General features: G+C 49.8%; 47 protein-coding genes and 2 riboswitches. Of the genes, 19 read left to right on the forward strand and 28 right to left on the reverse strand.

Annotation, left to right across the window (positions count from 1 at the left end):
• Window positions 1-131 (forward strand): ExbD/TolR family protein (locus tag ACO0K4_RS08975; RefSeq protein WP_422956290.1); only part of this gene is annotated, 131 nt, incomplete at its 5' end.
• A 157-nt stretch (window positions 132-288) separates the two neighbouring features.
• A complete protein-coding gene (locus ACO0K4_RS08980) occupies window positions 289-1,542 on the forward strand; it encodes a hypothetical protein (protein ID WP_422956291.1) in 1,254 nt (417 codons plus the stop codon).
• A gap of 163 nt (window positions 1,543-1,705) precedes the next feature.
• Here the strand turns inward: ACO0K4_RS08980 and ACO0K4_RS08985 are convergent, their stop codons facing one another.
• Window positions 1,706-3,280 carry a transglycosylase SLT domain-containing protein gene (locus tag ACO0K4_RS08985; RefSeq protein ID WP_422956292.1) on the reverse strand — a complete coding sequence of 525 codons (1,575 nt, stop codon included), beginning with the start codon at window positions 3,278-3,280 and terminating at the stop codon, window positions 1,706-1,708.
• Window positions 3,281-3,592: 312 nt separating this feature from the next.
• Between ACO0K4_RS08985 and ACO0K4_RS08990 the strand changes: the two genes are divergently transcribed.
• Window positions 3,593-4,795 (forward strand): NAD(P)H-dependent flavin oxidoreductase, encoded by a 1,203-nt coding sequence (locus tag ACO0K4_RS08990; protein WP_422956628.1) that lies wholly within the window; start codon window positions 3,593-3,595, stop codon window positions 4,793-4,795.
• A 322-nt stretch (window positions 4,796-5,117) separates the two neighbouring features.
• Here ACO0K4_RS08990 and ACO0K4_RS08995 read toward each other — a convergent pair whose 3' ends face one another.
• From ACO0K4_RS08995 to ACO0K4_RS09020, 6 genes are all read right to left on the reverse strand, one after another.
• A complete protein-coding gene (locus ACO0K4_RS08995) occupies window positions 5,118-6,101 on the reverse strand; it encodes an alpha/beta fold hydrolase (RefSeq protein WP_422956293.1) in 984 nt (327 codons plus the stop codon).
• Between the two features lie 122 nt (window positions 6,102-6,223).
• A complete protein-coding gene (locus tag ACO0K4_RS09000) occupies window positions 6,224-6,928 on the reverse strand; it encodes an SDR family oxidoreductase (protein WP_422956294.1) in 705 nt (234 codons plus the stop codon).
• Window positions 6,929-7,029: 101 nt separating this feature from the next.
• Complete coding sequence (locus ACO0K4_RS09005; RefSeq protein WP_422956629.1) at window positions 7,030-8,031, reverse strand: NADP-dependent oxidoreductase; 1,002 nt, start codon at window positions 8,029-8,031, stop codon at window positions 7,030-7,032.
• Window positions 8,032-8,145: 114 nt separating this feature from the next.
• A complete protein-coding gene (locus tag ACO0K4_RS09010; RefSeq protein ID WP_422956630.1) occupies window positions 8,146-8,751 on the reverse strand; it encodes a TetR/AcrR family transcriptional regulator in 606 nt (201 codons plus the stop codon).
• A gap of 239 nt (window positions 8,752-8,990) precedes the next feature.
• Complete coding sequence (locus ACO0K4_RS09015) at window positions 8,991-10,226, reverse strand: MFS transporter (protein WP_422956295.1); 1,236 nt, start codon at window positions 10,224-10,226, stop codon at window positions 8,991-8,993.
• A 98-nt stretch (window positions 10,227-10,324) separates the two neighbouring features.
• Window positions 10,325-11,158 carry an SDR family NAD(P)-dependent oxidoreductase gene (locus tag ACO0K4_RS09020; protein ID WP_422956296.1) on the reverse strand — a complete coding sequence of 278 codons (834 nt, stop codon included), beginning with the start codon at window positions 11,156-11,158 and terminating at the stop codon, window positions 10,325-10,327.
• A gap of 221 nt (window positions 11,159-11,379) precedes the next feature.
• Here ACO0K4_RS09020 and ACO0K4_RS09025 point away from each other — a divergent pair, with 221 nt between their 5' ends.
• Entirely contained in the window at window positions 11,380-11,964 is a 585-nt protein-coding gene (locus tag ACO0K4_RS09025; protein ID WP_422956297.1) for a TetR/AcrR family transcriptional regulator, read from the forward strand.
• A 173-nt stretch (window positions 11,965-12,137) separates the two neighbouring features.
• Here ACO0K4_RS09025 and ACO0K4_RS09030 read toward each other — a convergent pair whose 3' ends face one another.
• The 3 genes from ACO0K4_RS09030 to ACO0K4_RS09040 form a co-directional block, all read right to left on the reverse strand.
• Window positions 12,138-12,512 carry a VOC family protein gene (locus tag ACO0K4_RS09030; RefSeq protein WP_422956298.1) on the reverse strand — a complete coding sequence of 125 codons (375 nt, stop codon included), beginning with the start codon at window positions 12,510-12,512 and terminating at the stop codon, window positions 12,138-12,140.
• A gap of 134 nt (window positions 12,513-12,646) precedes the next feature.
• A complete protein-coding gene (locus tag ACO0K4_RS09035) occupies window positions 12,647-14,452 on the reverse strand; it encodes an ABC transporter transmembrane domain-containing protein (protein ID WP_422956299.1) in 1,806 nt (601 codons plus the stop codon).
• Window positions 14,453-14,900: 448 nt separating this feature from the next.
• Window positions 14,901-16,721 carry a DUF885 domain-containing protein gene (locus ACO0K4_RS09040; protein ID WP_422956300.1) on the reverse strand — a complete coding sequence of 607 codons (1,821 nt, stop codon included), beginning with the start codon at window positions 16,719-16,721 and terminating at the stop codon, window positions 14,901-14,903.
• 436 nt (window positions 16,722-17,157) lie between these two features.
• Here ACO0K4_RS09040 and ACO0K4_RS09045 point away from each other — a divergent pair, with 436 nt between their 5' ends.
• From ACO0K4_RS09045 to gcvP, 4 genes are all read left to right on the forward strand, one after another.
• Entirely contained in the window at window positions 17,158-18,546 is a 1,389-nt protein-coding gene (locus ACO0K4_RS09045; protein ID WP_422956301.1) for a DUF2799 domain-containing protein, read from the forward strand.
• A 423-nt stretch (window positions 18,547-18,969) separates the two neighbouring features.
• Window positions 18,970-19,068: riboswitch (glycine riboswitch) on the forward strand.
• A 10-nt stretch (window positions 19,069-19,078) separates the two neighbouring features.
• Window positions 19,079-19,202, forward strand: a riboswitch (glycine riboswitch).
• A gap of 75 nt (window positions 19,203-19,277) precedes the next feature.
• Window positions 19,278-20,408, forward strand: a complete 1,131-nt coding sequence (gene gcvT, locus ACO0K4_RS09050) for a glycine cleavage system aminomethyltransferase GcvT (RefSeq protein ID WP_422956302.1) — start codon at window positions 19,278-19,280, stop codon at window positions 20,406-20,408.
• Between the two features lie 216 nt (window positions 20,409-20,624).
• Entirely contained in the window at window positions 20,625-21,002 is a 378-nt protein-coding gene (gene gcvH / locus ACO0K4_RS09055) for a glycine cleavage system protein GcvH (RefSeq protein WP_422956303.1), read from the forward strand.
• Between the two features lie 208 nt (window positions 21,003-21,210).
• Entirely contained in the window at window positions 21,211-24,090 is a 2,880-nt protein-coding gene (gene gcvP, locus ACO0K4_RS09060) for an aminomethyl-transferring glycine dehydrogenase (RefSeq protein WP_422956304.1), read from the forward strand.
• 127 nt (window positions 24,091-24,217) lie between these two features.
• On the opposite strand, the gene ACO0K4_RS09065 is transcribed toward gcvP, so the two are convergent.
• The 4 genes from ACO0K4_RS09065 to ACO0K4_RS09080 all read right to left on the reverse strand — a co-directional run bounded on the left by ACO0K4_RS09065 (window position 24,218) and on the right by ACO0K4_RS09080 (window position 30,533).
• Window positions 24,218-27,568 carry a S41 family peptidase gene (locus ACO0K4_RS09065; protein ID WP_422956305.1) on the reverse strand — a complete coding sequence of 1,117 codons (3,351 nt, stop codon included), beginning with the start codon at window positions 27,566-27,568 and terminating at the stop codon, window positions 24,218-24,220.
• 444 nt (window positions 27,569-28,012) lie between these two features.
• Entirely contained in the window at window positions 28,013-28,921 is a 909-nt protein-coding gene (gene rsgA, locus ACO0K4_RS09070; RefSeq protein WP_422956306.1) for a ribosome small subunit-dependent GTPase A, read from the reverse strand.
• Window positions 28,921-29,274 (reverse strand): 4a-hydroxytetrahydrobiopterin dehydratase, encoded by a 354-nt coding sequence (locus ACO0K4_RS09075; protein WP_422956631.1) that lies wholly within the window; start codon window positions 29,272-29,274, stop codon window positions 28,921-28,923. The genes rsgA and ACO0K4_RS09075 overlap by 1 nt, the downstream gene beginning before the upstream one ends.
• The gene (locus ACO0K4_RS09080; RefSeq protein WP_422956307.1) at window positions 29,268-30,533 is read right to left on the reverse strand and encodes a M48 family metallopeptidase; all 1,266 of its coding nucleotides are present in this window, start codon (window positions 30,531-30,533) and stop codon (window positions 29,268-29,270) included. The genes ACO0K4_RS09075 and ACO0K4_RS09080 overlap by 7 nt, the downstream gene beginning before the upstream one ends.
• A gap of 36 nt (window positions 30,534-30,569) precedes the next feature.
• Between ACO0K4_RS09080 and orn the strand changes: the two genes are divergently transcribed.
• Together orn and ACO0K4_RS09090 are read left to right on the forward strand one after the other, a co-directional pair.
• Window positions 30,570-31,193, forward strand: a complete 624-nt coding sequence (orn, locus tag ACO0K4_RS09085; RefSeq protein ID WP_422956308.1) for an oligoribonuclease — start codon at window positions 30,570-30,572, stop codon at window positions 31,191-31,193.
• A gap of 79 nt (window positions 31,194-31,272) precedes the next feature.
• On the forward strand, window positions 31,273-31,932 hold the full coding sequence (locus tag ACO0K4_RS09090; protein ID WP_422956309.1) for an Hpt domain-containing protein: 660 nt from the start codon (window positions 31,273-31,275) through the stop codon (window positions 31,930-31,932).
• Between the two features lie 133 nt (window positions 31,933-32,065).
• Here ACO0K4_RS09090 and ACO0K4_RS09095 read toward each other — a convergent pair whose 3' ends face one another.
• Both ACO0K4_RS09095 and ACO0K4_RS09100 read right to left on the reverse strand, forming a co-directional pair.
• On the reverse strand, window positions 32,066-33,313 hold the full coding sequence (locus tag ACO0K4_RS09095; protein WP_422956310.1) for a sensor histidine kinase: 1,248 nt from the start codon (window positions 33,311-33,313) through the stop codon (window positions 32,066-32,068).
• A gap of 441 nt (window positions 33,314-33,754) precedes the next feature.
• Window positions 33,755-34,111, reverse strand: coding sequence for an FKBP-type peptidyl-prolyl cis-trans isomerase (locus ACO0K4_RS09100; protein WP_422956311.1), 357 nt, complete (start codon window positions 34,109-34,111; stop codon window positions 33,755-33,757).
• A gap of 372 nt (window positions 34,112-34,483) precedes the next feature.
• Between ACO0K4_RS09100 and ACO0K4_RS09105 the strand changes: the two genes are divergently transcribed.
• From ACO0K4_RS09105 to ACO0K4_RS09130, 6 genes are all read left to right on the forward strand, one after another.
• On the forward strand, window positions 34,484-35,449 hold the full coding sequence (locus ACO0K4_RS09105; protein WP_422956312.1) for a cytochrome D1 domain-containing protein: 966 nt from the start codon (window positions 34,484-34,486) through the stop codon (window positions 35,447-35,449).
• A complete protein-coding gene (locus tag ACO0K4_RS09110) occupies window positions 35,433-36,299 on the forward strand; it encodes a polysaccharide deacetylase family protein (RefSeq protein ID WP_422956313.1) in 867 nt (288 codons plus the stop codon). Before ACO0K4_RS09105 ends, ACO0K4_RS09110 begins: the two co-directional genes overlap by 17 nt.
• Before the next feature lie 551 nt (window positions 36,300-36,850).
• Window positions 36,851-37,864, forward strand: a complete 1,014-nt coding sequence (locus ACO0K4_RS09115; RefSeq protein ID WP_422956314.1) for a sterol desaturase family protein — start codon at window positions 36,851-36,853, stop codon at window positions 37,862-37,864.
• The gene (locus tag ACO0K4_RS09120; protein WP_422956315.1) at window positions 37,864-38,673 is read left to right on the forward strand and encodes an EI24 domain-containing protein; all 810 of its coding nucleotides are present in this window, start codon (window positions 37,864-37,866) and stop codon (window positions 38,671-38,673) included. The genes ACO0K4_RS09115 and ACO0K4_RS09120 overlap by 1 nt, the downstream gene beginning before the upstream one ends.
• 11 nt (window positions 38,674-38,684) lie before the next feature.
• Entirely contained in the window at window positions 38,685-39,470 is a 786-nt protein-coding gene (locus ACO0K4_RS09125) for a competence/damage-inducible protein A (protein WP_422956316.1), read from the forward strand.
• A gap of 82 nt (window positions 39,471-39,552) precedes the next feature.
• On the forward strand, window positions 39,553-40,896 hold the full coding sequence (locus ACO0K4_RS09130; RefSeq protein WP_422956317.1) for a TAXI family TRAP transporter solute-binding subunit: 1,344 nt from the start codon (window positions 39,553-39,555) through the stop codon (window positions 40,894-40,896).
• Window positions 40,897-40,942: 46 nt separating this feature from the next.
• On the opposite strand, the gene ACO0K4_RS09135 is transcribed toward ACO0K4_RS09130, so the two are convergent.
• The 5 genes from ACO0K4_RS09135 to ACO0K4_RS09155 form a co-directional block, all read right to left on the reverse strand.
• Window positions 40,943-44,365: a two-component regulator propeller domain-containing protein gene (locus ACO0K4_RS09135; protein WP_422956318.1), complete on the reverse strand. Its 3,423-nt coding sequence runs from the start codon at window positions 44,363-44,365 to the stop codon at window positions 40,943-40,945.
• 317 nt (window positions 44,366-44,682) lie between these two features.
• Window positions 44,683-45,030, reverse strand: a complete 348-nt coding sequence (locus tag ACO0K4_RS09140; RefSeq protein WP_422956319.1) for a hypothetical protein — start codon at window positions 45,028-45,030, stop codon at window positions 44,683-44,685.
• Between the two features lie 36 nt (window positions 45,031-45,066).
• Window positions 45,067-45,273 (reverse strand): hypothetical protein, encoded by a 207-nt coding sequence (locus ACO0K4_RS09145; RefSeq protein WP_422956320.1) that lies wholly within the window; start codon window positions 45,271-45,273, stop codon window positions 45,067-45,069.
• Between the two features lie 21 nt (window positions 45,274-45,294).
• Window positions 45,295-46,059 (reverse strand): exodeoxyribonuclease III, encoded by a 765-nt coding sequence (gene xth, locus ACO0K4_RS09150; RefSeq protein WP_422956321.1) that lies wholly within the window; start codon window positions 46,057-46,059, stop codon window positions 45,295-45,297.
• 190 nt (window positions 46,060-46,249) lie between these two features.
• Window positions 46,250-47,749, reverse strand: a complete 1,500-nt coding sequence (locus tag ACO0K4_RS09155; RefSeq protein ID WP_422956322.1) for a leucyl aminopeptidase — start codon at window positions 47,747-47,749, stop codon at window positions 46,250-46,252.
• A gap of 48 nt (window positions 47,750-47,797) precedes the next feature.
• On the opposite strand from ACO0K4_RS09155, the gene lptF reads away from it, so the two are divergent.
• Genes lptF through ACO0K4_RS09170 form a run of 3 tightly spaced genes read left to right on the forward strand, consistent with a single transcriptional unit; the run spans window position 47,798 to window position 50,445 of the window.
• A complete protein-coding gene (gene lptF, locus ACO0K4_RS09160; protein WP_422956323.1) occupies window positions 47,798-48,940 on the forward strand; it encodes an LPS export ABC transporter permease LptF in 1,143 nt (380 codons plus the stop codon).
• Window positions 48,937-50,067 carry an LPS export ABC transporter permease LptG gene (lptG, locus tag ACO0K4_RS09165; RefSeq protein ID WP_422956324.1) on the forward strand — a complete coding sequence of 377 codons (1,131 nt, stop codon included), beginning with the start codon at window positions 48,937-48,939 and terminating at the stop codon, window positions 50,065-50,067. The genes lptF and lptG overlap by 4 nt, the downstream gene beginning before the upstream one ends.
• 9 nt (window positions 50,068-50,076) lie before the next feature.
• Window positions 50,077-50,445, forward strand: a complete 369-nt coding sequence (locus ACO0K4_RS09170; protein ID WP_422956325.1) for a sirohydrochlorin chelatase — start codon at window positions 50,077-50,079, stop codon at window positions 50,443-50,445.
• 30 nt (window positions 50,446-50,475) lie between these two features.
• Here ACO0K4_RS09170 and cobA read toward each other — a convergent pair whose 3' ends face one another.
• From cobA to ACO0K4_RS09205, 7 genes are all read right to left on the reverse strand, one after another.
• Window positions 50,476-51,195: a uroporphyrinogen-III C-methyltransferase gene (cobA, locus tag ACO0K4_RS09175; protein ID WP_422956326.1), complete on the reverse strand. Its 720-nt coding sequence runs from the start codon at window positions 51,193-51,195 to the stop codon at window positions 50,476-50,478.
• A gap of 13 nt (window positions 51,196-51,208) precedes the next feature.
• A complete protein-coding gene (locus ACO0K4_RS09180) occupies window positions 51,209-52,534 on the reverse strand; it encodes a sulfate adenylyltransferase subunit 1 (RefSeq protein WP_422956327.1) in 1,326 nt (441 codons plus the stop codon).
• Window positions 52,534-53,469, reverse strand: a complete 936-nt coding sequence (gene cysD / locus ACO0K4_RS09185; protein ID WP_422956632.1) for a sulfate adenylyltransferase subunit CysD — start codon at window positions 53,467-53,469, stop codon at window positions 52,534-52,536. The genes ACO0K4_RS09180 and cysD overlap by 1 nt, the downstream gene beginning before the upstream one ends.
• A 13-nt stretch (window positions 53,470-53,482) precedes the next feature.
• Window positions 53,483-54,196: a phosphoadenylyl-sulfate reductase gene (locus ACO0K4_RS09190; protein ID WP_422956328.1), complete on the reverse strand. Its 714-nt coding sequence runs from the start codon at window positions 54,194-54,196 to the stop codon at window positions 53,483-53,485.
• A complete protein-coding gene (locus tag ACO0K4_RS09195) occupies window positions 54,193-54,714 on the reverse strand; it encodes a DUF934 domain-containing protein (RefSeq protein WP_422956329.1) in 522 nt (173 codons plus the stop codon). Before ACO0K4_RS09195 ends, ACO0K4_RS09190 begins: the two co-directional genes overlap by 4 nt.
• A gap of 35 nt (window positions 54,715-54,749) precedes the next feature.
• Complete coding sequence (locus ACO0K4_RS09200) at window positions 54,750-56,456, reverse strand: nitrite/sulfite reductase (protein ID WP_422956330.1); 1,707 nt, start codon at window positions 56,454-56,456, stop codon at window positions 54,750-54,752.
• 77 nt (window positions 56,457-56,533) lie between these two features.
• Entirely contained in the window at window positions 56,534-57,307 is a 774-nt protein-coding gene (locus tag ACO0K4_RS09205; protein WP_422956331.1) for a sulfite exporter TauE/SafE family protein, read from the reverse strand.
• Between the last annotated feature and the right edge of the window lie 364 nt (window positions 57,308-57,671).

A 57,671-nucleotide genomic window follows, 5' to 3' on the forward strand; every position in this document is an offset into this window, starting at 1 on the left:
ATCAGCCGGAAGTGCATCTGCGGCCCAACAAGCTGGTGGCGTACAAGTCGGTAGCCCATGTGATGGCAACGGCACAGCGCCTTGGTGTCACTAAGATCGGGATGGTTGGTAATGAGCAGTTCTTGAAATAAGTAGTTTGCAATTACTTAGCTTCTGGCTGTTTCAAGCGCAAAAACTAAGGTATTATTCAAAATTGGCAGGGTTACTCCTGCCTTTTTTCATATTCAAAATGCTGTAACGTCCACATTCATTATATTTATTGATTTTTATTGATTGAGAGATCAAAACATGAAGCAATTACGATTGTCACGTCTCGCCGTATTACTTGCTGCGATTGGATTCTGTGCTGTACCTGAGTTGACAACGATCGCTGGAAATACAGCCTATGCTCAGGAAGCAATGCGCCCGGAAATCGGCAAGGTAGTGCAAGCTGCTGGTGAATTATTTAAGGCCAAAAAATACAAAGATGCGCTGGCAAAAATTCACGAGACGGATAGCGTAAGCGGTAAAACCGTGAATGAAAATTTCACTATTGAACGTATGCGCGCCGCCATTGCGAGCGCCGCTGGTGATAACGACACGGTGATCCGTTCTTATGAAGCCATTATCTCTGCGAATAAATTGCCTGCTGGCGAACAACTGAAATATGTACAAGGCTTGGCATCTGCTTATTACAAAGCGGGTAATTACGCTAAAACGACACAATGGGTAAAGCGTTACTATACAGATGGCGGCAGCGATCCTGCGATGCGCCCTTTCCTGATTCAATCGATGTACATGAGCGGTGACTACTCTGGCACGATGAAAGAAGTTCGTTCGGATCTGGCTGCCGAGGAGAAATCTGGCCGTGCTCCAAGTGAAACAAGTTTGCAGTTATACGCCAATGCTGCTTTGAAGCAAAATGATAAGGCAACCTATGTTGCTGCGATCGAAAAACTGCTGACTTACTACCCGAAGAAAGATTACTGGATTGATTTACTGGGTCGTATTCAAAGCAAGCCTGGGTACTCCGAGCGTTTGTCACTGAATCTGTATCGTCTGAAATTCGCATTGGGTCAGATTACCCGTACGAACGATTTCATGGAAATGTCTCAATTGTCTTTGCAAGCTGGTTATCCGGCAGAGGCAATCAAGATTATTGAACAAGGTTACAAAGCAGGTGCCTTAGGTACCGGCACTGAAGCTGAGCGTCATAAGCGTTTGCGTGATCTGGCGAACAAAAATCTGGCAGAAAGCAAAGCCAGCGCAACTGCGAATGAAACAGAAGCTAGTCAGAGCAAAGACGGTACAGGCTTGGTGAATCTTGGTTACGGCTACGTGACTGCTGGCCAAGCTGATAAAGGCTTGAAAATGATTGAGCAAGGTATTGCGAAAGGTGAGTTGAAACGTCCTGATGACGTCAAGCTGTTGCAAGGTATTGCTTTGATTGAAGCGGGTAAAAAATCCAATGCTATTAAAGTATTGAAAACGGTTCAGGGTACTGACGGTACTGCTGATCTGGCACGTTACTGGATCATCTACGCGAATCAATCCGGTAAGTAAGCGCCTGAGCGAAGCACTGGTTAGCTAGCCGGTGCTTACAAATATTGCACAGGCAGCGCACGAGCAAGATGAAAGCAAAGCGCAAATAAAAAAGGCACATTTTGTGCCTTTTTTATTTATATCACCAGAGATGCTTTACCGCACTTGCAGCAGAGCGAAAGCTCTAGCTATGTTTTTTGCCGGGTTTTGTTTTTGCCAGAGCAATCTTGGTTGTAGCAGTATGGGTTTTAGTGACGTGGCTCACTACTTTACCGTTGCGGCTAGTACGGTTATTTTGTGCAACGACGACGTGGAAATTTTTTGTTCTTGCTTGTTGAACAGGTACATGAATTTGCAATGCTTGCCCTGCTACAACACTATCGCGCTTCAAATTGTTCCAGCTTTTCACATCCGCTACGCTGACATGATAATGTCGGGCAATGGAATTCAGATTGTCGCGTTTGCCGACTTTGATACTGACTTGTCGGGTTGACGGTGTCTTCTCAATAATCAACTGCGCTTTTTCTGCAATTTCGAGAGAAATATCCTGGTCGGGCGTTTTGCTTGACTTGGGGATGAGCAAGGTTGATCCTGCTTTGACCAGCATCTTGGCCGGGATCAAATTCACCTCGCGCAGCACTTCGGGTTTTAAACCCAGGCGGCTCGCCAGAGATTCGACGCGTTCTGTCTTTCCTACGGTATGGGTTGCCCAAGAGGAGAGAGGGCCATTCCATTTGCTCAAATTGTCCCTGAAAACCATCGCATTGTCCGTCGGGAGCAAAATTTTGGTATTGCTGCCTCCTGTAATCACAGGGCGATTGAATTGCGGATTCAGTGCGGTAAAATCACCGACGGACATTTCTGCCAATTGCGCTGCTACGCGGACATCAATGTCACGCGTCTTCTCTACTGAGACGAAGTAGGGCTGATTATCCAGTTTCGGTAATTCAATGCCAAATTGCTCGGGATGACCAATGATATTTTTGACTGCCTGCAGCTTGGGAAGGTAGTTTTTTGTTTCATTTGGCATGAGGGCAGACAGGCTCTCAAAATCGATTGGCAGACCCATCGCTTGCTGCTTCTTGATGGCACGCTGCACAGAGCCTTCACCCCAGTTGTAAGCAGCCAGCGCTAATTGCCAGTCGCCAAACATGCCGTGCAGACGTTCCAGGTATGTCAGTGCAGCATCGGTTGAATCCAGTACGCCACGCCGGTCATCCTTGAACATATTTTGTTTCAGGTTGAAGTCGCGCCCGGTTGCCGCCATGAATTGCCACATGCCTGAGGCTTTGGCAGTCGAAATAGCTTGTGGGTTAAAAGCGGACTCAATAAATGGCAGCAAAGCCAGTTCCGTTGGCATGCCGCGTTTTTCTAATTCCTCGACCACATGATATAAATAACGCGAACCGCGTTGTACCGTGCGCTGGATGTAGTCAATGCGTGTGCTATACCAGGTCAGCTGGTTGCTGACGAGCTGGTTATCCAGGTCCGGTATCGCGTAGCCGCTGCGGATGCGATTCCATAAGTCCGTTTCTTGTGCGATCGTGATTGTATCTAGCGGCAGTTCAACCGCCACCGTACTGGCTGCCGGAGCAGTCTGGATCAGATTGACATTCGATTCTGGGGTGCTGGTTGATGTGGCGACGTCGCGTTCTTCTGCATAGGCGGCTGACGATAAGCAGAATACGAGTGCGGATGTTAAGACAGAAGAAATTGCCGGAGAAAAAACGGAGGAAAGAGCTTGTCGGTTACGTTTCATAGGCGGTGTATTGTCTAATCGATCATGATCGACGGTTTTTAGGGGATCGTGAGAGTGTACGCAAGTGCCAATTACAGCGTCAAGAAAAATGTCATTCTTGTTACAAGATAATTGCCGCGCGAGAGGGCTTAACTGAAGCACTCAGACAGAATCAGAATAATCTTTAATCCACATCAAATCTGATGATGTTTAAAGGACTTACTCTGCGAAGTCACTGTTTGTCCGGCCTTCGCATGTAATGCAAATTGTGCTGGAAGTTACTACGCGAGATGCCGACGATACTGTCTTACAAGTCCTATTTAATAAGGAAAAATTGTGCTCACTAGTTCACTCCCTTTATTTCAATTGAAAGAAAAGTTTTTACTTCCCATCGTACAGGGAGGAATGGGGATTGGCATCTCTGCACACCAATTGGCGGGAACCGTCGCCAGTCTTGGCGGACTGGGCACAATCTCCAGTGTGGATCTGCGTCGTCACCACGCAGATCTGATGGGGCAAACCGGCAGTAGCAAGGACAAGGACCTGATCAACAAGGTGAACCTGATCGCACTCGACCGTGAAATCCAGGCGGCAAAAGCACTTGCCGGTGAGGCGGGTGCAATTGCTGTCAATGTAATGCGCGCCGTATCTGAGTATGCACATTATGTCAGGCAATCTTGCGCCAGCGGTGCGCATGCTATCGTAGTCGGTGCGGGCTTGCCGATGGACTTGCCGGAAATCACCATTGATTTCCCCAAAGTCGCCTTGATTCCGATTTTGTCGGATGTCCGCGGGATTGCCTTGCTCATGAAAAAATGGATGCGCAAAGGTCGCTTACCCGACGCGATTGTGGTCGAGCACCCGCGCTATGCTGGTGGTCATCTCGGTGCGCCACGGGCGGAGGATGTCGGCGATGCACGCTTTGAAATGGCTGGTGTCTTGTCGGGTACTCGTGAACTTTTCAGAGAGCTGGGACTGGAGAAAGAAAATATTCCATTGATCGCCGCCGGAGGCGTCAATAGCCATGACAAGGTGCGCGAGCTGCTATCACAAGGGGCAAGCGCCGTGCAGTTCGGAACGGCCTTTGCCGTCACCGAGGAAGGCGATGCACATGTGAACTTTAAGAAAACGCTGGCTGAAGCCAGGCCGCAAGATATCGTCACCTTCATGAGCGTCGCTGGTCTGCCGGCACGAGCTGTCAAAACGCCATGGCTCGCTACGTATCTGGAAAAAGAGCAGAAACTCCAGGATAAGGCAAAGCAGAAAAAATGCCTGGTGGCTTTTGATTGTCTCCATCAATGCGGCTTGCGAGATGGCTTAAGCAAGGCAGGGCAATTTTGCATCGACACGCAATTGTCGTTCGCACTCAAGGGCGATGTGAAGCGCGGATTATTTTTTCGCGGCTCAGAGCCTTTGCCATTCGGTACTGCGATACGCTCAGTGTCTGAATTGATGCAATATTTTCTGACTGGTCAACGTCCTCCTGAAATGACGTCATCCCGAACTGGGTATAGGCTTGACCGAGTGCACGTGTAACCGCTGCCGCGTCGTTTGCCATATGTCCAATTTAGAGGCGCGGTATGTCCGACGAGGATGCAATACCTCGACTAATGAAAAGGATCTTGTGCCCAGCCGCCGGACTGCCCGTCATGAGCGGATTTGAATCATCCATTCCACCCCCGAAAGTGCTATAAAAAAAATAGGGGCGGCTGACCCGTCGTAGCGTTGCCCCAGCGGCGATAAGAAAATTTGTCGCCGTTGAAATCTATAAAACGGGTCGGGGCGGTGATATCGGTATCGGTCAGGCTAAATCCTTACTTGAGTAAGTGAGAGGATGCTCGAAAATTACCTGTACTTGCTATTGCTTGAGAAATGCGAGTGCCCTGGGTAAGAAGTCGGCGTAAAACTGAAACACGCCGCCATGTCCGGCATCGGGATAAATGATAAGTTCGCTGTTCGGAAGTCGTCGCGCCAAGTCGTGCGAGTTTGGCGTTGGCACCATCCGGTCATCGTCACCATTGACGACGAGTACCGGCTGCTTAACCACGGAGAGATCTACAGACTGTTTAGAGCCCCATGCACGCAGCGCCTTTAATTGCGCCAGAAACGCGCTCACGGTAATTTCTTTGTCACGATTTTCCGAACGCTCCTTCAATCGTTCCAGAAACGCCTTGCCTGCTTCGATGCCGCCAGGCGTGCGCGTAAAGAACAGGAATTGCTTTGCATCCTGGCCCGTAAAGAAACCCCGTAGCATATCGTAGAAGGTCACTCCCGCCACTGAACTGATCCCTGCGCCACCAGCGGGACCTGTGCCCGCAAGTACCATTTTGCGGACTAGTTGTGGCTGCTTCAGTACGATTTCCTGGGCGATCATTCCACCTAGCGAAAAACCAAACAGATCAACCTGCGTGAATCCCTTCGCCCTGATGAAACTGATGGCATCATCTGCCATTTGTTCTATCGAATTCGACGGTATGCCGCCAGATGCGCCGATACCACGGTTATCGAATATGACTACGTGATGCTTCGCCGCAAAGCCTTCTACGATCCGCGGGTCCCAATTGTCCATTACTGCAGCCAGGTGAACCAGAAATACTACCGGCGTACCGCCGTTGCTTTTCCCAAGCTCACGGTACGCGTAGTTTACGCCGTCTGCCGCGATGGTTTGCGTTGGCACATTTTTCCAGGAATCCTGTGATGCTTGGTCTATTGCCTGCGGGCTTTGCGAGGTAGTTATGGGTGCAGCATCCGAGACCTTCGCTACTTCAGCTGATGTTGAGTGGAGTGGTGCAGCCAGAGTGAGCCCGAGGATGCTGATCGTTAATAGATTTAAATGATTCATTTCAGTGGTTCCATCATCATGTACCCAACTTGCTGGGTTGCAAGGAGTGTGTCAAAAGAGTTGTGAGTCATATGCAGATTTTTTTGCAGATTTCTCTGCATATTTATTTAGATGTTCTCGACTCAGTTAGTCTGTGGAAGATAGGCCGGGCGCGGTGCCGTCAACCCTTGCCTGACCTGTTGAGTCAACGTATCGGCCAGCACTTCATCGACGCCTGCCTCAAGCCCATCAAGCGCGCGCTGGACGATTTCTTCAGCACTACTCTTCTGGACATCGAAGCCTCGCGTGAGATCGGTGTCAACATAGGCCATATGCAAGCCGAGTACCTGTGTATTCTGCTCCGCCAGCTCATGACGCAGTGCGTTGGTCAGCGACCATGCGGCTGACTTGCTGGCTGAATAGGCGGCCAGCTCGCCGCCATTGACCCATGATGCGACCGACAGCACATTCAGTAGCGCACCTCCGCCATTGACTTTGAGCGCCGGCGCAAAGGCCTTGCTCACATTCAGTATGCCAAAGAAATTGGTCTCAAAAATACGCCGCGCAACTGCTTCGCTGTCAGGCATGAGAAATCCGCCGGGCTGGGCAATGCCGGCGTTATTGATTACCAGTGTCACGTCCGCCGCCAAATTGACAGCAGCAGCGATTTGCTCGGGATTGGTCACGTCAAGCTGCAAGGCCTGCACACCTGGCAAAGTAACCGTGGATGGGTTGCGTGCAGCGGCGTAGACCTTGCGGGCGCCGCGAGCAAGCAATGCGCGGGCAAACGCCAAACCGATTCCGCGGTTGGCACCAGTGATAAGGACGACAGCATTTTCAATGTTCATTTAAGACTCCTGAGGTTAAATAACGATCAAAATATGATGATCGTCATATGAATAGACGTGCAATTGCCGGTTTTGTTGACCGGATGATTAAGGCTGATAACTCATAGAACTTTGATGACTACCTTGCCTTTAGCGCGCCCGCTTGCGACGTAAGCCAATGCGTCGTTAGTCGATGCGAATGGAAAGACTTTATCCACTACTGGGCGTATGGCACCGGACTCGATCAGAGGCGTGATCTGGCGTAACTGGCTACCGCTCGCTTTCATGAAGAGGAAGGAAAAACTGAGGTTACGGCGTTTGGCTTTTCTTCTGGTACCAAAACTCAGAACGCGCATGACCTGTTTCACAAACCAGGGGGCCTTGATTTCCTCCGCAAACTCAAGATCAGGTGGTCCTGAGATAGAGATAAGTTTTCCACCTGGTTTTAATACATTCAAGGACTTCTCTAGCATCTTCGCATCCTGGCTATGCAACACCACGTCATAGCCGCTCAGGATTTGTTCGGCATCCTCTGTCTTGTAGTCGATGACGATATCTGCGCCTAGGCTCTTCACTAAAGCAATATTCGTTGTGCTGGTGGTTGTCGCCACGGTGGCGCCCAGATGCTTGGCCAACTGAATGGCAAATGTACCTACCCCACCGGAACCCGCTTGAATGAACACCTTCTGCCCTTTTTTCAGTCCAGCCTTTTCAACCAGCGCCTGCCAAACCGTTAATCCAACGAGAGGAATAGAAGCGGCTTCTTCCATGCTGATGTTGTTGGGCTTGAGCGCGAGCGAACCTTCTTTGACCGCCACGAACTCGGCGAACGTGCCAATACGGAAATCATCTGCCCTGGCGTAGACCTCATCGCCAACTTTGAATTGCCGCACCCGTGATCCAAGCTTGGTCACCACTCCGGCAACGTCATGACCTAGGGCTAAGGGCAGGCGATAGGGCAGGATCAGTTTGAACTCGCCGTCACGGATCTTGGAATCGAGAAGATTGACACCGCTAGCGTGAACCTGAATCAATACCTCGTCCTCGCGCAACTCTGGTTCTGGCACTGTGCCTGCCCGTAACTGCGCTTTTTTCCCATAACGATCAAGGATGTATGCTTTCATGATATTTGCTCTTTTCAAAAAGTGCGGGGTTAAAATTTAAGGTTTAGTTGATTAAATAATTTGACATGATGGTCATCATATTTTTAAGCAAGCGAGAAAATATAAACAGGTGGTTCACACTTCGGCATGGTGCAGGCTTTTCAACGTTGCACTGCATAGTGCGTCAGACAATGCAGTATCATCGACCGCGCGGGCCAGCATCAATGTGCCAACCATCGTTGCCACAGTCACCAGTGCACGCTCGTGCGCGTTGGGTTGTCCCCAGTCTGGCATCTGACGCGCGACAAGATCAATCATCTCTTTGATGCGGCGCGTTGCTGCACGGCGCACCTCTGGCGATTGGCGTGGCATTTCCGAACCGAGAGCTGACACCGGGCAACCAGTTTCAATACCCTCAAGGTGTTCTTTTGAGAGGTAAACCTGCATCAAGGCTTGCAAAGCCTGTTCCGGCGGAACGGCCGCAACGACACTTACCGCCGCAGCATTGGCTTGCGCCCCGGCGCGCTCTACCGCCTCGACCAGCATGGCTTCGCGGGAGGTGAAATGGGCGTAGAAGGCACCGTGCGTCAGGCCAGCTTCTTTCATGATGTCGGCGACACCCGTGCCGTCGTAGCCGCTACGCCGGATAGCGCGTGCAGCAACATCGACGATGCGCTCGTGTGAGGCCTCTTTGGCAGAGCTTCGGATATTGGTGGATGATTTTCGCATGATGTCCATCATATCATGGAAAAATTTAACGCACAACATCGTGTTTGATCTCTAAAGGGAGGGGCTATCTGCTGCCCCGAGGAAATAGGCTGCCCACCCTAGATCAGGATGTGCGGAGTATCTAAAGACATGGTTGCCGTGAGCCTCGGAACAGGGAAGCAAAATCCGATGCTACCTATCTGTGGAAATAAAAAAATCCGGCAACTACAACGCCGGATTTTTTTGAATCTATTAAATTGATTGAATCGAAATCATGCCATTACAGGTGTCAGCATTTTTTCTTTAATCGGTAAATGCAATAAAGCCGCACCGACCGCCAGCATAATATCGATGTACCACATCAGATTGTAGTTGCCGGTGGCGTCAAATACTTTGCCGCCTAGCCATACACCAAGGAAGCCGCCGATCTGGTGTGTCAGCATCACGATGCCAAACAGGGTTGCCATGTTTGCCGGGCCAAAAAACTTGGCGACCAGGCCTGCCGTTGGTGGCACGGTAGATAAAAAGGTCAGTCCCATGATCGCGGCGAAGACCAACATCACGGTTCCTGTTTTTGGCATGATCAAAAACAGGATCACAGCGAGAGCACGTGTTGCATATAAGGCTGACAAGAGCGATTTCATACGCCAGCGTCCGACCGCCCAGCCCATGCTCACGCTGCCGACGATATTGAATAAACCCAGCATTGCCAGTGACCATGCCCCGAACTGTGCTGGCAAGCCGCAAGAAGCAATCACGCCAGGCAAATGCGTCGCCAGAAAAGCGACATGAAACCCGCACACAAAAAAACCCGCACTTAGCATCAGATAGCTCGGATTACGCAGCGCACCGCGTATCGCATCCGAGGTTGATACCGGCGTTACACCCGATGCGGCATTCATCTGCACCGAATTGCCACGCAATAAAAAAGCAGCCGGCAGTGCAAGCAATACGATTACCGCCAGTACCTGCATTGCATTCCCCCAGCCATAACTTAGCATCAGCGCGCCCGCTACCGGTGCCATCAAAAACTGTCCGAAAGAGCCTCCTGCATTGATGATGCCCGTCGCCATGCCGCGCTGATGCGCGGGGATCAGACGATTTGCCGTTGCCATCAGTACGGCCGGTCCCGCCATGCCAGCGCCGCCGGCAGACAAGATGCCGATACTAAAAATCAATCCTGCCGTTGTCGTCATCATCGGCGTGATAAATGTACCGGTCGCGACCAACAAAATACCTGTCAACAGAACACGGCCAGCACCAATTTTATCGGCCATCGCACCGGCAAAAGGCTGCGTCAGACCCCAGCACAACTGACCGAACGCAAATGCCAGACTGATGCTGCCTATTCCTAATCCCGTTGCGGTATTTAAAGGACTGAGAAACAAGCCCATGGTTTGCCGGGTTCCCATTGTGAGTGAAAAAGTCCCGGCGGCAGCGAGTAATACCAGCCAGACTGCCATGGCTTTATTATTGGTATTTGCTGCATTCTCAGTTGCAGTTGTCATGATCGTGTCCTGTGTTATCGGCTGTGGGATGTGGTGTCTGGGCGTGGTATGCGAGGCAGTTCTTGGTCATGGGTTTTATGTTTCCGTACTTGGAATCATCAGTATGCTGCTACACGCTGGTAGCGCGGTGCCGCATGCTGACGCGACAAATTCGGTCCCAGCTTCGCGCGGGCGGCAATGAAGTTCGTCCAGTCTGCGGTATCGGGCAGGGAGGGAATCGTAATCAGTTCACCGTCGTCCAGTCCTGCCAAGGCAGCATCGACCAGTTCATCGACTTCCATGATCATTGCAGCGGGCAGATTCGCTGCATCAATACCGCTACGTTCCCATATCTCGGTACGGGTAATGCCTGGCAATACCGCTTGTACTTGTACGCCGTATTTGCTGATTTCGTGATGCAAGGTTTGCGTCAGACTGAGTACATAGGCTTTCGTCGCGCTGTAACTGGCATTAAACATTTCAGGTGCCAATGCCACGACGGAGGCGATATTGATCAGCTTGCCTTGCTGGCGGGCGACAAATTCAGTCGAGGCGATGCTGGCCAGTCGTGTGAGGGCCAGCACATTTAATTTGATCATGCCTTCGATCTGATTCAGGTTGGCGCCCGCCAGCGGACCGTTGGCGGCGATACCTGCGTTATTGACCAGCATTGTGATACTGGTGTCGCTGGTGAGTTGATGCTCGACAAGCGCCAGATCAGCCTTATTCGTCAGGTCGGCGCGCAAGACGCTGATTTTGGCATCAGTCTCTGTACGGAGTTTGTCGGCCAGTTCATCCAGGCGCACCTGGTCGCGTGCCACCAGTATCAGATCGTAACCGCGACGAGCCAGGCGGTCTGCATAGGTGGCGCCGATACCAGATGAGGCACCGGTAATCAAGGCGGTGCCGAGGGTGGCGCGGGGTGTATCGTTATTGAATTGTGCTTGTGTCATTCTTTACTCCATATGTTTTTACGGGCTTAGCAGGCTTTGGTGGCGTTGTTGAGCACTATTGGGCGTCAGTAATTGCATTTCTCTTTCATAGAATTTGTTTCAATCCAAGCGCAGTTGATATGCAATTGCTTTAATTTATAAATGATGATCATCATGATTGAATATATTACGACCATAATCTATAATGTCAAGTATTAGGTACAAAATAATTAAGGCTTACGATGAGAGTCAGCAGGGAACAGGCAGCAGAAAACCGCGAGCGCATCCTTGATGTTGCTGCGCAGTTATTCCGCGAAAAAGGTTTTGATGGTATTGGCGTCGCCGATTTAATGAAGAGTGCGGGGCTGACCCATGGTGGTTTTTACGGACACTTCGCTTCCAAAGATGATCTGGTTGCGCAGAGCTGCGCAAGAACTCTGGAGCGCTCTGTCGAGCATTGGCAAACCATGATTGATAAGGATTCCGATCATCCGCTGGAAACTATCACATCATTCTATTTGACAGCTAAGCACAGAGATCATCCTGGCCGTGGCTGTGCAATTGCCGCTCTTGGTGCTGATATCGCCAGACAAAATTCCTCTGTCCGCACCAGTGTCACTGAAGGTGTGCGCGGACTGGTCGGCATATTGAGTAAAGTATTGCCCGGCAAGTCGAAGGCGGCAAGGCAGGATAAAGCACTGGCAACTTTTGCCAGTATGGTTGGTGCCTTGGTACTGTCTAGAGCAGTCGATGATCCTCAATTGTCTGAGGATATTTTGCAGGCGGTAGCCTCATCGATCAACAGACGGACTGCGGCGGAGCCATGAGTGAATGAGTGCCGCCAGTCGTACGAGAGCTGATCGATAGCTGGGCGATAATTTTTTTGGGAGCAAGGAAATTAAGCCCAAAAAAATCGCTGCCTTCACTCAATGAAGGCAGCGATTGTAATTGAGCGAGATGAGGCGATCACGTAAATCAAACTGGAATCAATCTAGATTCCTCAGCCACCCATGCAAAATACATTGAGCTTATTTCCATCCAGGTCGCGGAAATAACCTGCATAGAATCCGCCGCCACCACGCGGACCAGCGGGACCCTCATCTTTGCCACCGAGTTCAATGGCTTTGTTGTACAGCGCATCTACCTTGGCTGGACTATCCACGATGAGAGCCACCATGACACCGTTGCCGACCGTCGCTGGGTTGCCGTCATAGGGTTTGATTATCCCTAGCGAGGGTTGCGTCGGGCTGACTGCCCAGGCGATAAATTGATCCGATTCCATATAGCGCTTTGCACCGATGACGCCGAGCAAGCTGTCATAGAATTGTGCTGCACTTTCAAAATGATTAGTGCCCAGCGTGACGTAACCGATCATGATTGTCTCCTTGTGGTTGATAATTAACAGGTGTCAAAACAGATGCTAACTTGGATCCTAATTCAGTCTTGAATGTAAATTCTCATCCTGCCCCTAAATTAAGCGAGTTATTTTGCCACAAGGAGTGTGCCGGATTACTCCAGCATCGTATTAAATTGCAGTGAGGCGAGCTTGGCATAAATACCGCCCTGTGCCACCAGCGAGGTATGCGTGCCGGTTTCGACGATGTGACCGTGTTCCATCACGATAATGCGGTCGGCGCGCAGTACGGTTGCCAGACGGTGAGCAATAATCAGGGTCGTGCGGCCTTTCATCGCGACCTCGAGTGCACCTTGTACCAGTCGCTCTGATTCTGCGTCCAGTGCGCTGGTTGCTTCATCGAGTAATAGCAATGGAGGATTTTTGAGCAAGGCTCGTGCAATCGCAATTCGCTGACGCTGACCGCCGGACAGGCGCACGCCGCGTTCTCCCAAAAAGGATTGATAGCCTTCTGGCAGGCGCTCGATGAACTCATGCGCAGCAGCCATTTTGGCAGCGGCAATCACCTCTGCATCAGTAGCATCGGCTTTGCCGTAACGGATGTTCTCCATCGCGTTCGCAGAAAAAATGACCGTATCCTGCGGCACGATACCGATCGCATTGCGCAGCGCATGCAGATCTAGCTGGCGCAGTTCAACGCCATCGAGTTTAATGCTCCCTTGCTGCGGATCATAAAAGCGCAACAGCAACTGGAATAAGGTGGTTTTACCAGCGCCGGACGAACCGACCACGGCGACTGTTTCACCCGGAGCGATGTCGAGTGACATATGACCGATAGACGCCATATTCGGTCGGGAAGGGTAGTGGAATACGACATCCGACAATGATAATGCCGCGCCATTCGTCGTCAGAACCGGAAGTGACATCGCTGTTGCCGGCGATTGTATCGGCGATTCGAGCGACATCAGTTCCAGCAGACGTTCTGTTGCACCGGCTGCGCGCTGGGCCTCTCCCAATACCTCAGACAATGCTCCCACTGCTCCTGCCACAATCGAGGCATACAAAATGAACTGGCCCAGTTCGCCGCCACTCATGCTACCGTCCATCACGGCATGTGCGCCTAGCCACAACACAAATACAATCGCACCAAACACCAGCAAAATCGCCAGCATTGTCAGTAGAGAACGCGCACGGATACGACGCATTGCGGTAGCGAAGGCACTTTCTACTGAACCTGAAAAACGCTGCGCTTCGATATGTTCATGGGTGAAGGCTTGCACCGTCGGCATGGCGTTCAAGATTTCACCTGCAACGGCAGATGCATCCGCAATCCGGTCCTGCGAGTCACGCGACAGCTTGCGTACTTTGCGACCGAACAAGACGATGGGCAGGATGGTCGCCGCCAACGTGACGATGATGATGGAGGCCAGCTTCGGACTGGTCACAAATAACATCGCCAGACCACCGATGAACAAGAGAATATTACGCAAGGCCATCGAAATACTGGTGCCCACCACGGACTGAATCAGCGTCGTATCTGTTGTCAGGCGCGATAGCACCTCTCCTGTCTGCGTCGTTTCAAAAAACTCCGGGCTTTGCGTCACCACGTGTGAATACACTGCATTGCGAATATCTGCTGTTACCCTTTCACCTAACCATGACACCATATAGAAGCGCGCCGCCGTTGCCACGCCGAGTACACATGCCACACCAAATAAGGCCAGAAAAGTCAGATCTACATGTTTGATACTTTGCGCGCCGGTCGTGCTAAACCCCAGATCGATCATTTGCCGGAACGCATACGGAATCGCCAGCGTCGCACATGCTGCAATGATCAGCGCAATCCCTGCTAAAAAAAACTGACGACGATAAGGAAGCAAAAACGGAATTAAACCTTTGAGTGTCGCCAGGCTACTTTTGGACGCAGCGTCAGTATTGTCAGTATTGGAAGGGGCGGTCATAGTCGCTTCAGGTGAGAGGTGATGGAAATGGCGGAAATAGCTGAACTAGTTGAGAGTAGCAGTATTGTGTCAGCTTTCACCTGCGTTGGAGCAAAACGGACACATTACGAAATGATACGAAGCACGTATATGGGGATGGAGTTAGTCGAAACAAGATTGCCTTGCTGAGTGCTGCCGACAACGGTGTTTTCGCTTTGAGTGTGACTCTTTTATATTTTTTAATATATTTTTTATGGGGAGTATATGGATAAATACGGCTTTATCCTCTTATTTTTAAACGTCTTTAAAATATACATCCCCTCAGTATATTAATAATGAGAGCATGCTTATGGCGTATTGATTTGCTAATGCCATGCCTCGTAAACATCTCATAAAAAATGAGGCGCACTTCTCAGCGCGCCTCATTTTTGTTCTGTCATAAGATATCAGCGAGAGTTGACGTCACTGCTTACGCTTTTTTACGCTTCGCAATCCAGTCATCGATTACGCGTTCCAGCACGACCAACGGCAGAGCGCCGTGGGTCAGTACCTCGTTGTGAAATTGTTTGAGATCGAATTTGTCACCGAGGGCGAGTTTGGCTTTTTCACGCAGGGCGAGGATTTTTAGCATACCGACTTTGTATGCCAGTGCCTGACCCGGATCGACCATGTAGCGCTCGATTTCGGCGGTGACATCGGTGAGTGCCATGCCTGTATTGTCCGTCATGTATTGGATTGCCTGTTCACGCGTCCAGTGTTTGTAATGAATGCCGCTATCGACCACGAGACGTACAGCCCGCATCATTTCATCACGCAGACGCCCCAAATTGTCCATAGGATCTTTTTCAAACCCAAGCTCCCAGGCGAGACGTTCTGCATACAGAGCCCAACCTTCCGCATAAGCGGTGAATGGCAATACTTGCCTGAAGAACGGAACGTTTTGCAATTCCTGTGCGATAGAAATCTGGAAGTGATGCCCCGGAATCCCTTCGTGATAAGCGAGGGTGCACATGGTGAACTTGGGGTTTTCTTTGGTGTCACGCATGTTTGCGTAAAAGATGCCCGGGCGTGAGCCATCGAATGCACCGGGGTTGTAATACGCGCCCGGTGCAGTTGCCTGGGAAAATTCTGGCACCGCTTTGACTTCGACGCCGAGTTTTGGACGTACATCAAAGCTGCTATCGAGTCCTTTGTTGACTTCATCCAAAATCACCTGAAAGCCTTTGAGCATAGCTTGTTTGCCTTCAGGCGTGTTTGGATAGAGCTGTGCCGGATCTTCGGATAACTGTAATACCCTCGCCCCGACGGTGCCTTCGCTCAGACCTTTGCTTTTTAAAATAGCATCCATCTCGCTGCTGATACGGGCAACTTCAGCGAGTCCCAGATCATGTACTTGTTGCGGTGTCATATCAGTTGTGGTATGCATCTTGACTGCCCATGCGTAATACGCGTCGCCACCAGCATAATGCCAGACACCAAAATTGCCCTGTGCTTTAGCTTGCAGTGCTGTGAAATACTGAATCAATTTTTGATAAGCGGGATAGACTTGTTTCGTCACGCTGGTTTCAGCCTCGGTCATTAAGGCTTGGCGCGTTGTCGTATCGATGGTGTTTGCCGGTACCTTGTCGAGCTTTTCTTTGAAACTGATGAACAGCGGATTTTGTCTGGCAGGTTTGGCGATGAAATCCCGCATTTGCACCAACACTTTTTCTACGAGAAATTGCGGCGGAATGATATTTTTGTCTTCGCGAATTTTTAAGCCTTCAAGCACCTGATCGAATTTAAGCGGAAATTTGTTCAATCGTGCGATGTAATTTTTTGCGTCTTTTGCAGAATTGATCTGATGAATGTCGATCATGAAATTCGGCAAATTCGATTGCACGCCAAACATCTGATTGACTGGGAAATTCAGATCTCGAAATTGATCTCCTTCGTCCTGTATGCGCAGGTAATACTCCATCGTATCGTAGGATAATTGCTGGTCGCGGCTGTAGGTGTCGCGTTGATATCGATGCAGTGTGGCGAGATTGTCACGCACCATATCTGCCATTTTTTGATCTGCTGCAGGGGATGCGTCGCTGAATTTGTCGCTATAAAAATCCATCCAGTCGGGAAGAATACGCATACTAGACAGCATTTCGGGCTGGTCTAAGGCAAACCGTGCCATGACGCGCGCATAGAACCAGTCTGCTTTAAGTGGTTTGAAATACCAGACATGAATAAAACCGACTGCGAGGATGAGCAGTAGTACGAGTAGTGTACGCCCAGTCCATTTGAAGAATCGCGCCATATTGTTTTTCCTTGATCGAAGTGAAAAAATTATTATAGTCAGAATTGTTTCTAGAAAAGCAAATATTTACGGGGCTAGGGTCTGTTAATAATCAAATTGGGAGTGCGAATGAGTCTGAAGAAGCACCGGGCTAGGCGCAAGGAGCGTCGTAGTGCGAGCACTATCAGCGACTTGCAACAACGCCATGTGCATCTTCAGGCCATTCCCGGAAGGTTCATGCCATGACACAAGATGGACTGTGTTGCTCCTCTTGTTGAGGCGCCAGCCTCAGCGACGACGCGCGCCTTGGAACCCTGCGTCCTGACATGAACGCATCTCCCGATTTGATTGTTAACAGACCCTAGTACGCTTTACGTCAAAACAAATAACGTGTCAGGTCAACAAAACCGGCAACGCAAACGTTGAGATATCACCTACACCACAGTAAAGTCCCTCTATGTTCACAATAAGTCGCAAGGCTCTTCTCGCAGCCGTCATGCTGCTGCCTCTGGCTGGATGTCAGACGACCATGAATCAGCGTCAGGATTGCAAGGTGGGTGACTGGAATTTCATCGGCAATAAAGACGGCGCGCAGGGTTTTGATCCGCGCTTTGACGAGCGTCGCCAATTTTGTGCAGCGGTTGACGGTGACAAAATTAAACTGGAATCAGCGAGCCAGTACCAGGCTGGCTGGCAACAGGGCAATCAGCATTTTTGGGAAGAGGTTGGTGCGCGGGACGGTGTCAGTGCCCTTGCGGTGTCCAACTATGAGCGGCAATTAAAAACCGAGATTATCGTTAAAAACCATACGCCATCGAATCCCGATGCGTATCAGCGGGGCTGGGTGCGAGGCAATGCAGACTATTGGTACGGTATTGGCGATACGGATGGCAAGGCAGGTCATTCGGCAAAAGATGAACAACTCAGGGCTGTCAGCGGACAAGCGATCGGTTTTAATCAAGTCAGTTATCAGCAAGGCTGGCGTGCCGGTAACTATGCTTACTGGACGCAAATCGGTTTTCAGGACGCGCATGACGGGGTATCAGACAGTGAGCTGAAACAACGTGCGCAGGCGGCACAGGCAAATGGTGTACTGGTGCGTGAAGACGCCTACAAAGAAGCCTGGAATAAAGAGATTATTGAATACTGGCGTCGTCTGGGCTGGAGTGATGCGACCGAGGGACGGGATGTGATTACCCGTCGTGCAGATGCTAAGGCCAGAGGCTTGAAATTCAGTGAGACCGAATACCAGCAGCAGTGGGAGCAGCGATTAATCCAGTACTGGCGTGAGGCCGGCAATACCGATGGTTTTGGTCAGCCCAATCAGCTCGAAGACCGCATGAACAATGCCCGTCGCAATAATGTGTTCGTCATTCCGCAAACGCGTGATACCTACAATCAGGCGTGGTTTGCGCAAAATGCTGTGTATTGCAGTCCTGATAATGCTTTCGCTTTTGGCCGTAGCAATCACCGGATGGCAATCGAAGTCTGTCAGGCGAATCAACAAAACAGAGCACGACGTGCCTGGAGTGCAGGGCAGGATTATGAGGACATCGCCAGAAAGCTCAGTACCATCAACATGGATCTGGCGTCATTAAACGATCGTCGTGGCGATGCCGCCCGCCGGCTGGACCGGATCGAGCGGGAGATCCGGCGTGATCAGGACGACAAAAATCGTGTGACCAATAACGATACCGCGAACAATGACCGCAAACGTGAGCGGGAGCGTCAGGAGTTGCGTGAGTTTTTGCAGGGAACTGCGCACCGGATGGACGATTTACGTAGCTGGGAATTCCGTTATAGCCAGCAAATGCAGCAGATTAAGCGTGATATCTATCGGGATTAAACACGCGGCTCATAGCGATGAAATATTTGATTATGTCGGTGGAGTATTGTTGATTGATTAATCAATTGGTCAATCAACATTCAACATTCAACATTCAACATTCAATCAATAGTCCTGTAAAAAACTACTAAAAGCCCTCTGACTGAAATCTGGCACGGCATCAGGTTTCATCGTCAACAGTGTCGTAGCAATCTTTCCTAAGGGCTATTTTATATTTTTGCAATAAGGCCATGCACGCCATGCGATGTGCCTGAGCAAGAGTTTTCAGGCATTTCTAAAAACAACTCCGCATATTCCATGCGCCTTTTGAGCCATTTATGCCAGCAAAGCCGCATGGAGTATGCGGATTCATTTTCAAACCAGATTGACACAAATATTTAGCCAGCTAAAGTTCACATTAAGAGGCGAAGCCCTTATAATCGCGCTACTTGATCAGGAGAGCGTGACCAGCCAACGAGCCATGGTTACCGCCGAAGGGGCTAACACCCAAAAACTCTCAGGCAAAAGGACTGATCAACGGGGCTGTAGAAACACCCCAAACTCTGGAGAGCGATAGCGGCATGTTGGTATCACGCCGAACTATCCACCGAAGGTGCGCACGGATGGGCCGTAAGGTCAGTCCGTAATCTCTCAGGTATCAGGACAGAGGGGTCTGCGATGTGATCGCATGCGATGAGCCGTGGCTTATCCATGTGATGCATTGTCCCTTCTATTTTGGTAATGAGGTTCTCATGACGCAAGCAGCCGCAACTCTTCAAGTAACCCCACTTAATTCTGCCCACCGTGCCGCCGGCGCAAAAATGGTCGATTTCGGCGGCTGGGACATGCCCGTCAATTACGGATCACAAATCGAAGAACATCATGCCGTCCGTACCGATTGCGGAATGTTCGACGTCTCCCATATGTGTGTAGTGGATCTGAAAGGCGTGAATGTCCGCAGCTTCCTGCGTGGCCTGGTTGCCAATAACGTTGATAAATTACAAGTCCCGGGCAAAGCGCTGTATTCCTGCATGCTGAAACCTGAAGGCACGGTTGTCGACGATCTGATTATTTATTACTTCAGCGAAGACTGGTTCCGCCTCGTCGTCAATGCAGGCACTGCCACAAAAGACCTTGCCTGGATGGCCGCGCACAATGCTGCGACCGATGCTGGCATCACCATTACACAGCGCCGCGATGGTGCAAACGCATTTGCTCTGGTTGCCGTACAAGGACCAAATGCCCGTGCTAAGGCATGGGAAGTTTTGCCAGAAACCAAAGCGGCCAGTGCTGAGATCAAACCATTTAACGCCGTGATCGTTGCCGACACTTCTTTCGGCGAAGTCATGGTGGCACGCACGGGTTATACCGGCGAAGACGGTTTTGAAATCGCTGTTGCCGCAGAGCGCGTGACTGAATTGTGGGATGCACTGGTTGCTGCCGGTGTCAAGCCAGCAGGTCTTGGCGCGCGTGACACCTTGCGTCTGGAAGCTGGTATGAATCTATACGGGCAGGACATGGATGAAACCGTGAATCCATTAAATGCCGGTCTGGCATGGACGATCGATCTGCTTGCGGAGCGCGACTTTGTCGGTAAAAAAGCTTTGCAAGAACAGGGGCAGACAGCACAGTTTCTGGGCCTGATTTTGCGTGAAAAAGGCGGCATCCTGCGCGCACATCAAAAAGTCATCACCGCACAAGGTGACGGCGAAATCACTAGCGGTACATTTAGCCCAAGCATGCAAGAAGCAATCGCTCTGGCGCGCTTACCTATGGGCGTTGCGATTGGCGACACAGTACATGTTCAGATCCGTGACAAGCAATTAGCAGCGACAGTAGTGAAATTGCCATTTGTGCGTAATGGTAAGGTTTTAGTAGCTTAGGGAGTCACCACAAATCCAATTCCAGAGTGCATCCGGCTTTGTAAATCCTTACAGTACCGATGTATTGCTCCGGACATTGTTCCGGATATTGCTAAGTTTTAAGCCTAGGACTCCATCTCTATAATTGAATTTGTGCCGGACCCTTAATATTCAGAAGTACAAAAAAAATTGTTTTAAATTATTTCGAATTATTTTTAAATTTTTTTGGAGAGCAACATGACAGTTCCAGCAGATCGTAAATATACAGCGTCCCATGAATGGGTGCGCGTTGAAGCCGACGGCACAGTGTCCGTGGGTATTACCGACTTCGCGCAAGATGCGTTGGGCGATATCGTTTTCGTTGAAGTACCAAAAGTTGGTGCGATGTTGGCGGCCGGTAAAGATTGCTGCGTAATCGAATCTGTCAAAGCAGCTGGTGACGTGTATGCACCTGTGGCTGGTGAAGTTGTTGCAGTCAATGATGCGGTAGTTGACGCGCCAGACGCGATCAATGCCGGCGCATTTGATGCATGGTTGTTCAAATTGAAGCCGGCCAATGCGGCTGATGTTGATGCCTTGATGTCTGCTGAAGCTTACCAAAAAAATATCGGCTAATTTTTTGATGTCCCGATAAATGTCAGTGTCGGGTGCATTACGGCGTTGCAAATGCGCGCAATATCGATATATTGCTGTGCCCCTTGTTCCTTGCCTTGTAATGCACCTCGACAATTGAAATACTCGGGGCATTCAATTCATCTGGATAGGTCGAATCCTCCTTGATTCGCCACACTTTGTTTTAACCAGTTTTTATCCCACAAATACCATGACCCGCACCAGCCTAACTCAACTCGAAGCGCATGACGCTTTCATCGCCAGACATATCGGACCTTCCGAGGCAGAACAAGCCGCCATGCTCAAGACCTTGGGTTATGCGACACGCACCGCCCTGATCGATGCAATTGTCCCTGCCAATATCCGCCGCCATGACGTATTGCCTCTGGCGCAATTCACCGAAGCCAAATCAGAAACGGAAGCGCTGGCAACATTAAAAGCGTTGGCAGGCAAGAACAAAGTACTGAAATCCCTGATCGGTCAGGGTTATTACAACACGCATACGCCAGGCGTGATTTTGCGGAATATTTTTGAAAATCCGGCCTGGTACACCGCGTACACACCGTACCAGCCAGAAATTTCTCAAGGTCGCCTGGAAGCAATTCTGAACTTCCAGCAAGTCATCATGGACATGACGGGTATGGACATTGCCAATGCATCGATGCTGGACGAAGGTACCGCTGCAGCCGAGGCGATGACTCTGATTCAGCGCGTTGGCAAATCGAATTCCAACGTGTTCTATGTCGCGCATGATGTGCTGCCACAAACCCGCGAAATCATCGAAACACGTGCCAAGCCTTTGGGTATTGAAGTGCGTACCTTGACAGCGAATGAAGCTCTAGAAAACGAATGCTTTGGTGTTCTCTTGCAATACCCGGGCGTTGATGGCGAGATCCGTGATTACCGCGAATTCGCCGCCGCCGCGCATGCGAAAGGCGCGATGGTCATCGCCGCCGCTGATTTGTTAGCATTGACGCTGATTGAAGCGCCAGGTACCTGGGGTGCTGACGTGGTCGTCGGTAACAGCCAGCGCTTTGGTGTCCCGCTCGGTTTTGGCGGCCCACACGCAGGTTACATGGGTACTAAAGACGCGTTCAAACGCTCCATGCCAGGCCGTCTGGTCGGCGTGACGGTTGATGCGCAAGGTAAGCAAGCTTATCGTCTGGCGCTGCAAACACGTGAGCAACATATCCGTCGCGAAAAAGCGACATCGAACATTTGTACAGCACAGGTCTTGCTGGCAGTGATCGCGTCGATGTATGCGGTGTATCACGGCCCGGTAGGTTTGAAACAAATCGCGCAACGTACCCACCGTTTGACCGGTACTTTGGCGGCTGGCTTAAAATCGATGGGCGTAGCAATTGCTAACGCCACTTTTTTTGACACCTTAACGATCAACGTCGCTGATGCCGCAGCTATCCATACAGCCGCACAAGCGCAAGGCTACAATCTGCGCCAGATCAGTGCGACCCAAGTAGGCATCTCACTGGATGAAACAGCGACGCGCGCGGATGTCGATGCATTGTGGGCCATTTTGGGATCAGGGAAAGCAGTGCCGGATTTCGCTGCAATTGAAGCGAGCGTAGCAGATGCCTTCCCGGCAGCCCTGGCACGCACCACGACCTATCTGACGCATCCAACCTTCAGTCGCTACCACGCAGAACACGACATGCTGCGTTATTTGCGTAGCCTGGCTGACAAAGATCTGGCTCTGGATCGCACCATGATCCCGCTCGGTTCTTGCACGATGAAGTTGAATGCAACTTCCGAAATGATCCCAGTGACCTGGCCAGAATTTTCTAATATTCATCCTTTCGCACCGGACGACCAGACCACCGGTTACCGCGAAATGATCGATCAGTTAGAAGCCATGTTGTGCGCGGCGACCGGTTACGATGCTGTGTCACTGCAACCCAATGCTGGTTCGCAAGGTGAGTACACTGGTTTGCTGGTGATTCAGGCTTACCACGCGTCTCGCGGCGAAGCACATCGCAATATCTGCCTGATCCCATCATCGGCACATGGCACTAACCCTGCATCCGCCAGTATGGTCGGCATGGATGTCGTTGTCGTTGCCTGCGATGACAACGGTAACGTTGATCTGGTGGACTTGAAAGCCAAAGCCGAAAAGCACAGCGCCAATCTGGCAGCGGCGATGGTCACGTATCCGTCCACGCATGGTGTGTTTGAAGAAGGTATTCAGACTTTGTGCGAGATTGTTCACACCCATGGTGGTCAGGTTTATGTGGATGGTGCGAATATGAATGCGCTGGTCGGTGTTGCTGCGCCGGGTAAATTCGGCGGTGACGTCAGTCATCTGAACCTGCATAAAACCTTCTGTATCCCTCACGGTGGTGGCGGCCCTGGCGTTGGTCCAGTCGCCGTAGGCGCACATCTGGCAAAGTTCTTGCCGAATCAAAAATCGACGGGTTATGTCCGTGGTGAAGACGGTATATCGGCTGTCAGTGCTGCGCCATTTGGCTCTGCCAGTATTTTGCCGATCTCCTGGATGTACATCGCGATGATGGGCTCTGAAGGCTTGAAAGCAGCGACAGAGACAGCAATCCTGGCAGCGAACTATATCGCTAAACGTCTGGCACCTCACTATCCAGTGCTGTACTCTGGTCATGATGGTCTGGTCGCGCATGAATGCATCCTGGATCTGCGTCCATTGACCGATGCAACCGGCATCAGTAACGAAGACGTCGCAAAGCGCCTGATCGACTTTGGCTTCCACGCACCTACGATGAGTTTCCCGGTACCGGGTACTTTGATGATTGAACCAACAGAAAGCGAATCACAAGCTGAGCTGGATCGATTCATTGATGCGATGATTGTGATCCGCGAAGAAATCGCTAAAGTCGCTAGCGGTGAATTCGATGCGAAAGACAATCCGCTCAAAAACGCGCCGCATACAGCAGAGGTGCTGGTCGCAAACGAATGGACACATGCGTATGGCCGTGAAGTCGCCGCTTTCCCTGTGCCATCTTTGCGCAAGCAAAAATACTGGGCACCGGTAGGCCGTGCGGATAACGTGTATGGTGATCGTAATTTGTTCTGTTCTTGCGTTCCTGTAAGTGACTACGAATAACATTCGTAGTCTGTAATATAAAAAAGCGGATATCTATAATCAGATATCCGCTTTTTTTGTACTTTATTTTGTGTTTTATTTTGGGTTTTACTTTCTCAAATTACTGACCAAAAGCGACCGGCATCATTTATTTACCTAACTTCGGCATCGCAGGTGCTTGTTGCCGTTGCACTGCCTGGTAAGTCTGAAGTTTTTGCATGACATGTTGAATCGCTGCATCCAGCTGCGTGTCTCTGCCAGCATTGACCTCAGCCGGATCGAGTTCGACATCCATATCTGGCGCAACCCCCTCATTTTCTACACGCCATTCACCATCCGGTGTAAAGAAACGGAAGAAGGGTACCAGTAAAAATCCGCCATCGATCAATTCAGGGTTCGTCGAAATGCCGATCAGACCACCCCAGGTACGCTTGCCGATCAAGGTGCCTAAGCCCAGGCGTTTAAATGAATACGGCAGGAAATCACCACCCGATCCGGCGTCCTGATCGATCAGCATCGCCTTGGGTCCGTATATCGCTGCGCCAGGTGTATCAAACAAGAGGCCGTCCCGGTCTTTCCAGCTTGCCAGATATTTACGGCTCAGTATGTCAGTGATGTAGTTCGCCGCTTGTCCACCGCTGTTGCGACGTTCATCAACGATCAGCGCAGCTTTATCTGCCTGCGCATAAAACATGCGGTTGAAATACTGATAACCATCAGAGCCGGTATCGGGTAAGTACACATAGGCGACTTTGCCATCTGTTTTTTTCTGGACGTATTCGCGATTTTTTTCTATCCAGTGCCACTGACGCAAGGCACCCTCGTTGGCGACTGGCTGGACGATTACTTGCCGGCTTTGCTGATTGCTCAGGTCGCCGGACACGGTCAGCGTTATTTGCTTACCTACGGTATTGGCTAACAGGGAATACAGGTTTTTGCCGCTATCCAATGTTTTTCCATTGATCGCGAGCAGATAGTCCCCCTCTTTAATAGTCAATCCCGGTGTGGCAAGAGGTGCTGCCAGAAACGGATTCCAGCGATCGCCGCGATAGATGGTTTTAATACGATAGTGGCCTTGCTCATAGCTATAGTCGGCACCGAGCAGGCCAACCGCAACGGGTTTCTCTTGATAGATATCGCCGCCACCGACACGATTGTGTCCGACCTGCAGCTCACCGATCATTTCGACCAGCAAGTCATTCAGGTCTTCACGACGTTGCACGTGCTTGAGCAGGGCATGATAGCGCGTGTAGATCGCATCCCAGTCGATACCATGCAGATTTGCATCGTAGAAAAATTCTTTCTCCATCCACCAGGTTTCGTTGAAAATTTGTTCCCATTCTTCGCGTGGATTGACCTGCATGCGGACTTGCGACAGATCAATGGATTTTGCATCCAGTTTTTCGCTGGCATCGCCGACATCGAGTTTGCTTTTCGCATACTGGATCAGGATTTTTTTGCCATCCGCACTCAGACTAAATGAAGCGATACCCTGACGCAGGGATTTCGCTTTTTTATCTTCGACGCTAAATCGCATCAACTCGGCATCATCGTCGTCTTTGTTGGCAGGCGGTTCATGGCTGACACCTGGCTGACGATGTTCCAGATAGAACAGCGAACCATCGGATGCGACTGCCAGATTGTCGTAATTACGTTCTGCGACGGGCAAGGCGACGATGCGTTGCTGCAGGCCAGCGAGATCAATCCGGACTGCCTTGGGTGCTTTAGCTGTCGCATCCTTGGTACTGTCTTTATCCTTGCCTGTATCTTTGTTTGCGTCTTTTGCGGAGTCTTTTTTAGCTTCGTCTTTTTTATCCTCATCCTTTTTCGCTTCTTCATCGCCACTCTTTGGCAATAGAGGCGATTTGCCGTCGGCTGCGAGTACGGCGACATACAAACCATTACGCAGAGGTCGTTCCTGCGTTGACATGTCTAGACCGACCTGCGTTGGTCCGGAATTGATTGAGGCCGTGAAGTACAGGTAGTCAGCTGCGGCAAAGACGGGGTTGTCGGCATGGCTCATGCCATCTGTGAGGCTGGTATTTTTGCTGCTACCGAAATCATGTAGTTTTATTTGTGAAAAATGATTCGCGCCGACAACGGTATAGGCCAGCCATTTACTGTCTGATGAAAACGAGACATTGAACCGGGAGCGTCGTGAGCTGGTATCGATTTTACTGATGCTGCCGTTATGGAGATGGATCGCATACAACTGGAGGTGGTTGTCCTGATACACAATCATCTGATTATCCGGGGACCAGTCGAGTAGCGTGTAATAACCAGGCTGACCGAGGCTGAATGTTTTTGGTTTGTCGAGTCCGGTCTGATCCCGCAGTATCAGATGATGCTGCCGTCCTGCATCAGATAGGTAGGCAATTTGTTTGCCGTCCGGGCTCCATAAACCGTCTTTTTCGCGAATGCCCGAACTCTCGGTGAGGTTACGTACCGAGCCGTCTTTAACCGGAACGGTAAAGATATCGCCACGCGCACTGACTACGACGCGCTTGCCGGTAGGGGACAAAGCGGCAGAAGTAATCGTACTGCTGGCATCCTTCCATTGAGGGCGGGCTTGCATTGCCTGGCTAATTTGCGCATCCAGATTGACGTGGATGGTATGTGTTTTTCCTGTTGCAGCGTCAAGCTCTTTCAGCTCGCCACCGACTTCATACACGACCGTATTGCCTGCTGCGCTGATGTTGCGGATATCCCAGATAGTCTCTTGCGTGACCTGGCGAACAGCCTTGGTCTTGCGGTTATAGGCAAATAGATTCGCTACTTTGTTATCGCGATCAGAGATAAAAAATACCTCGTCACCGACCCAGACAGGATTGCTGTCGGTCGCGTTTTCATGCGGTATTTTTTCTAATTTGTTATTGGCGACATCCATGATCCAGATCGGTGGCGTAGTGCCGCCGCGATGCAGTCGCCAGCCGCTAGGGCCGCTATATGCCTGGCGGAACGGGCGGTAGGCAAGAAATTTGCCATCAACCGACCAGTTGCCTTCAAAGGCGATGGCCTCCATGACTTTTTTCTCGTAGCCGCCCTCGAGTGGTACTTCGTATAGCTGGTTACTGCGACTGTTGGCTATTTCTCGGTTCGATGCGAACAGGACGCGCTTGCCATCAGCACTCCAGCCAACGAGGACATCCTGACCCGGATGCCAAGTCAAACGGCGCGCCTGACCACCTTCGACGGGGATCACATAGACATCCGTGTTGTTGTCGTAACTGGCCGAATAAGCAAGCCATTTACCGTCAGGAGAAAACTTAGGAGAAAACTCCGATGCCGGATGTGTCGTCAGTCGCACCGGATTTTGTCCGTCGCGACCAGTCAGCCAGATATCACCCGCATACACAAAGGCAAGATGATCACGTGAGATGCTAGGCTGACGCAGCAAAAGCGTATCGGCCAACGCCGACGGCGTCAGAAAGCAAGCGCCTAGCAACGAGGCTAAGGCCAGGCTTAAAATCTTCTTGGTACCGGGAGTTGTCCTGCGCATTCGATTCTCCTTTGATCGGCTTTTGGCCGCGTTGATATGATTTTTAATGGAGCAAGCTTGTCTTTGACGCGTTTGGTTGAATTAAGTTTAATGACTTTTTTATTATTTTCACATGTTTGAACCGCTACCGATTCAGGTGATTTTTGACTATTGAAATTACTGCAATTGTGCAGATTATATGAAATAGGCGAAGCTTACTAGTTTGTTATTTCTAGCCTACATCGGGTCTTGATCACACGGGAATAAGCGTGGCAGGTGGTATAAACGGGGGGATAAGGTTGCTAACGAAGCCAGTAGTGAAACAGCTGAGGGTGCATGATTAGAGGCATAAAGGCCGGCCTGCGATTGCAGACCGGGACTTTGAATGGGACTTATGTTGATACCGAATCTAGTGAGGTCCTCAGCATGCCGCATACCAGGCACTGGAGATAAGCAGGCAGGGGCTTATTTATAACCGATAGTTTGCGCAGCTTCATGTACGAGCTGTTCAAACAGATCATGACGCATTTGTGCAATGTCGCCGGATTTGACGGCACTTAAAATCGCACAGCCTGGCTCGGTGTGGTGATGACAATTATAGAATTTACATTGACCAAGATGCGGTAAAAACTCTGGGAACGCACGTTCCAGCATGCCTTCGCTCAGATGATGCAGGCCGAATTCCTGAAAGCCCGGAGAGTCGATGACGGCGGTTTCTGCATCCATTTGATACAGGCGGGTGAAGGTCGTGGTGTGTTTGCCCGTGTCCAGCGCAGCAGAGATTTCTCTGGTGGCGATCTCGGCATCGGGGATCAATAAGTTGATCAGTGAAGATTTTCCCATGCCGGACTGGCCGATCAGGATGGTGTTGTTACCTTCGATCAGGTCCATCATGGTTGCACGTGTCGCCTCCGGTGCTGCGGTGACCGAGACTTCTAACACAGGATAGCCTAGGCCAGCATATAAGGCAAGGCGCTCGCGTGCCTTTGGCAGGCTTGCTTCTACGTCGATTTTATTCAGGACGATGGTGGCTTTGATGCCTGAGGATTCAGACGCGACCAAGGCGCGTGAAATCAGATCATCGGCAAAGCTGGGTTCGGTTGCGACGACAATCAGTAATTGCGTCAGGTTTGCCGCCAGCATTTTTGACTTATATTGATCCGAGCGATACAGCAGGGTCTTACGCGGCGTGATGGCTTCAATCACGCCCTGATTCTTTGACGTCAGCTGGTATTCGACGATGTCACCGACGGCGACATCTGTTTTTTTACCACGCGTGACACAATGCAATTTGATGTCGTCTGCCTGTACCAGATAGTGTCTGCCATGAGCCGCGATGACGGTCGCTAACAGTTTGGTCTTGGTGTTACTCATTAAGAAAAGCTTTGCTGAAAAATCGCATCGACTTTTGCTGCGCAGATAAAGTCATTTTCCGAGATACCGCCTTTGCCGTCATTGACGGTATGGGTATCGAATTTAATGGTGCAACGGTTGTAGGTGACGACCAGTTCAGGATGATGATCTTCTGCATGGATGACATAGGCGATCGCATTGATGAAGGCGAGCGTCTCGTAGTAATTTTTGAAGTTGAACGTCTTGACGATACGCGGACCGTCTTGAGTCCAGCCAGGTGTCGCTGCAAAATACGCAGGTAAGACGCTGGTGTCTAATGCAGTTTCTGTATGCAGTGATTTTTTTGCGAGCAGGGTAGTGGTATTGATCATGATGGAGTGACCGAAAGTAGTTGATGTATGCGCACAGAGGCTGGCGGATGGGAATCATAGAATTTGGAATGCAAAGGATCTGGCGTCAGGGTGGATGCATTGTCCTCATACAGTTTGACCAGTGCCGCAACGAGATCGTTTGCATTGGTATGTTTTGCTGCAAAAGCATCGGCTTCAAATTCATGTTTGCGTGAACTGATCGATGTCAGCGGAGATAGAATGAATGTGAAAACCGGCAGTGCCAGCATAAACAGGATCAGTGCCATGGCGTCATTCGAGGCGAGCAGCATCGGGTCAACACCGAGACCGTTATAAAACCAGAGCTGCTGTTTCAGATAGCCCAGCAGAGCGAGAAAGCCGAGCGACACAAAGAACATGACGCTGATTCGTTTGACGATATGCTTGAGTTTGAAATGTCCCAGTTCATGGGCTAAGACGGCTTCGATCTCTGGCGGTGACAGGCGGGACAACAGGGTATCGAAAAATACGATACGTTTTGCTGCACCGAAGCCAGAGAAATAAGCATTACCATGCGCGCTGCGCTTGGAGCCATCCATGACGAACAAGCCGCTGGAGGCAAAGCCGACACGTTGCATTAAACCTTCGATGCGGGTACGCAAGCTATCATCGTCCAAAGGCGTGAATTTATTAAACAGTGGAGCAATGACACTGGGATAAATCAACATCATCAATAACTGAAAACCGCTCCACACCAGCCAGGCATATAGCCACCACAATGCACCGGATTTTTCCATCAGACTGAGTACAACCCAGATCAGTGGCAGGCCAATAGCCGCGCCGAGTAAGCTACTTTTTAGCATGTCGGCAAAAAACAGGGCGGGTGTCATTTTATTGAAACCGAATTTTTGCTCCAGCACAAATTGTTTGTAGTAATCAAAAGGCAAGTCGATCAGGCTGCCGATCAGAGCAAAAGACGCTAACAGGCATAGTTGGTAGGTCATGCCGGGACCGGTGAATTTTACCAGTGTGACCGACAACAGTTGCAGGCCACCGAGCAGGGTAAAACCAATGAGTACAGCGGTGTTTAGTACCAGCAGTACCATGTCCAGCTTGGTTTTGGCGATGGTATAGTCCGCCGCTTTTTGATGTGCGGCGAGCGGGATTTTTTCTGCAAACTCGGCAGGGACTGCGGCGCGATGCCGCAAAATATGGCGAATATGGCGCGAGCCCAGCCAGAAGCGTAAGACCAGGGTGAGCAGTAAAAATGCCGCGAATAAAACAGAAAATGCTACAGAAATCATGGGAAAATGCCACATTGATTAAGAGAAGGAAGAATTATGTCACAAGCTAACGACATTCAAGCAAACACCGCTGCATCTGCATCTGCAACGACAACAACACCTGCAACGCCGCTAGCCAAGCCTAATGAGTTTAATCTGATTTGGCTCGATATGGAGATGACAGGGCTAGACCCGGATAATGATCGTATCATCGAGGTTGCCGTGGTCGTCACTGATATGCAACTGAATGTCCTCGCTGAGGGACCGGTATTTGCGATTCATCAGCCAGACGAGATCATGGACAAGATGGATGCCTGGAATAAAGGAACGCATGGCCGCTCCGGCTTGATTGATCGTGTAAAAGCCTCGACAGTATCTGAGGCAGATGCAGAAAAAGAACTGATCGCTTTTCTAAAACAATATGTACCGGCTGGCAAATCGCCGATGTGCGGCAATTCGATTTGTCAGGACCGGCGCTTTATGGCGCGTGGCATGCCGAAACTGGAAGCTTTTTTTCATTACCGCAATCTGGACGTCTCTACATTAAAAGAGCTCTGCAAGCGTTGGAAACCGGCGATTGCCAGCGGTTTTAAGAAACATCAGAAGCATACGGCGATGGCCGACATCATTGAGTCGATCGAAGAGCTCAAATACTATCGCGAGCACTTCATCAAAGAGTAGTTTTAAGAGTGGTTTTTAAGCTCTGCTCAACCGTATCATGCCGTAACCGGTTTGAGATATAACCGGGGTAAACCATCTGATGCCTATATCAAAACAGCAGAATGATGAATCATCTGATGAGTACGTCGGTGCGGCTCATCAGTGTGATCCGGTCATTGATATCGTCCGCCTGGAAGCGATGTGTATTGCGCACGAAAGCTTCCGGACGGCCGTCGATGGCATGATACAAAAGCTGATTGATCGGGGACTTACTCCGGTCGAGGAGGCTAGGCATGCCTGGTCGTCAGGGTATCGTGACGATGTCATAGCGATATTTCATACCTTGCGCGGCACACTAGGTACACTCGGTGCAACAGACTTTCAGAACGCAGCTCGGCAAATCGAGTTAGCGATTCAAGACGGGCAGGATCAGCAGATGTCCGCTCTTCTGGATACCGCTGCACAATGCCTGCACATTGTGATTGAGGCCGCCATACAATGGCAGCAGCGCTCATCCGTAGATACAGGCAATCATGGACGTTTTCGGGTTGGTCTTGCTGCGGAGCTGCCTGATGGGACAGGTATTCAGGATTTGCAGGAATTGAAACTGCTTCTCGCACAAAAAAATATGCGTGCTTGTGATCTGTATCTTCAGTTACGACCTGCGTTGTCGCAGGTTTATTCCGAAACTGTCATGCGGGATGCCGACCATGGCATGCAAAACCTGGATTTTGCCCGCGTGGCCGCCTTACTCGTCTGATATTGCAATTCCCTAGTGCATTTAACCTGCACCAAAGCAGGATGCCTGCTCCGCATTATTACCTCATTTGATTGTGCAGATTACATTGATTGTATCGGTCGCCTAGATCGAAATGATCGAATTGATCATATGCTTATTGAGATTTACGTTCTGAAATTGGGAATTTCGCAGTAATTCTGGCGCCTTGTCCAAGTCTGCCATCGATTTCAATTGTGCCGCCATATAAGCTTGTCACCAGATTGTAGACCGTGTACATCCCAATGCCTGAGCCGCCTCGTCCAGCTTTGGTTGTAAAAAACGGATCAAAAATACGTAGCTTGATATCGTCCGAGATGCCGACGCCATTATCTTCAAAACTGACGGTGAAATGATGGTCAGTATGCCGTGCACAGATATGCATGGTGCCCCCTTCACGATCAGGGAAGGCGTGGGCGATGGAGTTGGTGATCAGATTAGTAATAATTTGTTCGAGCGGACCGGGAAAACTATCGATGATGATGCCGGCAGGAATATCGATGTCCACACTGTGCGATGTGGTCTTGAGCATCGGTCGTAAGGTGCTGACTGTATGCGACACAATATCCAGCAGGTCAAATTCACAACGCCGGTCACTGCTTTGATCAACGGAGACTTGTTTGAAGCTTTCGATTAATGAATACGAACGCTCTGACGCCCGTTCGATCAATGCGCTGCTTTCGCGGCAATACGTAATGAATCCGTCCAGGGTTGATCTGGAAATTTTACCGGCGCTCAGATCATCCGCCAGCTGCTCTACACGATCCAGCAGGGATGCCGAAACAAGGCGCATATTGCTGAGCGGCGTATGGAGCTCATGCGTGATACCTGCGACGAGGCTGCCAAGGGATGCCATTTTTTCTTGTTGCACTACATGATCCATGGCTTGTTGCAGTTCCTCTGTGCGTTCTGCCACTCTGGCTTCTAATGTGCGGTTTGCTTCTTCTATACGTTCCGCCTGAAACTTTAACATCAGGTGTGTCTGGACCCGTGCTCTGACAACCGTTGCATTGACGGGTTTTGAGATAAAGTCCACGCCACCTGCGGACAGGCCAATCGCTTCTTCTTCGGGATTGCTTTGGCCGGTAACAAAGATCAGGGGGATGTCGGCAGTCAGCGGATTCGCTTTGAGGCGTCTGCACACTTCAATGCCGCTGAGGTCCGGCATCAGAACATCAAGCAGAATCAGGTCAGGAGGCGTTTCCTGACAAAAGGCAAGCGCCTGCTCGCCACTGGTCGCCATGAAAACATCATGATCTTCTGAAAATATCTGGTAAAGCACCTGAATGTTCATGGGCTGATCATCAACTACCAGTAGTCGAAATCGCTTCGCAGGATGCTTACCATGTTTTAATAGCCGGTACATTCTTGAGCCTCAATCTTGCAATCAGATCGTTGCCCGTCGGGCATTTTTGTATCTGTCTGGCAAGCTTACACTGATGCTATAAAGAAAATCGTCAAACACTGTTAAACCTTTTTTATTTTCCAACATATTGAATTTATTGATTTTATTTTTGTTTTTCAGACGTTGTTCAGGTGGTTTGTCGATGAAAAATACAGCAATCATCCGGGGCGATAAAATGGCATGGCGGATGATTTGATGCCTGCGTGCTATTTGGCTATTTTTTAGCGGATTTGGATAGAGACCGGATCACGTTCGTTTAAAACAACCAATTAAATTAAAGTAAAAAAGCCTCGATATCCATCGAGGCTTTTGCATACTGCTTGGGAGTATCGTTTTAACACGCAATCAGATTAAGCGGATTAGGCACTGTTTTAGAACATACTCCCTATATGATGCGTTTTATTAAACGCCCAGCAATTCAACTTCAAAAATCAAAGTAGCATTTGGTGGAATCACGCCACCCGCGCCGCGCGGGCCGTAGCCGAGTGACGACGGGATCGTCAGTACACGTGTGCCGCCGATTTTCATGCCTTGTACGCCTTCATCCCAGCCTTTAATGACATGACCGGCGCCTAAGGGGAAGGAGAACGGATCATTGCGGTCTTTGCTGGAGTCGAATTTTTTACCTGCGCTGCCATCGGGATTTTGCAACCAGCCGGTGTAGTGCACAACAACGTGGTCGCCCGCAGTTGCTTCTGCGCCTGCGCCAAGGACTTTATCTTCGTATTGCAAGCCGGATACGGTGGTAGTGGTGGACATGATATTTCCTTCAATGTTGATCAAAAAACTGGCGCAATTGTACCCAAATTCTGCACACGAATTTGATGAGCGTAGATAAATCCAGTCTGAGCGGGCGAAATATTTGTTGATTTTTATCAAAAACAGGTAAAAAGCCGGTCAGAAGCGGGAGGAAAACCGCAGTAATTAACAGCTTGTCACGATGCTACTGCGTCCGGCAGGTTAAAATACGGTAACTCATTTCAGAACTCAGGCAAAACCGCCGCGCTGCTCTTACAGCGCTTTACTGCAGCATAGTTTCTATAGCCAGCTGTCTTGGTGACTACTCCTTGCGGTAACAGTTTTGCGTAAGTTCTATTTATCTTTCCCTTCATTGCAAAGCGGTAGAAATTCATGCGTAGTCGTTTTTTGTGTGTGCTGTTGTCCTTATCCTCCGTCCTCATTTCACAAGCAGAAGCCAGTGTGGTCGTGATCTTGAATTCGCGTGATGCGACCGTGAGTTTGCTGGATCAGGATACGCAAAAAGAAATCAGCACTTTCCCTATCGGTAAAGAGCCACATCATTTGATGGCAACACCCGACAACAAGTCACTGATCGTCGCGAATGCGGTGGGCGATGAGCTGGTATTTCTGGACCCTAAGACGGGACAAATCCAGCGCCGTATCAAAGATATCGCTGATCCTTACCAGATCGGCTTTTCTCCCGATCAAAAATGGTTTGTCTCCAACTCACTGCGTCTGGATCGTGTCGATTTTTATAAATACGACGGCAAGGATCTGACGCTGGTTAACCGGGTTCCTCTGGCGAAATTGCCGAGCCATATGGCATTCGACGCTGCCAGCACGACGGTATTTATTACGCATCAGGGAAGTGACCAGGTTTCTGCAATTGATCTGGCAACGCAAAAAGTGAAGTGGACGATCCCGGTTGGCAAGCTGCCTGCCGGTATTGCGATGACACCTGACGATAAATATTTGTTAGTCGGCATTATGGGCAGCGACTACGTCGAAGTCATCGACTGGCGTACTCAAAAAACCGTGAAGCGTATTAAGGCTGGTGCCGGTACGCATAATTTCCGCGCATTGGGTGACAAGCGTCATGTATTCGTGTCAAACCGCGTTTCAAACACGATCAATATCATTGATCAGGTCACTTTGGAGAATACGGGTACGATTGCTGTCCCCGGCGGACCTGACTGCATGGAGCTCAGCGATGATGGCAAAACTCTCTGGGTCACTTTACGCTGGATTAAAAAGGTAGCAGTCATTGACGTCCCGTCGAAAAAAGTCATTAAGCTGATTCCGGTCGGACGTTCTCCACACGGTGTGTATTTCATTAATCATGCGTCCCGCATGTAAATCTGTCTGGTTGGCAGCAATCGCCGCGGCGCTCCCTGTCCTCGCTGTTGCAGCTGGCGCAAGCGCATTGCTGCTTCTGTCTGCGGACGCCATTTCAGCAACGTCAGTAACTTCAGCTGCCACGCAGGCATCTGCATGCAAGGGTAAGATCTATCTGACCTTTGATACAGGCAGCCAGTCTCAGGCAGAGCTGATTGCCACGAGTTTACGTCGCCACCACATCAAGGCAACTTTTTTTCTCGCGAATGAAAAAACCGTGAAAGGTGATTATTCGCTGGATCCGGCATGGGGCGCGTATTGGAAGCAGCTCGTCGCAGACGGGCATGCGTTTGGTACGCATACCTTTGACCATGTGTATGCCGTGAGAGATCTTGCTGACGGCCGCATTGCTGTGAAGCCGCAATTTGGCGCACAGGCAGGGCAACATATTGTCTGGACTGCTGAGCAATATTGCAATGAATTGAAGCGGGTAGATCAGCGCTTTGAACAACTCACGGGCCGTAAACTGGATCCATTCTGGCGCGCTCCCGGTGGCAAATTAACCCCGAATTTACTGAAGGCAGGGCAAGCTTGTGCTTATGCCCATGTGGGCTGGGATCCTGCCGGATTCTCCGGTGACGAATTGCCCAGCGAAAAATGGAGTAATCCGGTTTTATTGCAGCGTGCTTTGAGTCAGCTGACAGATGGCGATATTTTTATGGCACATCTGGGGATCTGGTCGCGCAAGCAAGCATGGATGCCGGAAAATCTGGAGCCGCTGATATCAGGTCTTGAGCAAAAGGGGTTTTGTTTTGCCACCTTACGCGAGCATCCGCGTTACCGGCTGAAGTCAGCGAATCAGGCTAATTGAATGACACCCTTACACAAATACAAAACCTTTAAGCGGCAGTAAAAATGACACACCGAGGTGTCGCAGAAGGACACGGTTTGAGCTGGTGTTGATTGCGGCTCTCAAATGAATCCGCAAGCTGGACGCGCCTGTCAGGCTGAAATGCCTCTGAAAGCCGCATGTAAGCTGCGGATTCAATACGGGTAACTTCTAAAAATCTTCAAATTAAAAAACACATTGATAGAGCTGACCCAAAAACTAATATCTCTCACCACGGAGGCATTGAGACACAGAGAAAAGGCAGGCGTAGCAGAATAAGTCGTTTCATGACATATCGATTCAAGGGTTTTTAGGCGTTCCCTCATGGGAGCTTCACAACATCGCCTCGACTCCGTTTGTGTCGCTTCTGAACTGAATCAAATCAGCAAAATACTATCGAATACAGCGTGACTCCGGTGATGCAGGTAAGATTCATTCATGATGATTCTGATTGGCAGACCAGCCTTGTCGTTTTGACCGATGACAAAGTAACTTACTAATTTTTCCGAATTTCCTTACTTATCTTTCACCACATGATTTTTTCAGACGCATTTGCCTGGTTACAGGCATGGATTTTTGAATCACTGGTTCAACCCTTTGTTTTTTATGCCGGGCTGGGCGAGTTCACAGAGCAGGCATTTGAAGGTGTTGAATGGTTCCTGATCGGTATCTGTGAATTACTCGTGCTATATATGATTTTGCGCCCCATGGAAGCGTGGATTCCGGTACATCGTTTTACAGATGCGCGCGCGCGCTGGAATGATTTCATTTATACCGCCTTACATCGTCTGGGCGTTTTTACGCTGCTGATATTTTTTGTTCTTGACCCTGTTCTGGATGCATTCACAGGCATGCTGAGGCTGGAAGGGATGAACCCGTTTAATCTGGAAAATCTTTGGCCGGATATGAACAACCATCCGGTGCTCGTATTTATGCTGTATCTGGTCGTGCTGGATTTTTTTGATTATTGGTATCACCGTGCTGAACATCAGTTTGACTGGTGGTGGGGGCTGCATAGCCTGCATCATAGCCAGCGCAACATGAACCTGTGGAGCGATAACCGCAATCACTTGTTCGACGATTTTTTACGTGACGTCTATATGGGATTGATTGCGATTGCAATTGGCGTACAACCGACCCAGTATGCTTTGCTGGTCGTCGTGTCACGCATGATACAGAGTTTGCAGCATGCCAATATCCGTGTGCATTTTGGTACAGTGGGTGAGCGTTTGCTGGTTTCGCCGCGTTATCATCGCGCCCATCATGCGATTGGTATCGGGCATGAATCGAAAGGTGAAGGAACGCTTGGCGGACATAATTTTGCCGTGCTGTTCCCAGTCTGGGATATCGTATTTGGTACGGCTTTATTCAATCAAGAATTTTATATGACCGGTATCCGTGATCAGTTGCCACCGCCGGAAGGCAGTGCGCGCGAATACGGTCGCGGCTTCTGGTCACAGCAGATATTGGGGTGTAAAAGGATGTTGGGTCTTGATGGACATCTGAGCAAGCAAGTCCATCAGCAAATTAATCAGGAGCCTTCTTGATGCGTCGTCTGTTGAATGTAGGTAGCGCCCTGGGGCGGGCGTTTGTCGGTCAGTTTCATCCGCGTATGCTGATGCTTACCATCTTGCCTTTGATAATCTCCATCTTGTTATGGGGCGGGCTGATGTGGTGGGGACTGCAATCGATGATCGATTATATTCAGGCAGCTTTGATGGAGCATGACGGCTTTCGTATTGCCGGGGATTTTCTTGCTCTGTTAGGTGCATTAGCGCTGAAAGCAGTGCTGGCGCCGTTGCTGGCGATGTGGTTGCTGTTGCCGCTGATGATCGTGACGACCTTGATGTGTATCGGTGTATTTGCGATGCCGATGATTTCCCGTCATGTGCAGCGACGCCAGTATCCGGATATGGAGGCGCGTCATGGCGGTTCTTTGCTCGGTAGCCTGTGGCATGCGATTTCCTCTTTTTTGATTTTTATCGTGCTGTGGGTGCTTGCCTTGCCATTGTTGTTTGTCCCCGTCGTCAATGTGGCCGTGCATGCCGTATTGTGGGGCTGGCTGACTTATCGGGTCATGGCCTATGATGCTTTGGCTGAACATGCGGATGCGGATGAGCGGGTTGCTCTCCTGCGTACGCATCGCTGGTCTTTGCTGCTGATTGGTACGGTTACGGGAGCACTCGGTGCTGCGCCTAGCATGATGTGGCTCGGTGGCGTACTAGCCGTCGTCTTTCTTCCTGTGATGGCGGCGGTAGCCGTGTGTTTATATATTTTAATTTTTGTATTTAGCGGATTGTGGTTTCAGTATTATTGCCTGGATGCGCTGACACAATTACGTACAAAACACCTCTGAGGGAGACTCTTATGGCTATTGGTGTCATCATAATCGGCGATGAGATTTTGTCCGGCAAACGTGCTGACAAACATCTTTCCAAAGTGATTGAGTTACTGGCGGAGCGTGGTTTGCAATTAGACTGGGCTGAGTACATCGGTGACGACAGAGCCAGAATCACAGCGACTTTGGCGCGGTCGTTTGCGAATAACGATATCGTATTCAGTACCGGCGGGATTGGTGCCACACCCGATGATCATACGCGTCAATGTGCCGCCGCTGCTTTGAACGTGCCTCTGGAATTGCATCCCGAAGCGAAGCTGCTGATACAGCAACGTATCACTGACATGCTGATTGAGGCTGGTAAGCCTGTAGAACTCGATACGCCAGAAAACCTGCATCGCCTAAAAATGGGTGAGTTCCCGCAAGGTGCTCAGATCATTCCCAATCCTTATAACAAAATTCCTGGTTTTGCGATTCAGAATCATTATTTTGTTCCCGGTTTTCCTGTAATGGCCTGGCCTATGATTGCCTGGGTGCTGGATACCCATTATTCGCATCTGTTTCACCAGCATGCCCGTGAGGAAAAATCTGTTCTGGTGTTTGAGGCGATGGAATCAACACTGACGCCGATGATGGAGGCTTTGGAGGCTGAGTACCCTTTGATCAAAGTATTTAGCTTGCCGAGCGTGGGCAATCATCAGATCCGTAAGCATATTGAGCTGGGTGTCAAAGGCGATCCTAAACAGGTGGATGCCGCATTTGAGCAAATGTTGCGCGGGCTGGATGGCTTCAATGCAGAGTATGTACCTGCGTAACATGGCGATTAAGTCGCAGACGACTGACTGCAGCCGATTCAATAAAAAATAAACCAATCAAATAAGCCTACAAATTAAGTTCATGCCAAAAATAAAATTTACTTTATTTTCGATCAGAGATTTATTGATTGCTTTTGGACCGATGACGCTGATGGTGTTGCTGGTCTGCGGACTTGGCTATTGGCTGGTTGATCCGGCACCGCCACGCACAATTGATTTTGCCACAGGGCAGGAAAATAGCGCTTACCAGCGGTTTGCAAGGCAATATGCCGACGATCTAGCGAAGAACGATATAACGATTCACTTTCAGGAAACTCAGGGTTCACAAGAGAACTTACAAAAAATCAGTGACCCTGATTCAGAGATTGAATTAGGTTTTGTACAAAGCGGTTCTACCAACGAGGCCGAGGCAGAAGAGAAAGGCCTGATCTCTTTGGGAAGCTTATTCTATGAGCCGATCTGGATTTTTTATCGTAGTAATAAAGAGATTACCAGTCTGGCGCAGTTCAAAGGTAAGGCGGTGAATGTAGGACCCGATGGCATGGGCGTTGCACGTTTATTCAAACAGATTTTGTCCGTTAATGGGATGGAAGAGTCGGATGTTCGCCTGAGCAGTCTTGAGAATACACCCGCAACCGTCGCGTTACTGGATGGCAAAGTCGATGTACTGGTATTCAGTTCTGCGTCGGATTCGCCATTGCTGCAAATGTTGTTGCAAACACCGGGGATCAGGCTGTTTGATTTTGTCCAGGCAGAAGCTTATACACGCCGTTTTCCCTTTCTTTCACATGTCGTTCTGCCGCGCGGTATCGTCGATTTAGGGAAAGACATTCCCTCTCGTGATTATCATTTGATCTCTCCGACGGCGACAATGGTGGCTCATGAGAGCCTGCATCCTGCGCTGATCAGTCTGTTGCTGCAAGCCGCACAAAAAATCCACGGCGGAACCGGATGGTTTCGTAAGCAAGGTGAATTTCCTTCGGATAAATATACCGAAATTCCCGTCGCTGCCCAGGCAGAAAAATTTTATAAAAATGGCCCGCCATTACTGCAGCGTTACCTGAGTTTTTGGCTGGCCAATTTTATTGAACGCATGTGGGTTGTACTGGTTGCCTTGGGCGCATTGATATTACCCTTATCAAAGATTATTCCGCCGTTATATGTCTGGCGCATACGCTCGCGTGTATATCGCTGGTATGGTCAGTTGCGTCTGGTCGAGCAGGCGATTGAAGAATTGAATCCGGTGCAGCGTGAGGAGGTCTGTGCGCTGCAATTGCAAAGACTGGATGAGATCGAAGAAAAAGTGAATCGCATATCAATCCCCTTGTCTTATGCAGAAGAATTATATGGCTTGCGCAGCCATATTAATTTTGTGCGCAAGCGTGTAGAAAATTTGCGTCAGATGGATAAGCCTGCGCTGGCTTAATAAGCATCATTACCCGATGTTTATTGATCGCTGATGCATTACTTAATCATTGATTGCTCAATGATTCTGCCGCACTTGTTTCCTGCTGCTTGCCCGGTAATGTGAACCAGAATGTCGTACCCAGACCTTCGGTCGAGGTAAATCCGATTTGCCCGTTCATTTTTTCCAGCAAGGTTTTGGTGATGTTCAGACCCAGACCCGTACCGCCTTGCTGGCGCAGGTTCGTACCATCTGCCTGTGCAAATTTACCAAAAATCCGCTCACGGAAATGTAGAGGAATACCCGCACCATGATCCTCGACTTCAACTCTGAATAATTGCTCATGAGCCTGGACGCGTATCTGGACTACGCTGTTCGCCGGTGCAAATTTGGCAGCATTCGATAAGAGATTCGCAAACACCTGCAATAACCTGTCGACGTCAGCGTTGACGAGGGCTTCAGTCAGATTGGTCTGAAGCTCATAACGCACGCCGTAACTATCAGCATATGCGGCATTTTCTTCTATTGATTGACGAGCGGTGCTGACAATGTCTACTGTCTGCATACGTAAATTCAGTGCGCCTGATTGAATTTTTTCCAGATCCAGAATGTCATTGACGAGACTGACCAGTCGTTGACAATTTTTATGTGCGATCTTGATTAAATCCAGAGCTTTGCCTGGTAATTCGGCGATCCGCCCTGATTCCAGCAGTCCCAGCGAACCACGAATCGAGGTGAGCGGCGTTCTTAATTCGTGGCTAACTACCGAGATAAATTCTGATTTAAAGCGGTCGGCATCTTTGAGCTTGTTACTCTCTCTCAGCAGTAATTCGTTTGCAGCGAGTAATTCGCTGGTGCGCAAAGCGACTTCCTTTTGTAAGGCTGCTTTTTGCTTATGCAGATAATTGACGCGTTGACGGTAAAGCAAAAAGATTAATGCGCATAGTGTCAATATCGATACCACATAGAACCACCAGGTTTTCCAAAACGGCGGCATGATTGTGATCGGTAACGAGATCCCGTCTTCGTTCCAGACACCATTATTATTACTGGCTTTGACGCGGAAAGTGTATGTCCCCGGGTCAAGATTGGTATAGGTAGCGATACGGTGTGTCGCATCGGTTTCTATCCAGCTCTCGTCAAATCCCTCTAATTTGTAGGCATATTTGTTGCTAACCGGATCGGCAAAATGCAATGCCGCAAATTCGATAGAAAAAACGGACTGACGCCATGACAAACTCAGTGATTTTGGTGCGTACTCCGTGCCGATCAACTCGATACCGCCAGCCTGTTTACTTTGCAGCAGAGGCCGGTTGAAGATCGTAATATCGGTTATCGCGATCACCGGAGGCAGGGCATTAACCTGGACATGTCTAGGTGAGACCGACGTCATTCCTTTATAGCCGCCGAAATACAAAGTTTCGCCATCTTTAAAAAAAGATCCGTCATAGAAGCGTCCATCGGTGATGCCATCTGACGAGAAGTAATTATTCGCCTGACCAGTTCTTGGGTTGAACTGAGCCAGACCGGTTTGGTTGGCGATCCATAATATACCGTCGTCGTCACCGATGATGGCACCGTACTGGCTGACTTGCACGCTGCTGTCCTGCGGATTATATGAGACGAACTTGACGTTACCGTCCGCTTGTATGAGCACCTTGCTGAGCCCCAGTAAGGTACTGATCCACAATTGTCCTTGCTTGTCCTCAAATAATCCACGTACATCATTGCTGAGGAGACTGTTGATGTTTTCCGAGTCATGTAAAAAGTGACGGAATTTTCCGCTTACCGGATCGAGCATGTCGAGTCCGCCGCCGTTAAATCCGCTGACCCAGAGACGCCCGGCTTTGTCTTCAAGAATGAAGTTGGTGTAATTGACCGAACGGCTGTCTGGATCCGCCATGTCGTGCTTGTAGTATTTAGTGGCGCCGGTCTTGAGGTCGTAGCGTATCAGTCCGCCCTCCGTTCCTAACCAGAGTATGTCGCCCCGGCCCGGAACAATTTTACGCACGATATCCGTCAGGCGAGAGTCGAAATGTATGGTGTTGTAACGCCCGTTTGCAGGATCCCGCCAGCTTAGCCCGGCAGAAGTTCCTATCCACAAGGGGCCATTCGGCTGCTGATATAGGCTAGCGACATTGTCCGTCGGCAGGGACAGCGGATCTTTTGCATCATGCTTAAAGCTGCTGATGATTTTGTTTTGTTCAGGATTGAACAATAGCAACCCATTTCCCATGGAGCCTAGCCAGAGATGGCCTTGACCGTTGCTGGCGATACTGCCAACGGCATTATTAAATACATCATTTTTGGCATCGGGAGGTCGTGGAAAAAAACGTTGAAACCCGCGGTTAGCAAGATCAACCCGGTTGACTCCTGAACGCCATACACCGACCCATAATGTATCGGAGCTATCTTGATTGATGAGGGTAACTGCGCCGTTTGGCAAACCGTAGGGATCACTGGACCAGTATTCGTAGGCGCTTAGTTTTTGGGTATTTTTGTCCCAATACGATAAGCCAGCTTCGGTGCCTATCCAGAGTGTTGACGCGCTATCTTCAAAAAAGGTCCTGACTGTGTAGTCCTCAATACCCTGTGGTTTATCGAGATGTTTTCGTTCTGACCAGGCGGTTCCTGGTTTCCACACAAAAATACCGTCACTGGATCCTATCCACAGCATTTGTTTGCGATCTATATAGACTGCACGGACATTATTGGACTTGGAATTCGATTTTAGACCAGGATCCAGGATGTAATGCTGGAAGCTGCCGGAACCGGATGCCAGATAATCGACACCGGAAGATTCTGTACCTATCCACAGGCCTTGTTTGGCATCGAGGTGGATATCATTCAATATGTCGCCAGAGATACTGTCTTCTTTGTCGTTGTCATGAACGATATTTTTAAAAATACCTGTTTTGGGATTGAAGTGTTGCAAGCCATCTTTACTCAATATCCACATCGCGCCTTTACCATCACCGATGATTTTGACGATAGCTTTGTGTAGCGCCACTCGTTCTGAGCCAGCGACAGGCGAGAATATTTTAAAACCATTGATTTCAGGATCAAACTTGGCGATCCCGTCGTTAGTGCCGACCCAGACCTGACTCTGCTCGTCTTCATAGATTGCATTGATGCGATCAGCGGTCAGACTATGCGGATTATTACTATCGTGTTTGTAATTGATCGCCTTATAACCATCAAACCGGTATAAGCCGATGTAAGAGCCTATCCAGATATAACCGTGCTTGTCTTGAATCAGCGACGTGATTGCATTTTCAGGCAATCCAGGGGCAAGTTTGGTGATGTTCTCAAACCTCATGGAGCGCGAAGGCAGGGCATCGGCGCTGCCGCTAAAAAGCAGGCAAGAGATCAGTAAAAATAGTCCGGAGATAACGGCGGAGCAGCCATGGAAAAAGCTGGTGACAATGTCACGGTCGGATGCGCAATTCAGGGAATTTTTAACTTGCGGAAGCGAACTTACTTTTGCCATAACCTAAATCACGTCATCAACTACATGGAGGAGGCAGAGCGGATCAATGTAGTCCGCCTGTCTGGAGCCTCATCATAATCTACATAGCAGACTTAAGGCGTGCTCTTCGCAATGTGAATTTGCTGCGTGATAGTGAAGGTTGCAAAAAACCAACTTTTATTTGGACAGCACAATCTCGAATGAAGGTTGAATGAAATTCCCTTATCAAAACCTCACAAAGAACAAAGCCAGCGGGCAGAGCTGGCTTTGTAAGGGGTTACTCTAAAAGATTACGGTGAATCATCAATTGACTACGGTCGATCTAGCAGCGGAGACGTTTATTTTTTTCTGGCAATCAAACTGATGATGCCCACAATCAGTAATAAGGGTAACAGAGCCGGGAGCATCGCCAGCAAGATTGCACCAGCGATGAATGCGAACAAGGCAATCAAAAAGATGCTGACACCTGCCAATACCACGCCAGTGACACCCAGAGCAAAGAAGGTCGCAATACAGCCGATCACTACACCGCCGATTGCCAGACCAATACCAGCGATGCCATGCACAGGCTCACCATCAATGGTAATCGCCGAGGTATCCATAGAAAAATAACTCAGACAGACCAGTATAAAAAATACGCTGAAAAGGCTGATAGCGAGGGCATAGTTACGTTTTGTGTTTGTCATGATGGCTCCTGTCAAAGTAGGGATTCTGTGGGTACGTCAATATCTGGTATCGATGACTGCATCATAGACAGGACGACTCAGAGCATCAACGCGCTTGCGACAAACTGCAGAAAATGATGGCTCAAGCGAAATATTCGCCTGATGAGCGCAGTCAACATTGACGGGAGAAGGCTCAGGCGTGCTTGGTAGCGGAGGTAATAAACGGGCGATGCGGGTATCGCCCGGAGCAGGGTAGTTGGCCAACTCCGGGGAAATGATGCGGTATCAGCCTAAAGTAGCAATCACTGGCGCATGATCAGAAGGTTGTTCCCACTTGCGCGGTACCTTATCAATCACGCAAGCGGTGCAGCGGCTTGCCAATGGTTCAGACAATAGAATATGGTCAATGCGTACGCCCTTGTTGAGGCGAAATCCTAACTGACGATAATCCCACCAGCTGAATGATTTTTCTGCTTGCTCGAACATCCGGAAGCTATCTTTCAGGCCTAAATCAATTAAGGCCTGCAAAGCAGCTCTCTCTGGCGGTGACACCAGATTCATGCCTTCCCATGCCGCCGGATCATGTACGTCTCTGTCCTCCGGCGCGATATTGTAGTCACCCAGTAAAGCGAGTTCAGGATGTTGTTGTAATTCTTGCTGCACCCATTTTTTTAAGGCTTCCAGCCAGCTTAGTTTATAAGGATACTTCTCTGAATCGAGTGCCTGCCCGTTCGGGACGTAAGCGCAGATAATGCGCATGCCAGCAATGGTGGCGGCGATGATTCTTTGCTGCTCATCTTCAAAGAGAGGATTGTTTTTTTGTACGTCACTGATAGGGTGGCGTGACAGAATCGCCACGCCGTTATAGGTTTTCTGTCCGGTAAACGCAACCTGATAACCCGCGGCCTCAATCTCAGCCTGAGGAAATTTATCGTCGGTCAGTTTGGTTTCCTGCAGGCAGAGTACATCAACAGGATTGGTTTCTAGCCACGTAAGCACGTGCGGCAAACGTACTTTCAGCGAGTTGACGTTCCAGGTAACTAATTTCATGTGGGTATGTCCTCTAATTCCGCTGATCTCTCAGACGAAGAGCTTTTCACGTTTTTTCAGTAAAAATATTATTTAAGTTTAGCAGACCTGAGTATGTTGTCAGACCAGCGCTACTGGTAGCTGCTTGAATAAAAAAGCGTGTGCTGACAGGTCAGCACACGCTCATATCGACGATTTTGTCTACAATAAATTAGCCAGCACGATTGATCAGGAACGCCGTCAACATTGGTACAGGGCGACCTGTTGATCCTTTCGCCGCACCTGATTTCCATGCGGTACCTGCGATATCCAGATGTGCCCAAGTGTATTTCTTGGTGAAACGCTCAAGGAAGCAAGCGGCGGTAATACTGCCACCAGCCGGGCCGCCGATGTTCGCCATGTCAGCAAAATTCGATTTCAGTTGCTCGTTGTAAGCTTCTTCAATCGGCATGCGCCATGCGGTATCGCCTGTTTGTTTCCCGGCAACCAGCAATTCTGCAGCGAGTTTGTCATGAGCATCGTCGTGTCGTGTAAACAAGCCGGTATTGTGATGACCTAAAGAGGTAACGCATGCGCCAGTCAGTGTCGCCACATCGACAACGGCAGCTGGCTTGAAGCGCTCTACATATGTCAGCGCGTCACATAAAATCAGACGACCTTCGGCATCCGTATTCAAAATTTCGATAGTCTGACCAGACATGGATGTCACGATGTCGCCTGGACGTGTTGCGCTGCCGGAAGGCATATTTTCACAAGTAGGGACGACGGCGATGACATTCAGTTTCAATTTCATTTCGCCGATAGCGCGCATAGTACCGATGACAGAGGCGGCACCGCCCATGTCGTATTTCATCTCATCCATACCTGCACCAGGCTTGAGGGAGATACCACCTGAATCAAACGTAATACCCTTGCCGACCAGCACAGTCGGTGCGTCTTTGGCTTTGCCGCCCATGTGTTTCAGGACGATGAATTTCGGTGGTTCGTCTGAGCCGTTGGTCACGGACAGGAAGCTATTCATTTTGAGTGCCTGCAATTGCTTGCGGTCCAAAATTTCTATGCCCATTTTGTAGTCAGTAGCGATTTTTTTCGCTGTTGTCGCCAGATAGGTCGGTGTGCAGACATTCGGTGGCAAATTGCCTAGCTCTTTCGTCAGATCCATGCCGTTCGCCAGCGCGACGCTTTGCGTCAGTGCATGTTTGGCGGTAGCTGCATCTGTTGCAGCAACGCCGATAGCAATTTTTTTGACGCCGGTACTGCTGGTGTCTTTTTTGCTTTTTAAACCATCAGCGCGGAAAATCGATTCGCGGAACGCCAGAACCGCAGTACGAACAGACCATGCCGCGTCACGTTCTTTTACGGCTGGTAAAGCCAAAGTCGCATCATTGGCACCCAGACCAGAGAGCGCGCGGGCTGCTGCATGGACGGCTTGTGAGTAGGCTTTTTCAGAGACAGTAGTCGCTTCTTCGCCCAGACCGACCAGCAAAACACGGTCAGCAGCAATGTCAGCGACGTTGCGTAACAACAAGGAGGCGCCGATCTTGCCAGTAATATCGCCTGATTTCAGGGCAGCGGCGATTTCGCCTTTTTTGTCTAACGCGGCAGCGGATGACGATAATTTTTTGTTTTCGAATACGCCTACAACTACGCAACCAGTTTTGGTGGCATTCACAGTGCTTTTGGCGTCGAATGTTTTTATGCTAAAGTCCACGTATTACTCCTCTTTGTAAGTCTCGTAAAACCGACATTATAACCCTCCATGATTTTTCAGCGCGCGCTTCGACGTGAATTACTCAGTGCCGCAGGTGCTGTTTTTACGATTCTATTCACAATTACCATCACATTTATGTTGATCAAAATCCTCGGCCAGGCCGCTGGAGGCAAGGTCGCATCGACTGATGTCATTGCTCTGATCGGCTTTTCGGTATTGCAGTATTTGCCAGTCTTGTTCATTTTGACCGGGTTTATTTCGGTTTTAATGGTGGTTACCCGAACTTATCAAGACTCCGAAATGGTGGTTTGGTTTGCCTCGGGACTCAGTTTGTCTAAATGGATCGCACCGGTCCTGCGCTTTGGCATGCCCATGGTCATCCTGACCGCCTTATTAAGTTTTGTTGCGACACCTTGGGCAAACCGTCAAAGTGCCGAATTCAGAGAGCGTTATGAAAAGCGTGAGGACATTGCCAAGGTCTCGCCGGGTAAGTTTCAGGAGTCTGCATCGTCCGACAGAATCTTTTTTGTCGAGGAAGTTGCCGGAGATTTGAGCAAAGTACAGAATATTTTTATCAATACCTTTCGCAATGGCCGCTCCAGCGTGGTTGTTGCAAAAGAGGGAAAAGTTGAAATCGACGCGCGTGGCGACAAATTTCTGGTCATGAGCCAGGGTCGTCGTTACGATGGCTTGCCGACAGAACCTGATTTTCAGATGATGCAGTTTGAGCGTTACGGGATTCTGGTATCCGGACAAACCAAAGCCACTGCCGGTGATAAATCCGCGAAGTCACTGAGCCTGCAAGAGCTCTTGCAAGATCCGAATAATTTTAATCGCGGAGAGTTGTTGTGGCGAATTTCGCTTCCCTTGATGTGTCTCGTCTTGCTGTTGCTGGCAATACCGCTGGGCTTCGTGAATCCCAGGGTAGGGCGTTCTGCGAATGTGATCGTGGCGTTGTTGTTGGTCGTGCTGTATCTGAATCTGGTGAATATTATGCAGGCTGCGGTGGTGCAGGAGCGATTTAACTTTGGTAATTCCTGGTGGCCGATTCACTTATTTGCCGCCGTTGTGGTGATCTTGCTATTCGCCTGGCGTCTGTACGTGAATAGTCATTATCATCCGCTGGTACTGTGGTCCAGATTGAAGTGCGTCATGCGCGGTAAAGATACGAAAGCGAAGTGCGCATCATGAGAGTTTTGCAACGTTATTTTAGTGTTGAAATTATCCGGGCTGTCTTGTTTGTGATGCTGGCATTGCTGGCATTGTTTGCCTTTTTTGATCTGATGGGTGAATTGCAATCCGTCAACAAAGGTGGCTATCGCCTGCAGCATGCTTTGCTGTATGTGGCGTTGGGATTGCCAGGCTATATCTATGAATTCATGCCAATTGCCGTGTTGATCGGGACGATTTACGTGCTGGCGCAGTTCGCCTCCAATTCTGAATTTACCATTATGCGTGCGGCTAGTATGTCGACGGTTATGGCAGGCAGTATGTTGGCGAAAATCGGTTTGCTATTTGTGGTTTTAACTTTTGTGTTCGGTGAATTCGTTGCGCCGATGACGACCAAATTGGCAGAAAAAGTGAAGCTCAATGCGATCGGTGCATCACTGACGCAAGAGTTCAGGACCGGTTTGTGGACCAAGGATCTGGTACGTGAAAATGGCTTGAAGGGCAGTGTAGTTGGCTCACGCTTTTTGAATGTCAAAGAAATTCTCCCTAACAGGCAATTAGTCGGCGTGAAAGTCTATGAGTTCGATAGCCGCTTTAATTTATCGAAAGAAGTGACAGCTGAGCATGCGGAATATATCGGTGACAATGTCTGGCGTTTATCGAAGGTAACCCAGACCTCTTTCCCCAAGAGCTTATTGATGCAAGATATTTCGACCGTGGCGAGTATCAAGCTGGCGAGTCTGGATGTGGCTTCTGAAATTACACCGGATATTTTGTCCGTATTATTTGTTGATCCGGACCGCATGTCAGCCTATGACCTGGCTGCTTACACCAAACATTTATCCGACAACAAACAAGGCACAGAGCGGTATGCCATCGCGTTCTGGAAGAAAGTTACCTATCCGTTTGCGATTCTGGTCATGATGGCCCTGGCATTGCCATTTGCCTACCTGCATGCACGCAGCGGTGGTATCAGTCTCAAAATTTTTAGCGGGATCATGATCGGGATGGTGTTTTACCTCATGAATAGTTTGTTCTCTCATGTAGGTTTATTAAATACCTGGCCACCGCTGATTACGGCATTGGTGCCGAGTATGGTATTTTTATTCATGGCCATGACAGCGCTGTGGATGGTAGAGCGAAGATAAGAGAAGATAATGCAAAAAAAAGCCCAAATATTATTTGCTCATGGGGCGCGTGATCCACGTTGGGCTGCGCCGTTTGAACGACTGCAAAAACTCACACAAAGCCGGTTGCCGGATGTCACGGTTGCTTTGGCATTCTTAGAATTTATGACGCCGGGTTTGCCTGATCTGGTCGCTCAGTTTGTAGCGGATGGCGTGACGGATATTAGTATTGTGCCGATTTTTTTAGGACAAGGTGGTCATGTATTACGTGACCTGCCGCTGATTCTTGATGAACTGCGTAATAGCTATCCCTCATTGACGATCAAGGTCGCTGAAGCTGTCGGAGAAAATGCAACCGTGCTGGCGGCCATCAGCGATTATTGTGTCCATGCTTTGTGAGCAGGGGACGCTAAAGCAATAATGTTGACCTTACAGAGGCGGTTTACGCGCCCTCATCGCTTCACCTATCATCACCAGAACCGGGCCTTCGCAGGCGCTGAGACCTTGTTCGAGATCACCAAGATTGAGCCGTAAGACGCGTTCGTTTGAACGGCTGCAATTCTCGATCACAACAACCGGCAAATCGGTTGCATAACCTGATGTTAGCAGGCGCTGCGCGGTCAGCGCAGCTTCTTTTCCACCCATATATTGAATGAGCGTATCGCAGTCGGGGATACGGGTGTCGGCGTTTTCGCCAGGCGCCGTGCTAGAGGTAAAAAACGCTACGCTACGAGCGATACCGCGTTTAGTGAGTGGCTGTCTGGCGCTGGCGGCGGCTGCAACGGCGGTGGTGATGCCGGGCACGATATCATAATCGATGCCGGCCTGTTCCATCGCAATGAGTTCTTCATCGGCGCGTCCAAATAACATCGGATCGCCACCTTTAAGGCGAACAACGATGCCATATTGTTGCGCGCAACTGAGAATTTGTTCGTTGATATGCGACTGTGCTGCAGAGCGTTGACCACTGCGTTTGCCGACGGAAATTTTGACCGCTTGCGGACAGAGCTCCAGCATGTCTGATGTGACCAGCGCATCATGCAAGACAACTTCTGCCTGCGCCAGAATCCGGGCGCCGCGGACCGTGATCAGGTCAGCAGCGCCAGGGCCGGCACCAATGAGATAGACTTTGCCACCGGCTTTTTGCATACTGTTATTCGCTTCAGGTCAGGCGTATCATGCCTGCGGCAACAGTCTGATGCGTGACTTCATCAATCAGGATAAATGCACCTGTTGAACGTAAATCAGTATAGGCATCAGCAGCCAGAGGCTGTTGTACGTTGATGGTGACACGGGCGATATCATTGAGCTTCAGGTTTTCCGCAACCCGACGCTCTTGCGTATTGATATCGAGCAGCGTATCAATCGCACTGACTTTAGCTGCGACCTGTTTGGTCGTGTGCTTGAGCCAATATCTGCGGCGAATATCCAGCGCATCTTCGGACAGCCAGCATAAGTCCGCCCGCACAGTTTTTAGCAAACTTGCCGGACGGTCAGCAGATGCCAACATATCGCCACGTGAAATATCCAGATATTCATCGAGCAGAATCGTGACCGACTGACCGACTACCGCGGATTCGAGCGAACCGTCCAGTGTCAGTATATCTTTTACCGTTGCTGTTTGACCGCCAGGCTGAACAAGCAACTTATCGCCTTTGCTGACTTTGCCTGCTTCAATACGCCCCATGTAACCACGGAAATCATTCGCTTCATGACCATTATGGCGTGCGACTAATTGCACCGGAAAGCGGAATGGCTCGTCATGGCAGTCGTCATAGACGCTCAAGGATTCCAGCAATTCAATCAAGGTTGGCCCCTGATACCAGGACAACTTATCACTGGCGGTAACAACATTGTCGCCGGCCAGAGCGGACAGCGGAATCGGACGAATATCTTTCAATCCCAATTGTTCTGCAAAACTTTGGTAGGCACCGATAATGCGGTCGTATACGGTCTGATCATAATTGACCAGATCCATCTTGTTGACAGCCACAATCACATGCTCAATCTGTAGTAGATGGGCAATCGTGGAGTGGCGTTTAGTTTGTACCAGCAAGTCGACACTGCCATCATCGCCCAGCTTAACTTTAGACACGTCGATCAGAATGATCACAGCGTCCGCGGTCGATGCACCGGTCACCATGTTGCGCGTGTATTGCTCATGGCCTGGTGTGTCGGCGATGATGAATTTACGTTTCGGTGTCGCGAAGTAGCGATAGGCAACATCAATCGTAATACCTTGTTCGCGCTCGGCTTCCAGGCCATCGGTGAGCAGGGATAAGTCGATGGTGTCGCCTACGGTGCGCTTATGTTTGGCGCGTGACATGGCATCAAGCTGGTCAGCAAAAATCCCCTTGCTGTCGAACAGCAGGCGGCCAATTAATGTACTTTTGCCGTCATCAACGGAACCAGCAGTAATAAAGCGTAGCAGGCCGCGTTCCCTTGTCGCATCTTGAATCACAGGTGCGGCCGAAGTTACTGTACTCATTAGAAATATCCTTCTTTTTTACGTTTTTCCATTGAGGATTCTGAGGTCTGATCATCCATGCGGGTCGCGCCGCGTTCGGTAATCTGCGTAATGGCTGTTTCCGCGATAATGGCCTCTACGGTCGCGGCATCGGACGACACTGGGCAGGTGCACGAGATATCGCCGACAGTCCGGAAACGTACGACCTGAGTCTCTACCGTTTCACCATCACGCGCTGGTGTCAGATCCGTCAACGGTACTAACAAACCGTTGCGCGGAATCACCTGACGTTCATGTGCAAAATAGATCGGTGGGAGTTCTAATTTTTCACGAGCAATGTATTGCCAGACGTCGAGCTCAGTCCAGTTGGAGATCGGGAAGACGCGCATGTTTTCACCGGGGTGAACACGGGTGTTATACAGGTCCCAGAGTTCCGGGCGCTGGGCTTTAGGATTCCACTGGCCGAATTCATCGCGGAAAGAAAAGATACGCTCTTTAGCGCGGGCTTTTTCTTCATCGCGGCGAGCTCCACCCATGCAGGCGTCGAACTTGTGTTCGGCGATTGTCTCCAGCAGCGTTACGGCCTGTGCCGCATTGCGTGAGTCAGTTGCCGGATTGCGCAGACGCACTGTGCCGCGCTTGATGGAATCTTCGACGGAGCCGACGATCAGCCGCTCACCCAATTCCGCCACTTTTTTATCGCGAAACGTGATGACTTCTTCAAAATTATGTCCGGTATCGATGTGTACCAGCGGGAACGGGAACTTGCCCGGACGGAAGGCTTTTTCGGCGATACGCAACATGACAACCGAATCTTTGCCACCTGAAAAGAGCAGCGCAGGATTACTGCATTCTGCTGCCACTTCACGCATGATATGGATCGCTTCCGATTCCAGCCAGTCCAGATGGCGATTGCTCGCAGCATCAATAAAATGGTTTTCCGCAACTGTATTCATCATTAATTTTCGCTTAACTTACTTGTTTGATTCGGATCAGTTTGCCATCGACGACATGTAATCCACATTCTTTGGAATCAGGATTTTCCCACCACCAGCGACCAGCGCGCACATCTTCACCGGCTTGTATGGCACGGGTGCAAGGCTCACATCCAATAGATGGGTAGCCTTTGTCATGCAAAGGATTGTAAGGCACATTGTTGCTGCGAATGTAGTGCCAGACATCTTCTTCTGACCAGTCCGCCAGCGGATTGAATTTTTGCATGCCATGTGCGTCGTCGTTTTCCTGTACCGCTAATTCAGTGCGGGTAGCGGCCTGCGCGCGGCGCTGGCCGGTGACCCATGCCTTATTGCCTGCCAGAGCACGGTTGAGCGGTTCGACTTTACGAATCCGGCAGCATTCTTTGCGCATTTCGACGCTGTCATAAAACGCATTCAAGCCATGTTGCTGAACATAGGCGTCTACTGCACTGGCCTCAGGTGTAAACAGGGCAATCTCGCTACCATAGGTCTCTTTCACTTTGTCCAGCATACCCAGAGTCTCTGCATGCAGGCGACCTGTTTCTAAAGAGAAGATGCCGATAGCCAGTTTGTGACGCAAAATCAGATCGGTCAGTACCATGTCTTCAGCCGCCAGACTCGACGCAAATACGGCAGGCGCGAAGTCTGCTGCAATACGTGCCAGAATCACTCTGGTATTTGCCAGGCGCGAGTCAAAATCGCTCATTGCGCGGCTCCACTGCGTTCTGCGCGGCGGAACAGAGGATTTTTTTCATCCCATGAGGTCTGATATTTTTCTGAAAAATCAGTCAGACCTTTGATCGCGTCGCGAATATTTTTATCTGGACGTGTCGCAAAAGAATTAAAACCAACGCGCTGCATATAAAACAGCTGATCGCGTAAGACATCGCCAATGGCACGCAATTCACCAGCGAAGCCAAAACGGGTGCGCAAGTTGTAAGCGATCGAATAGCCGCGGCCATCGGCAAATTTAGGAAAGTCCACCGCCAGCAAACTAAAATGAGCGATATCGTCCTTTAATTCCTTAGCTTGCTCATCACTGCTAAACCAAACTCCGATATCTGCGCGGCTCACCAGACTATTTCGCTGTGACAGCCAGACTTTAAGCGGGACAATGACCTTGCCTTGTGGTACGGCAACAGTATCCGGTGTCTCATCTTCGGTCAGGCTCAAGACGGTCCAGTCATCCTGAACGATTGCTTTGTCTTTGATAATTTCTCTCATGATCTTCTTTCTGCGCTTTTGTCTAAGTGCCGGATTTAATACGTGACAGCAGAGCCGGCATCTTCGCCATGATGCTCTGTCGTTTTGATCGGACTGGCATAGACGTATTCCTTAAACGGCGCAATCCCCAGCCGCTGGGCTGTATCGATAAAACGTTCGTTCTCCAGACGGTCCCGGACATATACTTCAATGATGCGGGCAATGACTTCAGGCATTTGGCCTGCCGCGAACGACGGGCCGATAATTTTGCCGATAGCCGCTTGATTGCCCTGAGCGCCACCGATAGAAACCTGGTACCACTCGCTGCCATCCTTATCCACACCTAAAATACCGATATTGCCGACGTGATGATGGCCGCAGGCATTGATACAGCCAGACATATTTAATTCAATATCGCCAATGTCATGCAGGTAGTCGAGGTCGTTAAAACGATCTGTAATATCCAGTGCGATAGGGATCGATTTAGCATTCGCCAGTGCGCAGAAATCGCCACCCGGGCAGCAAATCATATCGGTCAGCAAGCCGATGTTCGGCGTTGCCAGACCATGCGCTTTGGCCTCTTGCCATACTTTGAATAAATCGGATTGCTTCACATCAGACAACACCAGATTTTGTTCATGTGTGACACGCAACTCACCGAAGCTGAACTGATCAGCCAGGTCGGCCACAAAATCCATTTGTTCTGCACTTGCATCACCTGGAGGCACACCGGGTTTTTTAAGGGATAAAACAACAGCAGAGTAACCGGCAACTTTGTGCGGTTTTACATTGCGTTTCACCCAGTTGGCGAAGGCTTTATTATCCGCGAGATGCTGTTCATAGCTTGCATCGCTGGCGGCTAAGGTCTCGTAGTCCGGTGTCGTGAAATAACTTGCGACGCGTTTTAATTCGGCTTCCGTTAATGTCGCAGGGCCATCTTTGATGTCTTGCCATTCTTCTTCCACCTGACGCGCGAACTCTTCAGCACCGATTGCTTTCACCAGAATTTTGATGCGTGCTTTGTAGATATTGTCGCGGCGACCGTACTGGTTATAAATACGCAGGATCGCTTCCAGATAGGTCATCACATGTTGCCATGGCAAGAACTCACGTATGACACTGCCAAGAATAGGTGTACGCCCCATGCCGCCACCGACCATGACTTTAAAGCCGACATCACCATCTTCGTTATAGACGACGATCAGACCAATGTCATGCACGGCAATCGCAGCGCGATCTTCTTTCGATCCATTGATGGCAATTTTAAATTTACGCGGTAAATAAGCGAACTCAGGATGGAAAGTCGTCCACTGACGCAAAATTTCAGCATAAGCACGCGGATCAATGACCTCATCCGCAGCCACACCGGCAAATTCATCCGACGTAATATTGCGCATGCAGTTACCGGAGGTCTGGATGGCATGCATTTCTACCGAGGCTAATTCTTCCAGAATATCCGGTGTGTCCTCGAGGTTGATCCAGTTGTATTGAATATTTTGCCGTGTCGTGAAGTGACCATAGCCGCGATCGTATTTGCGCGCGATGTGCGCAAATTTACGTACTTGCGCCGACGACAGCATGCCGTAAGGAACCGCCACACGTAGCATATACGCGTGACGCTGCATGTATAAGCCGTTTTGCAAGCGCAGGATACGGAACTCATCTTCAGACAGCTCATTTGAAATCCGGCGACTTACCTGATCGCGGAATTGGGCAATCCGTTCTTTGATGATTTGATGATCGTGTTGATCGTAGCGATACATAATCTAATCCTAAAATTCGCTTGAAGGGCGACGAAATAATGACAAATAATCGTTGCAAATACGTGTAGACAACAGACTTACAGAACCAGCTTGGCAGCAACCAGCGTCAGTGTCGTTGCAAGCAATCCGCGTAAAAATTTTTCTGGTACCGCACGTGCAGCCATAGATCCTATTGTGATACCTGGCAAAGAACCGATCAATAATGTTCCGAGTAGTTCCCAGTTAATCGATCCCAGCCACCAGTGACCTACTGCAGCGATGGCCGTCAACGGTACCGCATAGGCAATGTCCGTTCCGGCGATATGTGCTGCTGGCATACGCGGATACAGCATCACCAACAGAGTCGCGCCAATCGCGCCTGCACCGATCGATGAAATTGTGACTAGCGTACCGAGCAGAGCGCCGGAAACAATTGTCGCTACGGCCAGAGATGTGCCATGTAATTGTTTTTCCGGATGACGATTGAGCCAGGCTAACATTTTAGCCTTGAACAGCAATGCGATGACAGTCAGCAATACAGAGCCAGCAATGGAATAGCGGATTACCTGACCGATTTCTTTATTCAGCGTACCAAAATACTTCAGACTCAGCGTGGCAATCAACGCTGCAGGCAATGCGCCGTAGCACAGCAAACGCACAACATGCCAGTCGACTGTACCGCGCAAGCGATGCGTGAAAGTGCCGGTGGCTTTGGTGATCGACGCAAACGCCAGATCGGTGCCGACGGCGACACTGGGCGACACGCCGAACAATAAGGTCAGCAAAGGCGTCATCAATGATCCGCCGCCTACACCCGTCAAGCCGACTAGCGTACCCACCGCAAATCCAGAAATCACATAGGTTAAAGTCATACCACCTCACATTAAGAGGAGGAATCGTAATAGCTAAGAGCTTTATTCCAAACTACTTAGTATTTATTTGCTTATATGTGGTTTTGATATAAGTAAATCTGTTTCAAGAATACCGATGCAGATATCGATAAATATGAAGAATTACGCAAAAAACAAGATCGCTTACTTCTGAGACACAAAGATACTGAGATACCTAAAAAAGACAGGAGTAAGCGGTTCCAAGAAATATCGATTAAAGACTTTTTAGCAGTTCCAAAAATGAATCCGCAAGCGGAGTGCGCCTGCTGGCACGAAAACCCTTCGCAAGCCGCATCCAGCCTGCGCGTTCAATGTGACCGGCGGTAAGTCACTTATCGTTTTGTGT

The organism is Undibacterium sp. RuTC16W (genome assembly GCF_049339445.1).
Taxonomy (GTDB): domain Bacteria; phylum Pseudomonadota; class Gammaproteobacteria; order Burkholderiales; family Burkholderiaceae_D; genus Undibacterium.

Coding starts and splice junctions, on each gene's coding strand:
- ACO0K4_RS09130 (WP_422956317.1), top strand. CDS start 39,553: ATGCCAAAAATAAAATTTACTTTATTTTCGATCAGAGATTTATTGATT.
- lptF (WP_422956323.1), top strand. CDS start 47,798: ATGATTTTTCAGCGCGCGCTTCGACGTGAATTACTCAGTGCCGCAGGT.
- ACO0K4_RS09025 (WP_422956297.1), top strand. CDS start 11,380: ATGAGAGTCAGCAGGGAACAGGCAGCAGAAAACCGCGAGCGCATCCTT.
- ACO0K4_RS09100 (WP_422956311.1), bottom strand. CDS start 34,111: ATGTCCACCACTACCACCGTATCCGGCTTGCAATACGAAGATAAAGTC.
- ACO0K4_RS09120 (WP_422956315.1), top strand. CDS start 37,864: ATGCGTCGTCTGTTGAATGTAGGTAGCGCCCTGGGGCGGGCGTTTGTC.
- ACO0K4_RS09195 (WP_422956329.1), bottom strand. CDS start 54,714: ATGAGAGAAATTATCAAAGACAAAGCAATCGTTCAGGATGACTGGACC.
- ACO0K4_RS09030 (WP_422956298.1), bottom strand. CDS start 12,512: ATGATCGGTTACGTCACGCTGGGCACTAATCATTTTGAAAGTGCAGCA.
- gcvP (WP_422956304.1), top strand. CDS start 21,211: ATGACCCGCACCAGCCTAACTCAACTCGAAGCGCATGACGCTTTCATC.
- ACO0K4_RS09105 (WP_422956312.1), top strand. CDS start 34,484: ATGCGTAGTCGTTTTTTGTGTGTGCTGTTGTCCTTATCCTCCGTCCTC.
- ACO0K4_RS09020 (WP_422956296.1), bottom strand. CDS start 11,158: ATGACACAAGCACAATTCAATAACGATACACCCCGCGCCACCCTCGGC.
- gcvH (WP_422956303.1), top strand. CDS start 20,625: ATGACAGTTCCAGCAGATCGTAAATATACAGCGTCCCATGAATGGGTG.
- xth (WP_422956321.1), bottom strand. CDS start 46,059: ATGAAATTAGTTACCTGGAACGTCAACTCGCTGAAAGTACGTTTGCCG.
- ACO0K4_RS09080 (WP_422956307.1), bottom strand. CDS start 30,533: ATGATTTCTGTAGCATTTTCTGTTTTATTCGCGGCATTTTTACTGCTC.
- ACO0K4_RS08995 (WP_422956293.1), bottom strand. CDS start 6,101: ATGAATCATTTAAATCTATTAACGATCAGCATCCTCGGGCTCACTCTG.
- rsgA (WP_422956306.1), bottom strand. CDS start 28,921: ATGAGTAACACCAAGACCAAACTGTTAGCGACCGTCATCGCGGCTCAT.
- ACO0K4_RS09190 (WP_422956328.1), bottom strand. CDS start 54,196: ATGAGCGATTTTGACTCGCGCCTGGCAAATACCAGAGTGATTCTGGCA.
- ACO0K4_RS09125 (WP_422956316.1), top strand. CDS start 38,685: ATGGCTATTGGTGTCATCATAATCGGCGATGAGATTTTGTCCGGCAAA.
- ACO0K4_RS09200 (WP_422956330.1), bottom strand. CDS start 56,456: ATGTATCGCTACGATCAACACGATCATCAAATCATCAAAGAACGGATT.
- ACO0K4_RS09045 (WP_422956301.1), top strand. CDS start 17,158: ATGTTCACAATAAGTCGCAAGGCTCTTCTCGCAGCCGTCATGCTGCTG.
- ACO0K4_RS09205 (WP_422956331.1), bottom strand. CDS start 57,307: ATGACTTTAACCTATGTGATTTCTGGATTTGCGGTGGGTACGCTAGTC.
- ACO0K4_RS09065 (WP_422956305.1), bottom strand. CDS start 27,568: ATGCGCAGGACAACTCCCGGTACCAAGAAGATTTTAAGCCTGGCCTTA.
- lptG (WP_422956324.1), top strand. CDS start 48,937: ATGAGAGTTTTGCAACGTTATTTTAGTGTTGAAATTATCCGGGCTGTC.
- ACO0K4_RS09115 (WP_422956314.1), top strand. CDS start 36,851: ATGATTTTTTCAGACGCATTTGCCTGGTTACAGGCATGGATTTTTGAA.
- ACO0K4_RS09040 (WP_422956300.1), bottom strand. CDS start 16,721: ATGGCGCGATTCTTCAAATGGACTGGGCGTACACTACTCGTACTACTG.
- ACO0K4_RS08980 (WP_422956291.1), top strand. CDS start 289: ATGAAGCAATTACGATTGTCACGTCTCGCCGTATTACTTGCTGCGATT.
- ACO0K4_RS09005 (WP_422956629.1), bottom strand. CDS start 8,031: ATGAAAGCATACATCCTTGATCGTTATGGGAAAAAAGCGCAGTTACGG.
- ACO0K4_RS09095 (WP_422956310.1), bottom strand. CDS start 33,313: ATGTACCGGCTATTAAAACATGGTAAGCATCCTGCGAAGCGATTTCGA.
- gcvT (WP_422956302.1), top strand. CDS start 19,278: ATGACGCAAGCAGCCGCAACTCTTCAAGTAACCCCACTTAATTCTGCC.
- ACO0K4_RS09010 (WP_422956630.1), bottom strand. CDS start 8,751: ATGATGGACATCATGCGAAAATCATCCACCAATATCCGAAGCTCTGCC.
- cobA (WP_422956326.1), bottom strand. CDS start 51,195: ATGCAAAAAGCCGGTGGCAAAGTCTATCTCATTGGTGCCGGCCCTGGC.
- ACO0K4_RS09140 (WP_422956319.1), bottom strand. CDS start 45,030: ATGACAAACACAAAACGTAACTATGCCCTCGCTATCAGCCTTTTCAGC.
- orn (WP_422956308.1), top strand. CDS start 30,570: ATGTCACAAGCTAACGACATTCAAGCAAACACCGCTGCATCTGCATCT.
- ACO0K4_RS09035 (WP_422956299.1), bottom strand. CDS start 14,452: ATGACCGCCCCTTCCAATACTGACAATACTGACGCTGCGTCCAAAAGT.
- ACO0K4_RS09110 (WP_422956313.1), top strand. CDS start 35,433: ATGCGTCCCGCATGTAAATCTGTCTGGTTGGCAGCAATCGCCGCGGCG.
- ACO0K4_RS08985 (WP_422956292.1), bottom strand. CDS start 3,280: ATGAAACGTAACCGACAAGCTCTTTCCTCCGTTTTTTCTCCGGCAATT.
- cysD (WP_422956632.1), bottom strand. CDS start 53,469: ATGAATACAGTTGCGGAAAACCATTTTATTGATGCTGCGAGCAATCGC.
- ACO0K4_RS09015 (WP_422956295.1), bottom strand. CDS start 10,226: ATGACAACTGCAACTGAGAATGCAGCAAATACCAATAATAAAGCCATG.
- ACO0K4_RS09090 (WP_422956309.1), top strand. CDS start 31,273: ATGCCTATATCAAAACAGCAGAATGATGAATCATCTGATGAGTACGTC.
- ACO0K4_RS09135 (WP_422956318.1), bottom strand. CDS start 44,365: ATGGCAAAAGTAAGTTCGCTTCCGCAAGTTAAAAATTCCCTGAATTGC.
- ACO0K4_RS09170 (WP_422956325.1), top strand. CDS start 50,077: ATGCAAAAAAAAGCCCAAATATTATTTGCTCATGGGGCGCGTGATCCA.
- ACO0K4_RS09000 (WP_422956294.1), bottom strand. CDS start 6,928: ATGAACATTGAAAATGCTGTCGTCCTTATCACTGGTGCCAACCGCGGA.
- ACO0K4_RS09180 (WP_422956327.1), bottom strand. CDS start 52,534: ATGAGTACAGTAACTTCGGCCGCACCTGTGATTCAAGATGCGACAAGG.